We start from the raw sequence: 55,631 nt of genomic DNA, 5'->3' as shown, positions 1-55,631 counted from the left end.
AACCGCCAGAGCGGGAGGAGCCTCATGACCACGATGCCGGTAAAGATCGTCCATGTCGCAATCGAGCGGGATTGGCGCCACGTCTACGACTATGCGCACAGACCGGAAAACATGCGCCACTGGGCGGCAGGCCTTGCCGCCGGTTTCACCCCCGATGGCGAGGACTGGCTGGCTGATGGCGGGCCGCTCGGCACCATCCGCGTCAGGTTCGCACCCCGCAATACGGAGGGCGTCGTCGACCATACGGTGACGCTTCCCGACGGCCAGTCGGTTCACAATGTATTGAGGGTGGTGCCAAACGGCGATGGCGCGGAAGTCATCTTCATGGTGCTGCACCTGCCCGGCACGACGGATGAGGCTTTCCGGGCCGACTGCGAGCATGTCCAGAAAGACCTGAACACGCTGAAAACCATTCTCGAACAATAGGCCTATTGACGCTTCAGCGACTTCTTGATGTTCCAGCGGTCGTGATACCACAGCCATTGCTCGGGATATTCACGCGCCCAGCTCTCGACCTTGTCGTTGAGTATCTGCGCCGTCGCCTGCACGTCGACATTGCCTTTTTCATCACGCGGCACGTCGATGCGCGGTTCGATTTCCAGCCGGTAGCGATTGCCCGGCAGGCGGATGCAGCGGGCCGGATAAACCTCGGCGTCGAACTGGCGCACCAGTTTGGCCAAGAGCGGATTGGTCTGCACCGGCTGCCCGAAGAAGGACGTCTGCAGACCCTTCTGGAATTTCTGATCGACGAGAACGCCGACACCGCCACCCGCTTCCAACTGGCGCGCCAGGGCAAACGACGAACCGGCATGCGACGGAACGAGCTTGCCCATGCGGGCCGAGCGGAAAGAGAAGACTTTTTCGGCGATGTAAGGATTGTTCGGCGGCCGGAAAAGCACCGTCACCTTCTGCCCGAAGGCAGCGCCGGCCACCGGCAGAAGCTCGAAATTGCCGGTATGAGCGGTGAAGACGATGAACGGACGCGGATTGTCGCGCAGGTCTACGAAGACAGGAATGCCGGAAACCTCGACACGGCCGGGTTCGTCTCGCTCAGGATCAAAATCGAACAGACGGTCGAGAAAGACATATTCGGCAGCGAGCCGGCCCATATGGCCCCAGCTCCTTGCCGCGATATCCTGAAGCTCCGCCTCGCCCTTTTCGGGATAGGCGTTTTTCAGGTTGGTCATCATCAACCTGTGGCGAAAGGTGCGCGGACCAATCTTGCGCACCAGCCAGTCGGCAAAATTGATGGCCGGATCGGCCGGGAAGATTTTCAGCAGGTTAAGAAAACCGAAGGCGACCTGCGCCACCAGCCACTGCCGAAAATGCATCAGCGACAGAACGATCCGGGTGATGACCATCTTCACCGGATCAATCCATCCTCAGGATGATCTTGCCGAATACCTGGCGGCTTTCCATGCGTTCCAGCGCCTTGTCGATCGTGTCGAACGTGACTTCCGTATCGATCACGGGATGCACAATGCCGCGCGCCATCTTCTGCATGGCGTCAGCCATGTTTTCCATGCGGCAGCCGAACGAGCCGAGCAGCTTCAGCTGCTGCTGGAACAGCATCATCAGATTGACTTCGGTCGAAACGCCGGAGGTCGAGCCGCAGGTGACCAGACGACCACCACGCTTCAGGCAGAACATCGAGGCGGCAAACGTGTCCTTGCCGACATGTTCGAACACGACATCGACGCCCTTTTTCTTCGTCAGCTTGCGCACGACGCCTTCGAAGCGATCCTTGCGGTAGTTGATGACGTGATCGGCACCGAGCGCCTTGGCGCCCTCGATCTTGTCGTCGGAACCAACGGTGGTGATGACCGTGCAGCCGATCTTCTTGGCAAGCTGGATGGCTGCCGAACCGATGCCGGAACCGCCGGCATGGATGAGAATGGTTTCACCCGACTGAAGTTTTGCGTTGTCGAACAGCATGTGCTCGACCGTGCCGAACGTGACAGGAGCAAGGGCAGCGGCCACCGCATCGATGCCCGGAGGAGCCGGGACAAGCTGGCGGGCCGGGATGTTCATCTTTTCCTGGGCAAAGCCGTCGAGATGGAAACCGTGCACGCCGCCGACATGTTCGCACAGATTGTCACGGCCTTCGACGCAGTTCTTGCAGCGTCCGCAGATGCGCGCACCGTAGATGGCCACCAGATCACCCGGCAGAACGTTCGATACGCCCGGACCAATGGCCTCGACGACGCCGGATGCTTCCGCACCGATCGTCAGCGGCATCTTGCGCTTGGCAAACGCCATGCCGCGCCAGCCCCAGACGTCGATATGGTTGAGCGCAACCGCCTTGACGCGCAGCGTCACTTCACCGGGACCCGGCGCTTCCGGCTCAGGGATGTCCACGGCTTCAAGCTTGCGGTCGTCGATCAATTGCAGGGCGCGCATAACAAATATCCTTCGCCCGGAGGCGTAAACGTTCGTCTTGGCAAAGCATCAGGAGCCATTGATGGCTCACAAAACGCAATGCGTCTCGGAAATAGCATGAAGCGCCGCACGCCCTTTTTGGACGAAGACGGCGCTCCACAGGGATTAACGAAGGTCTCTAAGCCGGTTCAGCCGTCAAGACAAGGCTGGCATTCTGCCCACCGAAGCCGAACGAGTTCGAGATGACGGCCGAAACCTGTGCATCGCGCTTGACGTTCGGCACCACATCCAGCTCGATCGTCGGATCGGGGTTGTTGTAGTTGATCGTCGGCGGCAGCGTGCCGGTCAGCATGGTCTGAAGCGAGAATACCGCCTCGACTGCACCGGCCGCCGTCAGCGTATGGCCGATCATCGACTTGTTGGACGACAGCGGAATTTCCTTCAGACGATCGCCGAACACGGCGAGCATCGAACCATATTCCATCTTGTCGTTTTCCGGCGTCGAGGTGCCATGGGCATTGATGTAGCCGATATCGGCGCCGGTCATGCCGGCATCCTCAAGCGCTGCACGGATCGTGGCAATCGCCGGGCCGCCATCCGGTGACGAACGGGTGCGGTGGAAACTGTCGGCCTTTTCGCCGAGACCACTGACGACACCCAGAACCTTGGCGCCGCGGGCAATGGCGGATTCCAGCGATTCCAGAACCAGCGTTGCCGCACCTTCGGCGATGACAAAACCGTCGCGGTCCTTGGAAAACGGCTTGGAAGCCTTTTCCGGCGGATCGTTCTGGGTGGAAAGCGCCGAAAGCAGCGAGAAGCGGATCAGCGCTTCGGCACTGACAGAGCCGTCGGTCGCCGCCACAAGCGCCTTGTCGGTACGGCCCTGACGGATCGCCTCGACCCCGAGCTGAATTGCGGTCGCACCCGAGGCGCAAGCAGTGGACAACGTCACCGGCAAGCCGCGCGTGCCAAAACGGTCAGCGAGACGCTCGGAGATCGAGCCGAACTGTACGGCTTCGAGAAAGACCGGATCGGGACGTTCGCGCATGGCGGTGAGGAAACGGTCATAGGCATCGGCTTCACGCTCGGCCGGCGGTGCGCGGTCGGCCAGCGCAAAACGGTCGACCCATTCCGGCTCGACCGGCGGTGCGGCCAGGAACAGCGGACCATCGAAATCGCCCGAAAGACCAGCCTGCGCCAGTGCTTCGATGGTGGTTTCGCGGGCAAATGCATAGGAGCGTTCGACGGCGTTTTTCGCCGGGATATCGATAAAATCGACGGTGCCGCTGATTCGGGTCGAAAGACCTTCGGTCGGGAAGCGGGTGATGTTGTGAATGCCGGACTTGCCGGCCGTCAGCGCTGCCCAGTTATCGGTCAGCCCCTGCCCCAGCGAGGTGAGAACACCCATGCCGGTGACCGCCACGATCGGGCGGCCGAGATGATCCTTGAAGCGATTGTCGCTCATCACTGTCTCCTCACGCGTCAGACGACAGGGCAGCAAGGCCCTCGCCGCGCGTATAACCGACTGTGGTCACCACCGCGCGCTTGGCGGGCTTGGCCATCGGCTGCTCATTCTTTGCATCAAAGGCCGGAACGCTGGCCGCACCGTCAAGCGCAAGCGCTGCAAGCGCGAGACCAAGCGGAAACTGTGCTTCCATGCCGTGACCGGTGACGCCGCCATAACCGCGCAGCGTCGCACCCGGAAAAGCCTGCTCGAGAGCGGCCTTTTCCCGCACAGCCAATTCGACAACGCCGCTTGCGCCGGAAAATACGACCGTGTCTTCGGCAGCACCTGCAAGGCCTGCCATGCGTGCCAGACGCTTTTCGAGCTTGCCGTCGTCACGATTGCCACGATCGCCTTCAATGGCGTCGATCGCCGCATAGATATGCGCACCGCGTGCCGTCGCATGGGCGCGCTGTTCCAGCACCAGAAAGGCACCAACTGTGCCCATCATCATGCCGCCGCCATTGTCCGGCGAACGCGACCAGAGCGGCTGCCATTCACCCGTCGCATGGGCACGGATGCCTTCGACGAGCAGAAGAATATCGGCGCGTTCTGCAACGAAAGCACCACCAGCCAGCGTATGCGTGGACTGGCCGGACTTGATGCGATGGAAAGCCGTTTCGATGGCCGAAATGCCAGCCGCTTCTTCGCCCATAAAGGTGCGCGAGGACCCGGTGACCTTGTGAACGATGGAAATATTGCCGGCGAGAAGATTGGAGAGCTGGGCCAAGAACAGCGTCGGGCGCAGTTCTGTCGTCAGCTTTTCGTTGAGAAGCGCTTCGCGATCGTTGCGCTTCAGGCCTTCGTCAACGATCAGTGTGTCGACCTTGATGTCACGCTCGCCACCACCGGCAGCCACGATCATGTCCATGGAAGCACAGAGCTCTGCGTTTTCCTTCAGGCCCGCATCGTCGAGCGCCAGACCTGCCGAAAACACGCCGAGCCGCTGCCAGTTTTCCATCTGGCGCTGATCGCGCTTGGCGATCTGCGTCGACCAGTCGATTTCCGGCATGGGATGCACCGGATAGGGTGCAAAACGCTCGGTCTCGATACGCGGCACGATGGCCTGCGCTCCCGACAGAACCGCCACATGCGGTTCCTTGCCGACACCCAGGCAGCTCACGATACCGATACCGGTGATCACGACATCATTGTCAGACTTCATCATGTCCTCTTATCCCCGCCGGTTCAGCCCGGCAGGTTATCAAGCGTTCGCGGCAATCGCATCCATGAGACCGATTTCCTCGGCCCGTTTGCGGACGATCGGCGCGAGCGGAATTTCGCTGAACGGCATGGTGCGCAGCTTCAGTTGCGCATCGCAGACCTTCTTGCCATTGCTGGTGATCTTGGCCTTGGTCACGGCATAACCCGATCCCTCGTGCTCCAGAAACGCTTCGATATCGAGCACGGCATCCGGCTCGACGAATGTGCGCATCTTGGCGCCATCGACGGACATCAGGAACGGCATGGCGGCAAAATCGGTCGCAGCCAGAACCAGCATGCCCGAGGCCTGCGCCATGGTCTCGATCAGAAGCACGCCGGGCACGAGCGGCATGCCCGGAAAATGCCCTTCGAACACAGGGCTTTTCGACGGCACGATCGAGCGTGCCGTCAGGGTCTTGGCTCCGAGATCGACCGCTTCGATACGATCGATCATCTGGAAATATTCGAGAAGCATAAAGGCTCAAACAGCCGGGCAATCAGCCCTTGGCTGCCCTCAGCTCGTCGATCTTGGCGCAGAGGTTCTTCAGAACGAAGTACTCTTCGGTCGAAACCTTGCCTTCGTTGACTTCCTGCGTCCACTGTTCCAGCGGAATCTTGATGCCGAATTCCTTGTCGATCGCGAAAACGATGTCGAGGAAATCGAGGCTGTCGATTCCGAGGTCGTCGATCGTATGGCTTTCCGGCGTAATCGTCGCGCGATCGATTTCGCTGGTTTCAGCAATGATGTCGGCAACTTTGTCGAATGTAGCGGTCACGCCCATGTCCTCATAGAGAATATTGTAATCAGGTCCCCACATAGGGAAATCATTTTGGAATGCCAATGGCAAGCGGTGTCACCATAGACATTTGCGCCGCGACTGTTGCCGAAACAGCAATCGCAGCGTTCAGATTGCGCATCGTCTATCAGGCAGCCTTGCCTTCGACAAGCACCGTGCGGATGAGACCAAGCACCGCATCCGCATCGATACCGATGCAAACATGCTGACTCGGGTGCCCATCCCAGTCACCCGGCGGGAACGCCTTGCCATCCGGCTTCTGGATGGTCGAGCCATCGGCAATTCCACCACAGACGACGCGGATCGGGCCGCTGCGGGTTTCGAAAAGATCGGGACGTACGACATAAACGCAGGCGCAACTGTCATGGAGGACCATGCCGTCGCCAACGCGGTGATTGTAAAAATCGATGTAGAACTGCGACAGATCGTTCAGAAGCTGGACATCCTTGCCACCCTCCTTGGCCATTTCGGCAAGGTAGCTGCGCATCATCACCGTCTGCATGGTCACATCGAGGCCGACGACGGTGACGCGCCAGGGAGCCGTAAAGACGAGATCCGCGGCTTCAGGATCACCATGGATATTGGCTTCCGCCGCCACCGTGACATTGCCATGCACACCAAAGGAGCCGCCCATGATGATGACGTCCTTCACCAGTGCTGCCACATCGGGATCGGCCTGCAGAACCAGCGCCAAATTGGTCATCCGCCCGACCGCGACCAGCGTGATCTCGCCCGGATTGGCGCGGACGGTATCGATGATGAACTGATGGGCCGGACGCGGGTCGGCCTTGCGGGAAATCGTCTGCGGAATATCGATATTACCCAGGCCGTTATCGCCGTGGATAAAGGTCGGCCAGTGCCCGTTTTTGCGTTTCGGATCGAATTTTTCGCCGGAACCCTGCGCGACCGGCGACTCGATGCCCCAGGCTTCCGCGAGAAACAGTGCGTTGCGGGTGGTGATATCGATCGGTGCATTGCCGATCGTGGTCGTGATGCCGACCAGATCGATGTCGGGATGACGGTGCAGAAACAGCAGCGCCATCGCGTCGTCAACGCCCGGATCGGTATCGAAAATGACCTTGTGCATGACAAAAATTCCGGTTTTCAAAAGCTGCGGCACCATAACGTCGGATCACGGATGTGCAATCCCGTCACACCCACAGCATGAAATCATCCACCGTACCGTGAAGCCTCGCACCGCCGTTGCGCAGGCGAAGGTTCGGTGCAAGAAGGCGTCCGGCATTTCGCCCCCACCAGACTGCAAAGACAAAATCCCTTGGATATCGCTGCGCACCTCCTCATCGTCCTGTTTTTCGTGGCGATCCTCGCCGGTTTTGTCGATTCGATTGCGGGCGGTGGCGGGCTGATCACCATTCCATCCATGCTGATTGCCGGCATCCCTCCACTCGACGCGCTGGGCACCAACAAGCTGCAGGGCATGTTCGGCGCAACGTCGGCAACAATCTCCTACGCCCGTCGTGGCCATGTGCAACTGAAGACGCAGTTGCCGATGGCGCTGATGGCGCTGATCGGCGGCGGCGTGGGCGCGCTGATTGCCTCTGTCCTGCCGACCAAAATTCTCGGCTCGACAATCCCGTTCCTGCTGATCGCCATCGGACTGTTTTTCGCTCTGAAACCCAATCTCACCGATGTCGACAGCCACCGTCGCATCACGCCCTTCCTGTTCGGCGCCACCTTCGTGCCGCTGATCGGTCTTTACGATGGCGTTTTCGGCCCGGGCGCCGGCTCGTTCTACATGCTGGGATTTGTGCTTCTGGCCGGTTTCGGCATGCTGAAAGCAACCGCCCACACCAAGCTGATCAATCTCGGCTCCAATGTCGGCGGCTTCCTGATGTTCCTGGCGACCGGATCGATCCTGTGGAAGGTCGGCATCGTCATGGGCGTCGGCCAGTTCATCGGTGCGCAGATCGGCTCCAGCCTTGCCATGCGCATCGGCGCAAAGATCATCAAGCCGCTGCTGGTCATTTCCTGCTTTGCCATGGCGACAAAACTTCTGGCCGATCCGTCTCATCCGTTCCGGATCTGGCTCGGCTGGTAATCAGCCCTTCATCTTGAGCGAAAGCCCCGCCGCGACGAAGTGGACTTCGCTTGCCGCCGCCGCGACCTGCTGATGAAGGCGTCCTGCATGATCGCGAAACACCCGCGCCATTCTGTTTTCCGGCACGATCCCAAGCCCGACCTCGTTGGAGACGATGATCAGCCTGGCCTTGGCATCCGCAACATGGGCAGCAAGTGACGCCGACTGCGCGTCAATCGTATCTTCCGCCTCCATCATCAGATTGGTGACCCACAATGTCAGGCAATCGACGAGGATCACACGTTCCGGCGCATCGAGAGATTGAAGTGCTTCGACGAGCGCCATGGGCTCTTCATGTGTCTGCCACCCCTCGCCACGCTGCTGCTGATGAGCGCTGATGCGTGAGCGCATTTCATCATCATAAGCGCGGCCGGTGGCCACGTAATGCATCTCAAGCCCGCTTTCCAAAGCGAGCCTTTCAGCAAAGCCGGACTTGCCCGAGCGTGCGCCGCCAAGCACGAAAACCGAACCGGCAATCAGGCTCATGGTGCAGATATCCGTTTGAAATCAACAGAGAATGTGCCGCCGAAGCAGGGAGCCATGGAAGAGCGGACGATTCGTAGATTAGCAAGGCGTCCGCCCGGGTTGATCATAGTTCTGCTCCGGCGGCCCGACCGATCCCGACTATGCCCCACCCGGCCACGGCATGTGGCTCTGTCAGCAAGGCGAAGCGAGACGGTGGTTCGCAATACGATCGAATTGCCGGCGCGATCCAAATGGATGACAATCGAGTCTCGCCGATGTGGATATCGTCTTACGACAAGCATGCGCTGTCAATCGCAGCATGGCCCGACATCAGAACCATGACCATGCTATCAAGCGTTTATGGACAACGAGATGAAAGACAAAGGCTTCAGAACATCAACTCTGAAGCAAAAACGGTCCGGTACGCACTACCTAAATCCGGACCTGTTGGCGACATGGTCGCGGATGCATAGATATCGTCACATTCTTACCGGATCGTTATCCATTCACACAATGATCCCCTCCGGTGCATCTTTTTTCGATTTTTTCTGCGCGCTCGATGCCATTGTGGTGCGACCACCGTCGTCATGAAAGCCTGCCGAAACAGTTGATTTTTCTGGGAGAAGCCGTAGCGTCAGAGAACCGCTGCATGAATTACCGATCATATGAGGCTGGCCGCCAAGGCACATGTAAAAAAACAAACAGACAGCCTTGGCCCTCGATACGGCACATTATACCGCCGACCTCTGGACGCAGACACTTCGATTGAGACTGGGAGGTCTTGGATGATAAAAACCCTTCTCGCATCGGCCGCAGTCGGTTTGTGCTTCTGCGTCATGACGGGCACCGCACAGTCCGCCGATTGTGGCAGCGTATCGATCGCTGAAATGAACTGGGCCTCGGCGGGTGTCGCTGCTCATGTCGACAAGATCATTCTGGAAAACGGTTACGGCTGTTCGGTCGAAATCGTGCCCGGCGATACAATGCCGACCTTCACGTCGATGAACGAAAAGTCAGAGCCTGACATTGCACCTGAGTTCTGGGTCAATTCCGTGCGCACGCCGCTCGACGCCGCCGTCAAGGAAGGGCGGCTTATCCAGGCAGCCGAAATCTTGACCGACGGCGCGGTTGAAGGTTGGTGGATCCCCAAATTTCTGGCCGACGCTCATCCCGATATCAAGACGGTCGACGATGCGCTCAAGCACCCGGAACTCTTTCCAGCCCCGGACGACAAAACGAAGGCTGCGATTTACAATTGCCCATCGGGGTGGAGTTGTCAGGTTTCGACCGCCAATCTTTACCGGGCGATCGGCGCTGGCGAAAAGGGTTTCGAATTGGTCGGGACTAGTTCCGCCGCGGATCTAGACAACTCGATCGCCAACGCATTTGAGAAAAAGATCGGCTGGCTTGGCTACTATTGGGCGCCGACGTCGATCATGGGCAAATACGAGATGGTCAAGCTCTCCTTCGGCGTGCCGCACAACAAGATGGACTGGGACACCTGCACGGCAGTACCCGATTGCCCGACCGCCAAGGTAAATTCCTATCCGATCTCACAGGCCTTCACCATCGTCACAAAGGGCTTTGCCGACAAGGCCGGAATCGCGATGGACTATATGAAGGCCCGAAAATGGAGCAACGATACAGTCAACAGCGTGCTGGCCTGGCAGCGCGAGAACAACGGCAGCAATGAGAGCGCCGCCAGATATTTCCTCAAGGAGAACGAGGATGTCTGGACCAAATGGGTGACGTTTAACGTGGCGGAAAAGGTCAGGGCAGCGCTTTAACGACCGCCGCAACGCTCTCATGAAAGGCCGCCCTCACCCCTGTAGCGAGCGAAAGCACAAACCAACGCTGGAGAACCGCTGTCCAAAGGCGTCAGGCGAGCCTGAGCGACTTGAAAAGCCCGGCCGCCTCGGCCAGAAACAGCGAAAGTGAATCAGCGAGCGGCGGTCAGCCCTTCGTGTTGCGGCAAAGGGGCATGACATAGGCAAAATCTCTCCGATCGGAAACCGCGAGACGGTGTCAGACGGGCTTGATACCTTTTCCGTGGAAAACCAGGCATGGCTCGTGCTCTTGATGGAGAGCCCCAGCAATGACGATCTGCTGCTCGACGGCCTGCATCTCTATCTCGACCGGGCGAGCGAAGCGCGTTTCCTGAATTCGATGAAGCTGGAGAAATGCGGCGAGTGGGTTGGAAACAATGCCCCTGCCCGGCTGCAGATCCGGCTGAGCGAAGCAGCCAAATCGAGCAAGCATCCCGCTTATGGCGCATTCCGCACCGGCCTGTCGAAATCCGGCGGCCTTGAGCGTGCCTATCCGAAAGCGCCGGTCTGATTGACCCGCAGAGCGTCTGTCGGACGTCGTCCATAAAAAAACGGCTCGGGACCGATTGTGCCGAGCCGTTTTGATTCTACGTCGATCGATTAACGCTTGGCGGCGCGATCAACATCGCGGCCTGCGGACTGCGTTGCATCAACGGCGTTTGCCGTGTCCCGGCCCACGCCGCGAATGGTGTTGCCACATGCGCTCAGCGTCAGGAGTGCAACGAGGGTGGCGCCGAGGACGGTGACTGTTCCGATTTTCATGGTGGGAGCTCCGAAAGGATATCGATTGATTGCTTGTTGCGCCCAAGAAACGCGTCACTTCACGAAAGGTTCAATCGAAAGTGTGATTTATTTTCACCGCACACCAACCTAACGCTTTCTTCATTGCACAAACGCCAGACTGTATCGGCGTTGAAACGGGATCTGGCAGGATGGGTGAGTTCGAAACTGTGCCACGCGTGGTGGTTCTGACCGCCGGAGGCGCCAATCCTCAGGTGATGATAAACGCCCTCAAAAAACACTGGTCCGATCTTCATGTCATAGAGGAACGGCCGGAGAGCAAGGCAGTCATTCTCAAGCGTCGCGCACGACGTCTCGGCTGGCCGGCGGCGCTGGGCCAGCTCGCAACGATGTTGGCCTCCCGGCTCGGCAAGAATGTTGCCGCACGCCGCTCCCACGAAATTCTGAAAATCTACGGCCAATCGGCACAATCAGATCCGTCCATCCCCGTCGATCACGTCGACAGTCTCAACGACGAAGAATGTCATTCGCTGCTGTTGCGGCTCCAGCCTCAGGTGATTTTCACGATTTCCTGCAGACTGCTTTCCAGAGCGACGCTCGCGGCCTGCCCTTGCCCGGTCATCAATTTTCATGCCGGCATAAACCCGGCCTATCGTGGCCAGATGGGCGGCTACTGGTCACTGGTCGAACGCGACGGCAAAAATTTCGGTGCGACCGTCCACCTCGTGGATGCCGGCACGGATACGGGCGGCACGCTCTACGAACAGCGTGTCGCACCATCGAAGGGGGATTTCATCGCGACCTACCCTCTGTTGCTGACGGCAGCTTCCACGGACATCGCCATCAAGGCGATAGAAGATGTGCTGCATGGGCGCATCGCGGAAAAAGCGCAGACCGGCAATTCCGTCCTGCGTTTTCCTCCACCCGTCTGGGCATGGATATGGAACGGCATCAGCAAAGGCATCTGGTAGCCGTTTGGTCCTACTTTAAGCCGCAGCAGCCGAATCGATCGTCTCGAAAGCGGCACGGATACCTTCCGCGACCGCCTTGGCTGGTACCGACAGCTGCGGGCTGGTGAGCAGCCGGATGTCAAAACTGATCAGTTCCGGCAGACCTTCCTTCGCACCCAGTATCTGCATGTCACCGGTTATGTATGAACGCGGGAACGGGGCGATCGCCAGATCGGACACCACGGCCGCCCGCTGCGCCATCGTATGGGCGCTGGCATAGGCGATACGGTAGGGTCTTTTGTGCTTGTCGAGTTGCGCCAAGGCATCCTGCCGCCACACGCAACCGTCCTCCCACACGGAAATCGGCAGCGGATCGCGCAGATAGGCATTGCCGCATTTGGCGCCGGCCCAGACCAGCTTTTCCGTATGGATGATTTCACCCGCTGTCGGGAACGGTCGTGTGGCGCAGTTTATCAGCGCCAGATCCAGCCGTTGTTCATCCATGCGCTTGCGCAGCAACAGGCTCTGGTCGACGGTGACATCGACCATGATGCCCGGAAAACTCTCGCCAAAATCCTTGAGCAGTTTGGGCAGCAGCCGTTCCGCAATGTCATCCGGCGCTCCCAGGCGCACGACGCCGGACAGTTCCGGCATGACGAAACGCGACACCGCTTCATTCGACAGCGCGAGCATGCGCCGCGCATAAGACAGCAGCATCTCTCCATGCTGCGTCAGCGTCACAGATCGGGCATCACGCAGGAAGAGCACTGTCTTCAGCTGCTCCTCAAGTTTCTTGATCTGCATGGAAACGGCCGAAGGTGTGCGCAGGACCGCTTCCGCGGCCGTCGAAAAATTGCCCGTTTCGGCAATCGCTACAAAAGTTCTCAGAACATCATTGTCGAGCAGTGGAAGCGGCGATCGAAAAGGCGTGGACATGATCTGACCTTCAATTTTTCTGAACTTAAGCACCATATCATTTCGTTTGATTGAACGTCAAGCCGATGCATAATACGCCTACTGATTGATCTATTTGATCGCATTTGAGGCGGAGCAAGGCGCGAAAGCGCAATTTGCGCCACACATTCCGATGAATGGAAACAAAACCATTCACCTGATTGATGACAAGAGCACGAGATCTGTCCGCTGGAAGCCACGCACAGATCGACCAACACAGGAACGGAGGAGGCCACGATGGCCATGTTCACGTCACATCACGCCCACAAGTCCAACTCAGTATTCGGCGCCGTCTGGGCTATTGCCGTCGGCAGCATCGCAGAAGTCAGGGCCTCCTGGCGTCGGCGCAAGAATGCCGAACTGATCCAGAGCATGCCCGCCGAACTGCGCAAGGATATCGGCTGGCCCACAAGCGACATCCTCAACGAGAAGAACGGCGATATTCGCCATTGATTGCGGACTATTGCTCACATTCGCTCGGCGGAAACGCTTTTCATCCAATACCATATGCCGGATGCCTTCAAATCCTGAGGCACCCGGCATTTTTCTTGGGCTCAGGTCGCGGTGTCGCAAAAAGAATGCATAGAATCCGGCACTTTGCCGGGTGCGCCGCGGATGCAGGGATTTGTGTCGCTTTTTGAACATTAACAATGCATAGTTTCACGCGAGGGATTGACATTCGTCACGGAGTTCTCGGCATGAACAAGTTGCAGACCAAAAAGCGTTCGATTGCCTTCTTCCTCGTCCCCCACTTTACAATGCTGCCATTCGCGGCCGCGGTCGAAACCCTGCGCATCGCCAACCGCATGCTCGGTTACACCGCCTACACATGGCGCCTCTGTTCCACCAATGGGGAAAAGGTCTACTCCTCATGCGGCATCGGAATTGAAGTGAACTCCTCCATCGCTGACGAACGCAAGGCCCTCGGCGGCGAACATCGCCCCGACATGGTGCTGGTCTGTTCCGGCGTTTATGTCGAAGAATTCCAGAACAAGACCGCCAGCGCTTATCTGCGCGAGACCTATAACCGCGGCATTGCCGTTGGCAGCCTCTGTACCGGCGCCCACCTGCTGGCGCAGGCGGGGCTTCTCAACGGCAAGCGCTGCGCCATCCATTGGGAAAACCTGCCCGGTTTTTCCGAGGCCTTTCCGCAGGCGGAAGTTTACGCCGATCTCTACGAGGTCGACGGCAACATTTACACCTGCGCCGGTGGCACCGCCTCTCTCGACATGATGCTGAACCTAATCGGTCAGGATTTCGGTGAAAACCTCGTCAACAGGATTTGCGAACAGCAGCTGACCGACCGCGTCCGCAATCCGCATGATCGTCAGCGCCTGCCGCTGCGCGCCCGCCTCGGCATCCAGAATTCCAAAGTTCTGTCGATTATCGAGGTCATGGAGGCAAACCTTGCGGAGCCGTTGTCGCTCGTCGAGATCGCCGACAATGCCGGCCTGTCGCGTCGGCAGATCGAACGGCTGTTTCGCCAGGAGATGGGACGCTCCCCTGCCCGTTATTATCTCGAAATCCGCCTCGATCGCGCCCGCCATTTGCTGGTGCAATCGTCGCTGCCTGTCGTCGAAGTGGCCGTTGCCTGCGGCTTTGTTTCCGCGTCGCATTTTTCCAAATGCTACCGCGAAATCTACAACCGATCGCCGCAACAGGAACGCGCCGAGCGCAAACTGACGACGAACACGGTTCGATCGGGTGTCGTCGCCTGATTTGCCAACACTAAAACGCAAAACGCCGCCCGTGAAGGCGGCGTTTTGATTCAATATGTTCGCCTCAGGCGATGGCTTTGCGCGCCGGCACGCTACCCTTGTTCCGCTCCTGCATGGAGCGGATCTGGATGAGCGTATCGAGGTTCTGGTTGACGCGGCAATAGAACTCTTCGTCGATGAACGGCCGCAACATGAAGTCGTTGCCACCGGCTTTCAGGAAACGTGCAGACAGCAAGCGGTTGTCGGAAGACGACACGCCGATAATACGCAACTCGTGGCTGCCACGGACAGAGCGAATGCGACGCGTCAGTTCAAAACCATCGATATCGGGCATGTTATAGTCGGTGACGACGAGGCCGATATCGGCATTCTTCTTGAGAAGCTCGAGCGCCTTGGCACCGTTCTCCGCTGTGCTGACACGGAAATTGTAGCGTTTCAGACGGCTGGACAGCAGCGCCCGCGCAGTCGGGCTGTCATCGACGATCAGCACGTGATGCTGGTGGTTGGTGAGGAAGCGGCAGACCGATTCGGCCAGCATATCCACGGCAAAGACATTGTCCTTGAGGATATAATCGACCACGTCCTGCTTCAGCAGCTTTTCGCGCGTGTCCTCATGGAACGTGCCGGTAAAGACAATGACCGGAATGCTGAGATCGATCAGATATCCCAGCGCTTCGCCATTCTCGGCGCCTGGCAGATTGATGTTCGAAATCGCCAGCGTAATCGGATCGGTCGAGCGGTCGTAAGCCAGCTGCAGTTCTTCGAAATTGCGGCAGATTTCCACCTCAATACCGAACAACTCGTCCAGCCGTTTACTAATCATAGACGTAAAGACATTGGAGTCTTCCGCCAGAAGTATTCGTGCGCCTGCAAGATCCTGACCGGAATAGTGCATTCCGGAGATGCCGAGAAAAGTCATAATGCCCCTATCAGTGAGATACTGTCCCCTGATGGCACATATTATTGAAGACGTTTTTCGGAAGCGTTAATTGCGCAAGACATCTTGATGACAGACAGCAAAAAATCAAAGATCCGCTTTTATTCTTGCTGCCTGCAATCTGCGCGCCGGAAAACCTTTCAATCAGGCACCGCCACGCAAGTCCTCGTCCTTATCCGGAACCCAGTTCGGCTTGCCGCGATGTAACACGATCTCCTGCTGCGGGAATGGAATGTGTATATTCGCCTGGCGGAAAGCCTTGAGAATATCGGCACGCAACGTGTTGCGAATACGCAGGCCCGCATCCATGTCCGCCAGATGATAACGCAGCTCGAAATCCAGCGAGGACGCACCGAAGCGCAGGAATTCGACATGTGGCTCCGGATTGCGAAGGACTTCGGGAACCTCCTTGACCAGGCCAAGCAGGATATCGATCACCTTCTGCGGGTCGGCGTCATAGCTGGCAGAGACCGGGATCTCGTTGCGCTGGATGCGGTTTCTGTGGGTCCAGTTGCCGACAGGCGCGTTGATCAGCTCGGAATTCGGCACGATGATCGACTGTTTACGGAATGTCTCGATTTCCGTGGCGCGCACCGAAATGCGTTTGACGATGCCTTCGGTCGTGCCGGTGATGACATGGTCACCGACCTTGAACGGCCGCTCGACCAGAAGGATGAGGCCAGACACGAAGTTCGACACGATGTTCTGCAAGCCGAAACCGATACCGACCGAAAGTGCCGAAGCGACAAGCGCAAAACTTGAGAGATCGATACCCGCCGCCGACACGCCGATCAGCGCCGCCATGCCGACGCCGAGATAACCGATACCGGTGCGCACCGAGTTGCGCACACCGGTATCGACCTGGCTGCGCGCCATAACATTGCCGTCGATCCACTTCTGGATCCAGCCTGTCACGACATAACCGGCGGCAAACAGCAGGATACCGCCGAAAATGCTGACGATGGAGATCGAGATGTTGCCGATCGTGATGCGTGTGAAGAACTGGTAGACCCAGGACTCGATGTCGGTGAGCTGAAATCCCCAGGTGATGAGGATCAGCGGAATGCCAAAGACCAGTGCAAAGGCATAGATGCTAAGCCCGGCCAGCAGACCCGTCTGATCGAGCCCGACATCCCCAAACTTGAACCGCTCAGCCAGCTTGTTGCCGGCCGAGGTATTCTTGAAGGCGCCCTGCTTGGAAACAGCCTTGCCGGACAGAAGACCGATATAGATCAGCACGACCACCGCGCCGGTCAACACGATCTGCGTGGCGCCGAAACGGGCAAGGCCGACATAACCGGCAATGACAGAAAGAATGAGCAGAAGACCCGCCAGCCGCAACAGGATGCGAACGGCGCGCGGCCATGCATGACCTTCTCCGTCAGACGCTTCATCCGCCGAGAGGATCGGTTTGACGAAGGAAACACCGATAAGGATCAGGCCGATGACGAACGCCGCGATGATGCTCTTGGCGATCGTGACGACCAGCGGAGAGTTCAGCGCTTCGCTGACGGCGCCCAACATATAATCGAGACCATTGACCACAGCCATGGCAATCACGGCTGCCGTCAACAGCCGTGCGCCACTATCGGTGACGCGCACCAGTCGCCAGTTCGGGTCTGACGGGGCGAGCACCGATGTGCTCAGGTGCCAGACAAAATAGATGAACCAGACGAACCCGAAAAAGGAAGCGATCATCGACGACACGTCGGGCCGCAGGACGTTGAAACCGTCAAGGAAGAAGTAGGACGAGACCAGGAAAGCCGCGAGCGACATCGTCTCGATCACCGTCGACCAGAACGCCACCGACAGGCGACGCAGATAGGTCGGCGCTTCGTCGCCAACGACCTTGCGGTGGATCAGGCGCCCGAACAGACGATAGCCACCGAGAAGAAACAGCAGGCCGGCACCAAGCGACAGGACCAGCGCACCGATCAGCTGGTACTTCTTGTAGCTCCAGACAAAGCCGGACCAGCCGGAAATCGTACGGGCAAAATTCGAAATTTCAGTAACCGTCGCCTGCCCCGCTTCGGCGAACAGATCCATCGACATATCGGTATGGCGAAACAGCGTCTGGGCAAACAGGTTGCGGCGCAACGTCGTGATCGTGTTGCCGAGCTGATTGGCGCTTTCCGAAAGACTGGTGGCGTTTTCAGCCACGACGTTGAGTTCCGCGCGCTCGTTCAGCAACCGGTTGCGCTCTTGGGACACCAGCGGTGGCTCCGCGGGCTGCCCTTCCTTCGGCGCCTCACCCAGAGCCGTCAGACGGTCACCGATCTGTTTTTCGCGATCCTGCAGCCGTGTCGATGTCGCCTGCATTTCGCCTGCGATTTCCTCGGCGCGGACACGAAGTTCGGCAAGGCTGCCATCGTCATCGATATCCTGCTGAACACGCTTTTGAAACGTATCGAGCTGTGAGCGGATGGTCGCCAGATTGGCCCGCATTTTAGCGTTGATCGAATCCGCTGTGACCTGACCCTCATTCGGGTCGGGAGCTTCCGCCGCGGGCGCAGCCGGCGCTGGCGCAGGCGTGTTAGGCACTGGCGCAGCCGGCTGCTGGGCATCTGCCGGTGCCGCAGCCGGAGCCTGCTGCTGCGCCATGGCCGGCGAAGACAACGCTGGCGACAGGGCAAAGGCGCCAAGCTGGAGAGCGATCAGTGCGGCCGCGGCAAAGCGGCTTTTCGTTCTCATATCGGACACGCGAATACTCGTCTCTTCAAGGGTTGGTCCGCGCCGCGCGCAGAGAATCGGCGGGAAGATAGGCACAGATCACGGCGAAGGAAAGGAATGACAAAAACCAATCGCCTATATCCTGTATTTTGAGGGGTTTAGCTGAATAGTTTGGAACCTCGACGCCACGGCTGCGTTCACCCCGGCAATATTTCAACAGGGGTAAGCACCATGGAACAGGCAGGTATCGGCTGGATCGCAGCCATCATCATCGGCGGCATCGCAGGCTGGCTGGCAGAAAAATTCATGCGCAGCGACATGGGCGTGTTCATGAATATTCTGCTGGGCATCGTCGGCGCCATCATCGCCAACGCCATCCTCGGCGTCTTCGGCATCGTGCTGGGCGGCTGGATCGGCTATCTCATCGCCGGCTTTATCGGCGCATGCATCCTGATCGGCGTCGGACGCGCGATCAGGCGCTAGCCGTTCCAGAGAGAATATCAAAAACCGGAGCCGGGCTGCGACAGATAGTCGAGCTCGGCTTTTGTCGATTCCCGTCCGACAAAAGCATTGCGATGCGGAAAGCGGCCAAACTGACGGATGACCTCACGGTGCCGTTCGGCATAGTCGAGATAATTGGCATCGCCGAGGTGCGAAAACAGCTGCACGCACCGGTCCTGTTCAGCGATGCTCTCCGCGTGTTCGAAAGGCAGATACGAGAAACAACGTGAATGAACGTCGAGTTCACGATCAAGCCCTGCATCCACCATCAGCCGCGCCTCGCGCAATGCAAGCCAATCGGTCGAAAACGCAAGCGGCGTGGCGCGATACATGTTTCGCGGAAACTGATCGAGCACGATGATCGCAGCCAGCCGGTGACGCGGCGAGGAATGAAATGCAGACAGATCGCCGCGCGCCATTTCAAGATGCAGCCCGGCAAAGCGATTGCGGATGGTGTCGTCCAGACCGTCAGGCGGCTGAAACCAGCCCTTTTCGCCAAGCTCCTCGAACCAGAATGCCAAAACCTCTTCGGCAGCGTCTTTTCCAAGCGTCATGAACTCTTCCCTCACACGATAACCGGCGCGGCGTCGAGATTGACGGCCTGGTTATCCAGCCCCAGCATGCCGGCAATCGCTTCGACAACCATCTTGTGATCCTCCCGTTGCGGCAATCCAGAAACGGTCACCGTCCCGATCGCCCCGACACCACGGACGACGATCGGAAAACTGCCGCCATGAGCGGCATAGTCCGCAGGATCAACCCCGTATTTGTCCGTAAGCGTGCGGTTTTCCAGCGATAGACCGAGACCGATCGCATAGCTCGGATGCCCGAAGCGGGCTGCAACATTGCGTTTGCGGCGTATCCACTGGGCATTATCCGGAACGGAACCCGGCAGAGCCGCATAAAAGGCCGGCATGCCGTTGATCTGTACGTCGATCGCAACCGGATGACCGGCAGAAGCAGCCATCTGCCGCAATCTGCTTCCCAGGTCCCAGGCACTTGCGAGATCGAAACGATCGAACTGAAGTACCATTTCCTGCTCGAGGATAAGGGAAAGGTCGTTTTCGATTGCCATGATTGCGTCCTCCTTCATGTCTGCGCGATTGATGGCGGCTGCGGCGGGCGATGTAAAGTCACCAACCCGTTCCGTTACGCAGCGGAACATTCAATGCGGCTGCGCAGTTATGGCAGCAAAGGAGAAAGGCCATGTCGACATCCTCGTTTTCAAGCCGCAAATTTCTCATCGCAGCCACCTATGCGGCCACGGTCATCCTGTTCGCATCGATCGCCTGGCAGCCAGGCTCGACCACGCTCGGAAAATCGAGCAGGCTTTCCGGTCCCCAGACAGAAACGGCATTTCTGATGCAACGTTTTGGAAATCCTCAGCGCACAGGGCCGTAATCCGGCCTTTTACACACCCTCGGGCAGCGCCTCTCAAAAAAGTTCGAGAAAATTCATTCTGCCGCTAGACAAGCCGAATGAAGCCCTTTAGAAGCCCCCTCACACCGCCGGTGACACCAAACACCGGGACGGATTGGACGGGTGATTAGCTCAGTTGGTAGAGCAGCTGACTCTTAATCAGCGGGTCGTAGGTTCGAGCCCTACATCACCCACCAAACTCTCTCAAGCAATTGAAAGCCTTGTAGAAGTCGATTGTATCGACTTGATGACATCGCCTGCATATTTCCATTTTCCACCAACACTGACGCATGCGAAACCATCATCCTTCTTCAGGACGATGTTTCCATTCCGTTTGAAAACTGAGATGCGTGGCGCAGAGCTCCTTGCCGGTGTCGTCGCGAACGAAAATGGAGATATCCCCACGCTCCTGCCCCGGCAATTCATCGCGAGCGATGTCCAGCAATATCCGGCTCATTTCATGCATGATACGTTTTTGCGATGGCAGCTCCATCCCGTGGTCATCACGACTCGGGCCGTTACCATTGTGAATGTCGAAAAAATATCTGGGCATCAGCTGCAAGCCTTTGTGATTTCGCAATCAATCACCGGCGCCGCGATTTGTTCCGAGCAAAAATTTGCAACCATCGCCCGGCATCCGCGTTCTAAGCCCCGACCAGAACAAGGGACAACGCCGTGATCGATGCACTTCTTCTCAACCTCGAACAGCGAGACACTCTTTCCTCTGCGGAAAAAGACGTTTTGCGATCGATTGCAGGAAGGGAAAAGCGTTTTTCTGCCAACGAAGACATCGTCACCGAAGGCACCCGCCCGAACACCAGCACGATGCTGCTGGATGGATTTGCGGCGCGCTACAAAGTGACGCCGGAAGGCGCACGCCAGATCACCGCCATACATATTGCCGGGGAATTCGTCGATCTGCATGCATTCCTGCTCAAAACCATGGACCACGGGATCGTGGCACTGTCGAACTGCACCGTCGCCTTTGTCGATTACCCCGACCTCAAGAAAATCACCGAGGAATGGCCGCACCTGACGCGCATGCTCTGGCTGGATACACTCATCCATGGCGGCATCCACCGCGAATGGATCGTCTCCATGGGCCGCCGGTCGCGCACCTCCCACCTTGCCCATGTGATCTGCGAGCTCTATCTGCGCCTCAAGGTCGTCGGGCATACGCAAGGCTGGGCCTTTCACTTTCCGCTGTCGCAGTCGGAGATGGCGGATGTGCTTGGCATATCGCTCGTGCACATGAACCGGGTGATACAGGCGTTGCGGCGTGAAAATCTGATCACCTGGACCAAGGACACGATTACCGTTCTCGACTGGCCACGCCTTCAGTCGGTAGCCGGCTTCGATCCGACCTATCTCTCGCTCAACGCCGAACCGCGTTAGTCACCGGCATTTGCCATTTGCCGCAGGCCCAGATCCACTTCCAGGGTTGCGATATGGCAGAAATCGACTAGTTGACGATTCCGAAAAGGAATCATGAATGACTGTAGAAACGCTCCTGGACTGGCAGGAACGCGGATTAAATGCGCGCATACTCGGCCTCGCGGCCTCAGACCACCCTCTCCTCAAACCCGATCGACAGCCCGACGCCACCGGTGAACCACTGGAGGTGTGGCAGATGAAATATGACGCCTGGATGTTCGGCTGGCTGATCGAGGACAGCATGCGTCAACCTGAAACAGATGTTAACGAATTGTTAATCCGCTCAGCAGGTTAACAGGGAGATAACGCCGCCGGATATTGAGAAATCGGCAACCATGCTCTCTATCTCACTGCAGCCGGCATGATGCCGGTTAGGGGCTCGCGGACCCCCTACTCGAGAGAGTTTGGTGAGCCCCGCCCTTATTTTAGAACAGCCATGCGAGCAGCTGTTTCAATGCAGACCATGATCGTCACGTTGACCTGTCGTTTCATTAGATAATCAACATGTACCAATATCAGCCAACCCGGCGCAATTTGATAAACCATTGCGCCATGATCCATCGAGGCCGTATGCGGCGGTCGAAGGATGAAATCTTCTGAAGCGATCCATCAAAAGATTTTCTTGGCTTCAAAAAGCGATACCGGGCATGAATTATTGGGTTATCGTCGTGCCCAAGAGCCGCTCAGGAAATAGCCATGCCCGCTTTACCCGTCTCCCGCCGCCAGATCCTGCAGATTTCGTCGCTGCTTCTCGCCTCGACCGCCTTGCCGGCGTTGCTCGCGGCGCAGCAGGCCCCGGCAGGTGGACGATTGGTGGTTGCGGCAGACTCTGAGCCCAAAAATCTCAATCCGGCCATCGTCGCATCGAACGGTGTGTTTTTTATCGCCAGCAAGGTCATCGAACCGCTGGCGGAAGCGTCGTTTGACGGCAAGGACGGACTGCAGCCACGGCTTGCAACAGCCTGGGAGGGATCGGGCGACGGACTGCGCATCACCTTCAAGCTGCGCGAAGGTGTGACATGGCATGACGGCAAGCCCTTCACCTCGGCGGATGTGGCATTTTCGGCGCTGAATGTCTGGAAGCCGCTGCAAAATCTTGGCCGCATCGTTTTCGCCAATCTTGAAGCCGTCGATACGCCGGATGACCACACGGCCGTCTTCCGTTTTTCGAAACCGACACCGATCCAGCTGATCCGCAACGCACTGCCGGTCGTCAGCAGCGTTATTCCAAAACATCTCTACGAAGGCACCGATATCGCCACCAATCCGGCCAATGTGAAACTGGTCGGCACCGGCCCCTTCACGTTCGCGGAACACAAGCCGGGTGAATATTACCGCCTTGTCCGCAACGAGAAATACTGGGGCAAGGACCAGCCCTCCCTGGACGAGATCATCTTCCGAGTATTGCCGGATCGCGCCGGCGCCGGTGCAGCGCTGGAGGCCGAGGAAATCCAGCTGGCGGCCTTTTCCGCCGTGCCGCTCGCCGATCTGGACCGGATTTCCAAAGTGCCGGGTCTCAAGATCGTGTCGCGTGGCTATGAAGCGCTCACCTATCAGTTGGTGGTCGAGATCAATCATCGCCGCAAGGAGCTTGCCGATCCGAAAGTGCGCCAGGCGATCGCCCACGCTATCGACAGGAACTTTGTCGTCGACACGATTTTCCTCGGATATGCATCGGCCTCGACAGGGCCGGTTCCGAAAAACGCGCCGGAATTTTACGATGCCGACGTGCCCAGCTACGCTTTCGACACGCAAAAAGCCGAAGCCCTGCTCGATGAGGCCGGCTACAAGCGCGGCAGTGACGGAATACGCTTCACGCTGAAACTGCGCCCCGCACCCTATTTCAATGAAACCCGACAGTTCGGCGATTATCTGCGGCAGGCACTGGCCGCAGTCGGCATCGACGCACAGATCGTCAACGCCGATTCTGCCGCACACCAGAAGGCCGTTTACACCGACCACGACTTTGATCTCGCCGTCGCGCCACCGGTTTTCCGCGGCGACCCGGCCATCTCGACGACCATCCTCGTTCAATCCGGCACACCGGCCGGCGTGCCTTTTTCCAACCAGGGCGGTTATGCCAACTCGGCACTGGACGCCATCATCGCCAAGGCAGCAACAACCATCGACAGCGGCGAACGGACAAAACTCTATAACGAGTTCCAGAAGATCGTTGCCACCGATCTGCCGCTGATCAACGTCGCAGAATGGGGTTTCATCAGCGTCGCCAGCGACCGGGTTTTGAATATCGCCGACAATCCGCGCTGGGCGGTCTCCAACTGGGCGACCACGGCGCTACAGCCGTGACCTCGACAAGCACCGACGGGGCGCAGAAGCGGGAGCGTGTCTTGCCGTGAACAGATCCCTGCGCCTGATCCGTCGACGTCTGCTGACTAGTATTCCCGCCCTGCTGATCGTCATCATTCTGACGTTTCTGCTGCTGGAAACGGCGCCGGGCGATGCGGTCGATGCCTATCTCCTGTCCATCGGCGGTGGCGACGCTGGCGTCGCTGCCAGCCTGCGCCAGGCCTATGGCCTCGATCAATCCCTGACCGCCCGACTGTGGCTTTATCTGACCGCGCTTGCCCGCCTCGATCTCGGCTGGTCGACCGCTTTCGAACGCCCCGTCATTGATCTGATTGCAGAGCGCCTGCCCAACACTCTGGCATTGATGGGCAGCGCGACCGCCCTGTCCTTCGCGCTGGGCTCGACGCTGGGGATAATCGCTGGCGCAAAGCCGGAAAGCATAAAAGACATAATGCTTTCGACAATTTCCCTCATCCTTTACGCGATCCCGAGTTTTTGGCTTGGATTGTTGCTGAGCCTGCTGTTTGCCGTACAGCTTCGCTGGCTGCCGACATCCGGCATTGAAACGATCGCGTCCGGCAAGACGGGCCTGTACCGTCTGATGGATATCGCCCGTCACCTGATCTTGCCGGTCGGCGCACTGACACTCATTTACACAGCACTTTTCCTGCGCGTCATGCGCGCCGGAATGGTGGAGGCGTGGAAGCTGGACTTTGTGCTGTTTGCCCGCGCCAAAGGCCTGTCCCGCACCAGGTTGCTTTTGCGGCACGTCGCCCGCAATGCCGCCCTGCCACTCATCACCATGCTTGGGCTTCAGGCAGCCGCCATGCTTGGCGGCAGCGTGGTGATTGAAAGCATATTCGCCATTCCGGGTTTTGGCCGGCTCGCACAGGAAGCGGTCACCGGGCGCGACGCACCGCTGCTGATGGGGATCATCCTCGTCAGTGCCGTCCTCGTCGTCACCGTCAACCTTCTGGTCGATCTTGTGCAGGCGGCTTTCGATCCACGGATCGGCGCCTCGGAGGCCTCCAGTTGAACCTGATTCACAAGCTCATGAAAACGCCGGAAGGTGCTGTCGGCTTTATTATTTTAGCAATCATGATCGGCATTGCCATCATGGCCTCCACCATTTCGCCGGGAGATCCGTTGCGCATCGCGGGCCGTGCACTGGTGGCCCCGTTCACTGATCCGGCCCTGCCTCTCGGCACGGACAGGCTTGGCCGCGACGTGGCTGCCGGCATCGTTCATGGTGCCCGAACTTCGCTGCTGGTCGGCGCAGCGGCGGCTCTGGCTGCGATTGTTCTGGGTCTCCTTGTCGGCCTTGTTGCGGGCTTTTGCAGCGGGATCGTCGATGAAGTCCTGATGCGGGTGGTTGATGCATTTCAGATCGTGCCCGGCTTTCTTCTGGCGCTTGCCTTTGTCAGCGTCATGGGTGCCTCCCTGCCGGTCGTGGTGCTGGCGATAACGCTCGGCGCCTGGGCCGATCCGGCACGGCTCACGCGTGCGCAGGTCCTGTCGCTGCGCGAGCGCGATTACGTGGCCGCGGCAAAGGTGATCGGCATGCATCCCGCCGAGATCGCGGTGAGACAGATCCTGCCTCAAGCCCTGCCACCGGTTCTGGCGATATCGGCGACACTGGTCGCTGCCGCCATTCTCACCGAAGCTGCCCTTTCCTTCCTCGGCCTTGGGGATCCGAACAGCGTCACCTGGGGTTCGATGATCGCCGAGGGCCGCAATGTCCTGCGCTCCTCGCCGTGGCTTTCGATCCTGCCCGGCCTTGCCCTGATCATCACGGTCGTCGGCGTATACCTGCTCAGCGAAGGTCTGGCGAAAGCGCTGGCCGGCGACGGTCCGGCAATGCAAGGCAAACTGCGGAACGGAGCGGCCCCATGACCGAACCGCTCTGCCGTATCACCGATCTGTCGGTTCGCTACCGTCACAACACAGCTCTCACCCACGTCTCGCTTGACCTCATCGGCGGTGAACGCCTTGCCATCGTCGGCGAAAGCGGATCGGGCAAAAGCACGTTTGCACGCGCACTCGCGGGCCTATTGCCGGACAACGCAGTCAGGGATGGCGACATTCAATGGTCGTCCGAACGGGCACCGCGGCCCGGCCGCGATATCGGCTTCGTCTTTCAGGATTCGTCGGCCAGCCTCAACCCAGTCCTGCGCATCGGCGAACAGGTGGCGGAGGGGGCGAAAAGACATCTCGGTATGAGCTGGAAGGCAGCCTATGCGCATGCAGAAATGCTGCTGGATCATGTTCGTATACCCAACCCGTCAGCAGTCATGCGCGCCTATCCGCGCCAGCTCTCCGGCGGCCAGCGCCAGCGTGTCGCCATTGCCGCCGCGATCGCCAGCCGCCCGTCGATCCTGATTGCCGATGAGGCGACCAGCGCGCTCGACACCGTCGTTCAGGCGGAGATTACCGCCCTGCTGGATCGCCTTGTCAGCGAGGCGGCGATGACGCTCATTTTCGTCACGCACGATATCGCACTCGCCTCCAATCTCGCCGACCGTATCGCCGTCTTGAAGGATGGCCGACTTGTCGAGATCGGACCGGTGTCCGACATCCTGGCCGATCCGAAAAGCGACGACACGCGGAACCTGCTGGCGGGACATTTCGACCTCACATCTGCCCCCTTGATCGGCGGGCAGCGCCGATGAAGACCCTGCTCTCCGTCGAGAACTTGAGAAAACGTTTTGTGTCGGCTGAGCGAGATGTCGCCGCCGTCGATGGCCTGTCATTTTCTCTCGGCACTGGCGAAACGCTCGGCATTGCCGGTGCATCGGGAAGCGGTAAATCCACGCTGGCCCGGCTGCTGCTACGCCTGATCGAACCGGATGCGGGCGGGATAACCTTTGAGGGCAGCGACTGGCTTTCTCTCAAGGGCAGCGACCTGCGCCACCGCCGCGGCCGCATACAGATGGTGTTTCAGGACATACTCGGCGCCTTCCACCCAAGCGCCACCGTCAACGACGCACTCGGCGATCCGCTTCGCATCCATGGCATCGTCGCAAAAGCTGAACGTTCTTCCGAAATTGCCCGACTTCTGGAACGCGTCGGCCTGTCATCGGCCCATGCCACGCGGCCGGTGCGCGAACTCTCCGGTGGCCAGCGCCAGCGAGTGGCCATCGCCCGCGCCATCGCCTCCCGACCGTCGCTTGTCGTGCTCGATGAGGCCGTGTCGGCCCTCGACGTGCAATTGCGCAACCGCATTCTTGAACTGCTGGTCGAGTTGCAGCGCGAAAACGGCATCTCCTATCTGTTCATCTCGCATGATCTCGCCGTTCTGCGCGCCGTGTCTCACCGGCTTGCGATCATGGATGCCGGCAGGATCGTCGAAACCGGAAATACGACTGATATCATCAACCATCCATCGTCGGCGGCCGGCCGCGCGCTGATTGCGGCGGTACCGCGCCTGACACCCGGCGGACGCCCGACAAACACGATGCAGAAAAGTGAACCGACCCATGAGCCTTGACCGCTGGAGCCCCTTTCTCGACATACCGGCCTTCCCCGGAAATCGTTATGCCGTGATCGCCGACCGCCTTGCCGCCCTCATGAACACCCGCAATGACTTGGTGATGGTACAGGCCGAGGCCGTAGTCGCACTTGAGGCCGCCGCCACGAGCATCATGCGCCCCGGCGTGAAGGCGATCAACATCGTCACCAGCCCCTATGGGCAGTGGTTCGGCGAATGGATGCGACGCGCAGGTGGCGAGGTCATCGATGTCACCGCGATGGCCGCCCGTGCCATCGGCATCGACGCCGTCGCAGCCGCCATGGCGGCACACCCGGATGCCAGCGTGCTGTCGCTGGTGCATGCGGAATCGGCAAGCGGCATCTGCAACCCGCTGGCGGACATCATGGCTATGGCCCGAGCGCACGGCCTCATCACCATAGTCGATGCCGTTGCATCGGTCGGCGGCCATGATCTCGACGTCGATACCCTCGGCATCGATATCGCCGTCATCGGCCCGCAGAAGGCGCTGGCGGGTCCGGCTGGCCTTTCCGCCCTGTCCATCAGCCCCGCCGCATGGGAGCGGATTGAGAAGCCGCAAGGACCGGTCAATTCCATCCTGTCACTGTCGGATCTAAAACTCTGGATCGACAATGGTCGCGGCCCGCTTGCCGGCACCACCGTCAATCTGGAATGGCATGCGCTGGACGCCGCACTGGATCGCGTGGAGGCCGAGGGGATGGATGCCGTGATCGCCCGGCACACGCTCGCCGCCAAAGCGACCCGCGCGGGACTTGCCGCGCTGGGGGCGCCCGCTTGGGCGGCAGCGGATACCGCTTCCAATCTCGTGACGGCTGTGGAAGTGCCCGACGGCCTTTCACCGGAAACGTTGATAACCAGCGTCGCACATCTCGGCCAGCCGCTTGCAACCGGCGTAGGTCCGGGTGCGGAAAAGCTCGTCCGGCTCACCCATACCGGCCAACTTGCCCGCTTCGACGTCGTGCTGGGTGCGGTTTCGGCCTATGGCATGGCCTTGATCATGGCGGGACACAAGGTCGATCTTGGCGCAGCCAGCAGCGCCATCGCCGACTGTTATGCAGAAAGCCGCGGATAAACGGATCATCGAAATACGTCTTTCGGCAGCCTGATTTTCGTGACAGGAAAGCTGACAGAACACACACGGAGACCGCCATGTTCGAACCCCGCGCTTTCCTCGCCTCGCTGTTTGATGCCGCCGTGCGCGCCGCCGATCCGCTTGAAGGCATTCGCGCGCACCTGCCGCAAAAGCCCAAGGACCGAACCGTGGTGATCGGAGCAGGCAAGGGTGCGGCGCAGATGGCGCAGGCGCTGGAAACGCTGTGGCAAGAGCCGCTCTCCGGCGTCGTGGTGACGCGTTACGGTTATGGCTGTGAAACCGAGAAGATCGAGGTGATCGAAGCCGCCCACCCCGTGCCTGACGCTGCCGGGCTTGCCGCATCAAAGCGCCTGGTCGAGACGATTTCCGGCCTCACGCCTGATGATCTCGTGATCGCGCTGATCTGCGGCGGCGGCTCGGCGCTGTTGCCGGCACCCCCGGAAGGCCTGACACTTGACGACGAGATCGCTCTCAATGAAATGCTGCTTGCCTCAGGCGCGCCGATCGCTGCCATGAATGTCGTGCGCAAACATCTGTCGACCATCAAGGGCGGCCGGCTGGCAGCCGCAACACGTGCCCGCGTCGTCAGCCTCATCGTCTCCGACATTCCCGGCGATAACCCGGCCCATGTCGCCTCCGGCCCGACGGTGCCGGACAGCTCAACCCGCCACGACGCACTCGATATCGTCCGCCAGTACAGGCTCGCCCTGCCACAGGCAGCACTTGATCATCTCAACTCGGAGCGGGCAGATGCACCGCACCCGGATGATCCGGTCTTTGCCGATCACAGCCACCACATCGTTGCCTCGGCAGCGGTGTCGCTGGAGGCTGCGGCCGCTGCTGCGAGAAACGAAGGCATCGAAGCCGCCATCCTGTCCGATGAGATGGAAGGTGAAGCACGAGACGTCGCCCAGGTGCATGCCGCAATCTCGCGTGAGATCGCCACACGTGACCGCCCCTTCACCAAGCCGGTCGTGCTGCTATCGGGCGGAGAAACCACTGTCACGCTTCGAAGCAAGGGCGGTCGCGGCGGACGCAACGGCGAATTTGCGCTTGCCATGGCGCTCGCCATCGACGGTTTCGATATCGACGTGCTGGCAGCCGATACCGACGGCGTCGACGGCTCGGAAAGCAATGCCGGCGCTTTCTGCGACGGCACGACAATCCGCCGCCTTCGGGCCGAAAACCTCGACCCGAGAAAACTGCTCGACGGCAATGACAGCTATTCCGCCTTTGACGCGATCGACGACCTTTTCGTGACCGGCCCGAGCGGCACCAATGTCAACGATTTCCGCGCCATCCTCATCCGCTGAAACGGCATCAGATAGAGGTCGCCTTCGCCGCGAACGGATCAGCGCCCGCCTGCGCCATCGCCTGCGCGTATTCCGCGATCAGCCGCTCGCAGAGTTCTGCGGCACCCGGCACATCCTTGAGCGAGGCAACGCCCTGCCCGGCCGACCACACGGTCTTCCAGGCCTTCGCCTCATTGCCGAGATCCATTGCGCCATGGTTGACGAGATTGTCGGGATCAAGCCCGGCCGCGACAAGGCTTGGCCGCAGGAAGTTTGCAGCAACACCTGAAATGGCCGGCGTGTAAAAGATGTCGGCGGCCTTTGCATCCACCGTCATGCGTTTCTGTTCCTCGCTGATCGTCGCTTCCTTCGTCGCCAGAAAACGCGTGCCGAGATAGGCCATGTCGGCTCCCATCACGCGTGCAGCCGCGATCTGCGCACCGGTGCTGGTGGCGCCGGACAGAAGGATCGTGCCATCGAAGAAGGAACGAATTTCCGGGATCAGCGCAAACGGGCTGAGTGTACCGGCGTGACCACCAGCGCCTGCCGTGACGGCAATGATGCCATCCACACCGGCCTCAGCAGCCTTTTCCGCGTGGCGACGGCTGATGACGTCGTGAAAGACAAGGCCCCCATAGGAGTGCACGGCTTTGACGACATCGGGCACGGCGCCGAGCGAGGTGATGATCAGTGGTACCTTGTGTTCGACGATTTTCTGGAGATCCGGTTCCAGCCGCGGATTGGAGCGGTGAACGATCAGGTTGACGCCATAGGGTGCCGCATTCGGAACCGCTGAAAGTCGGGACTTGATCTCGGTGAGCCACTCGACAAACCCTTCGGTCGTGCGCTGGTTCAATGCCGGAAACGTGCCGACCAGACCGGAACGGCAGACTTCAACGACGAGATCTGGCCCGGACGCCAGAAACATCGGCGCGGCAATGGCTGGCAGTCGCAGGCTCTCGAAAATCTTCGGCAGCGGCATTCATTCTCCTCCCGGTCGCAAGGACCATGTTTTCCCGCCAACCGTTATAAGGCGCCATGCCCGAACCGCAAGCAGCCGGTGGAGAGGTTCACCGGCTGCTGAATGACGATAAAAATGTTGGCAACAAACGCGTACTTCAGGCCGGCTCAGCGCCCGCGGGCGGCGGCCACCATGGTGCGCAGCTGGTCCTTGCGGCGCACGCCTTGTCGATAGAGCTCTATGGTAATGGCAGCCAGTCGATTGACCTCCTCGGCATCCTCGACATCACCAAAATCTCGCTTCAGCTCCTCGAATACCTGCTGGCATCGCAGCAGATCATTCGAATCCAGAGGCTCCTCGCTTCGCCTCTTTTCGCTTCTGATCATTTCAACTCCTAAGTCATGCCTACGCATATTCGAGGTTTGTAACCGGCGCCGACGCTCCTCACGCCGAAACCATGCTCGGCGGAATAAAACCCGCCGGCGTTTTCTTTTCCAGCTAGATGGGAATCTCAGTTCCGGTCGAAAAGAGGCACGAACCGGCCGCGCCCGATAAAAGGCGGCAGGTCGCTCGCCCCGACACGGTTCTCTCGACATGGATTGGAAAATTCGAGGCTGCCGTGCTCGGATACAGTCGCATGAACGATATCCATGATGCCAAGCGCGATCCGCTTGTCACCGTTTTTCACCGCCACCTCAACAATTGCCGTCGTCATTTTTCCGCGTCTCCGTCGAACGCCTCAAAACGGCTGGGACATGGCTTTGTTCCCAATTCGCTCAAATATTTTTACGAAGTTTTCGCAAACACTTACACTAAAAGTTGAAAACGTGTCCCATTACGAATCGGAAGCTGTCGACGGTACCTGTTCAGAGGATCAACGAGCCTTCAGCGACCTTCACCGCGTGTCCGCCGATACGGGCACGGCCGATCTCACCATCTTTGACGTCGATATGCAGGTAAATGTAGGAAGGGCGGCCCATCTCTACACCCTGTTCGATCAAAACGGGGTGATGACCATCCGGCAGCGCATCGAAATGGCGGATCGCACCGGCCAGAGCAGCCACGGCGCCACCGGTTGCCGGATCCTCGGCTATTCCCATATCGGGTGAAAACATCCGGGCGTGAAATTTGGCCTGATGATGCGTGCCGCCGCGACAATAGACATAGGCAGACGCCAGCGCCCCTTCCACGAAAGGCGCCGCCTTTTCCCAAAGCGTGACGTCGAATTCCATGTTCTGCACGGCAGCGATATTGCGCAGCGGCAACATCAGGAACGGCACACCGGCGCTCCAGATGGAAGGCACATGGTTTTCAAAGGCCAGCTCGCTCACCTGCACACTGAGCGCATCGGCAAGCCCCTGAAGATCGAGCGGCAGCTCGATCCGGCTCGGTTTGCGCGGCAGGTCGAACTCGGCAAAACCGACCGCCCCCTTGCGCAGCCTCACCGCGCAGCGAACCGGCCCGATTTTTTCCTCGATCATGCAGACGAGATCGACGTCGCCGGCATTCGTTCCACGCTCAAGCTCGGTCAAAGCGACTGCGCTGCCAACCGTCGGGTGGCCCGCAAACGGCAGTTCCTTGCCGGGCGTAAAGATACGCAGACGCGCCGCATGAGCCGGATTGTCCGCCAGTTGCACGAACACGGTTTCGGAGAGGTTCATTTCCTTGGCTATCGCCTGCATCGCCTCGTCGGAGAGACCGTCGCCATCGAAGATGACTGCCAGCGGATTTCCCGCAAGTCGCTTCTCGGTGAAAACGTCGTAGATGGCATAGCGGCGAGCCACAGCGAACCTCTCTGTCGATATCGATGGCGCCAAACTGCCCCACCGTTTTTCGCGACGCAACCCTGTTTGTTCAATTGTCCATAGAGCCGAAAAACATGTCGAGGATCGGGTACATCAGCGGGTTATAGCGATGGGGCTCCCGCGCCGCCGATCGAATGACGACGACGCCTTCGATCTCCTGCTCGCTATCGTGCAGCATGTGGTTTTCGATCCGCGCGACCATCTCGTCGGCCGTCACGGAAAACCGGTAGAAGCGGAAAACGACGATGCGGTTATCGGCATGGCTGGCATAAAAATGTCGATCGGCCAGTGCCTCATCGAGATCAAGGCTGGTTTCCTCGCGCACCTCGCGGCGCATGTTGCCGACAAGGTCGAGCTTGCCATCGACGATGTCGCTAAGGTCCAGCGAACCGGCTGCGCAATAGACCTGCCCCGGATTGGCCGTGCGCTCGCTCATGCGGATGGCGATGATGGCGCCATCGGATGATACCAGCACCGCAAAGCCGAACAGATGCAGTGCGCCATCGGGATGAGGTTGTTTGCGCCACCAGAGCAGTGTCGAATAGGGGATCACATGCGCGACACCCCGGATCACGCCATCGTCGAAGGCCAGATGTCGTTGCAAGACCATGTCGCCGTTGAAGAGGTAGGGATTGGCTGCGGCCTCCACCTGCCAGTTTTCCTCGATCGCCTGCCGGTTCGCCGTGAAAACGGGATGCGGTCCCTCAGCCATGTGCAGTTCGACCGCATCGATCCGGACAGGATTGGCGGGCGGCGGCCAGATGCCGTCGGGCTTGATCGTCATATCAGGTCGAACTCCAGAACTACGGGGCAATGATCGGAGGCTTTTGGCCGGTCCCAGCCGACGCGCGGAAAGCGCTCGACCTCCTGCCCCGGTGGAAACACGGTGCGAAACGGCTGGCCATTTCGGATAATGTCGGGCACGGCGGATGGATTGGCGGCAGCGAGCGCCGATGACAGCCAGATATAGTCCAGCTGGCAGAGATGCTGCTCCTGTGGCCCACGCGCATGGTAGAGCGTCCAGCGGTCCATGACGTCACGCCGTGACATGACATTTTCGGCGAATCCGTCGTGACTGAACACATCGAGCGCACTCACCTCCTCGCGCACCGGCTCGAACTGATAGCCGCTGCGACGGGTGCCGATGACTTTCACACGCTCCTGATAATCGTTCATGTCGCCGCAAATGGCGAAGTTGCCGGTGCGCGCGCCGTCTTTGCCCAAATGCTTTTCGATAATGAGACGAACTGCCTTCGCCTCGGCGGCGCGGACTGCCATCGTCCCCAGCCGACCATCCCTGTTATCGCGGGCATTGCCCATCGATTTGAAGTGAACGACGTAGAGCGAAAACGGCTTGCCCCCGATTTTCAGCTCCAGTTCCAGGCAGTCACGTTTGAAAATCTTGTCGGTTGGTTTGTTGATCAGCGCCAGTTCATCGTTGAAGAGATCGAGATCCTGATAGGTCAGCATGGCGTGGCTGCGCACATCGACGACCTCGATCTTCTGACCCGAACGCGTCTCCTCGCGCATCAGCACGGCAACATCGATGCCGCGCCCGTCATTGCCCTCGACCAGAAACTTCTGGAGATAACCGTTGCCGACCATACGGTAGAGATAACCGTATTCGAACGCCTGCAGGGCCGGCATGTTGTCGACCTCCTGCAGGCAGAGGATGTCGGCATCTGCATCGGCGATGGCAAGCGCCGAAAGCTGACGGGTATCGTCGGTCTCGGCAATCAGCCGCGCCTGTTCAAGTTGTTCGTAAACTTCCTTGCTGCCAACCTCGAACAGTTGCAACACGCGGTCCTGACGCAGCCGGTTACGCCAGCCTGTGAAATCGAAGCGTGTCATCAGGTTTTCGATATTGAAGGTGCCGAGGCGAAGAGACATCGATATTTCCCTATTGCAGTCGGCACCTTAGCCACCTGAAATGTGGCTGGCTACCTGTCAGAGCCTCCAGGCGGATCGCAGGATGATGGAGACCTTGTCGCCCACCTGCACCGGCTGCCGGCTGAAGGCCCGCAATATCTGCTCGTCGCCGAGCGTCAGCTTCAGCGCGTAACGTTCTCCTTCGAACAGCACCGATGTGACGGTCGCGGGCATGCCTTCACCGCTGATCTCGACATCCTGCGGACGCACGAGGATGTCGGCGCATTCGGCGGAATCCGAACTGCTCAGTAGTTGCTGCAAATTCTCCCAGTCGAGCAACCGGTTTTTCGCGGATGCCGCCGGCCATTTCAGTATTGCGCCCTGCCCGACCAGCCCGCCGACCAGGCGCCCTTCCGGCCGCGCGTAGATTTCCTGAGGGCTTGCCACCTGCAGCAGCTTGCCTTCCGACATCACCGCCACGTCGGTCGCAAGCGCCATGGCTTCGGCCTGATCGTGGGTGACGTAGATCATCGTCGCGCCCGAACGCGCATGGAACTCGCGAAAAGTCTCTTCCATCTCCTGGCGCAGATGCCGGTCGAGATTGGCAAGCGGTTCGTCGAGCAGAACCACATCCGGTTCGGTGACAAGGCAGCGCGCAAGTGCGACGCGCTGCCGCTGGCCGCCGGACAGATCGGCCGGACGACGATCGGCATAGGCTTCGAGCCGCACGGCGTTGAGCGCCTCGCGCACCTTGGCTTTTTTCTTGTTGCCTGAAATGCCACGCACCTTGAGCGGATATCCGACATTGTCCGCCACGCTCATGTGCGGCCACAATGCGTAGGACTGGAACACCATCGCCATGTTGCGATGTTCCGGCGCCACCATCTCGCCGGCATCGGCGAGCACCCGGTCACCCAGAAGGATCGCACCATCGGTGGGTTGCTCGAAGCCGGCGATCATGCGCAACACCGTGGTCTTGCCGCAGCCGGATGGGCCGAGCAAAGCCAGAAAACCGCCATCACGGACCTCCAGCGACACGTCGTTGACGGCCGGACGGCCGCCGGTTTCGAATGCCTTGGAAAGGCGGTTGAGGATCAGCTTCGCCACGGTACCACACCTTTCGGAAGTTTCTTGGCCATCAGTTCCAGCACCAGCATCATCGCAATCACCATGATCACAACGAGGACGGAAAGCGCTGCAGCGAGGTTGAAACTGCCGCTATCATCGAGATTGTAAATCGCCACGCCGAGCGTCTGCGTGCCGGCCGACCAGAGAATGGCAGACACGGTGAGCTCGTTGCAGGCAATGAGAAAGACGAGAATGACCGACGCACCCGCCGCCGGTGCCACCAGCGGCACGACGATATCGATCAGTCGCCGCCCGAAACCGGCACCGGAAAGGCGAGCCGCCTCTTCCAGTGATGGATCGAGCTGACGGAAGGCACTCACCACCGGTTTCAGGCTGACCGCGAAGAAGCTCGAGAAGTAAGCGATCAGGATGATCCAGATCGTGCCGTAGATGGAAATGCCGATGATCGGGATCGGTGCGGCGAAAACCAGGATCAGCGCTACGGCCAGAACGATACCCGGCAGCGCATAGGGAATTTCCGCCAGCGCCGATAGAACAGGCGCCAGTCGGCTTTTCGAGCGCACGAGATAATAGCCCGTCAGGACCGTCACCACGAGAAGGCCGACCGCCGTTGCCAGCGACAGGAACACCGAATTGACGAAGGCCGTACGGGTGATCGCCTGTTTGAACAGAACTTCGCGATAGGCGTCGAGCGTCGCGGTGGCCGGCGTCAGCGGCACACCATAGGCCGGCGCCAGCGAGCTTGCGATCAATGCCGTCAGCGGCATGACTAGCATGATGAAGATCAGCAGCCACAGAACCAGTTCGCCCAGCAGCCGCCAGTTGCCGAGACGGAACATCGCCACCTGCCCCGAAAGCCCGATGACGCGGTAATCGCGGCCACGCAACACCCGCTCCTCGACCGTCAGGCCGATCACCGACAGAATGGCGATCAGGCCGGAAAGCAGCGACACGTCGCCGAATGTGCCCGGTCCGAAGGCCGCGAATTTCGAGTAGATCAGCGTCGGCAGCGTGTAGATCGATGCCGGAATGCCGAGAATGGCGGGAATGCCAAAATTGCCGACGCAGGACACGAAGGCAATTGCCGCGCCCGCCACGAAGCCCGGCAGAGACAAAGGCAGAATGACATCCTTCAGAACCTGCCAGGACGAAGCGCCGGACAGCCTTGCGGCCTCCACACCGTCACGCGGCAACGCCAGCAGGCCGGCGCGCAACGACAGGAAAACGAGCGGCGCGTTCTGCACGCCATAGAGAAGCGCGATGCCGCCGATCGAATAAAGCGGCTGCGGGCTGCCGAGCGCTGGCGCCATACCGATCGCTTTCAGAAGCGCACTCGAAGGTCCGGTCATGCCGATCCAGGCAAGCGCCGTCACCTGCGGCGGGATCATCGTCGGCAGCATGAAGAGAAAACCGAGGGCGGTTTTGCCGCGCACATCGAACAGCGTCAGCAGCAGCGCAAAACCACCACCGAGGATGACGGCCGCAATCATGCCGAGGAAGGACGTGGTGAGCGTGTCATACACCGCCTGCCACACGGCCGGATCGGACAGGAGTTCACGTGCACCGCCATCGAAGGCAGATGAAATGCCGGTCATGGCCAGTCTTCCCAGCGGCAAAACGCTGAGGAAGAAGATCACCATGACGACAAAGGAAAACAGCCAGCGGGGCTGGCTGTTTCCTCGATTCTGAGATCGGAACATCAGGCTTTATATCAGCCCTTGGTGCCAAAGATATCGGAGAAGGTTTTTACGTCCTTTTCCGAATTCTTGAGCGCATCGGCAGCATTGAGCGGCAGGACCTTGATCTTGTCGCGTGCCGGGTAACCGGCCGGCAGGTCGATGCCGTTACGGGCCGGGATATAGCCGAGACCGGCGGCAATCTTCTGGCCGTTTTCCGACAGCAGATAGTCCATGAACTTTTTGGCGTTGTCCTGATGTTTGGTCGAGGACAGGATTGCCGCCGGCTCGGTGACGGCGGAAACGCCTTCCTTCGGGAAAACGAACTCGACCGGCGCGCCCTTGGCCTTCTCGCGGATCGGCATATAATCGACGACGACGCCGTAAGCCTTTTCGCCAGAAGCGACTGCCTTCAGCACGCCGCCGTTACCGCCGGCTGCAACAGCGCCGTTGGCCTTGAGGTCCTTGTAGTAGTCCCAGCCGAGACCTTCGACACCGGCAAGTGTCTGGGCGTGGATGAGAGCAGCACCCGAAGCAACCGGGCTCGGCATGGTGACGAGGCCCTTGGCTTCCGGCTTGGCAAGATCGGCCCAGCTTTCCGGCTTCATGGCAGCCTGCGTGTTGTACATGATGCCGGTGGTGATCAGCTTGGTCGAATAATAGAAGCCGTCAGCGTCATAAAGCGAGGCATCGAAATTCTTGGCTTCCGGCGACTTGTAGGCGAGCAGCTGGCCGGCAGCCTTCATCCGCTCGAAGGTGACCGTGTCGGCGATCAGCAGAACGTCGGCAACCGGGTTGCCGGCAGCAAGTTCGGCGTTCAGCTTTGCCATGATCTGCGGGGTTCCGTCGCGGACCCATTCGACATCGACGCCCGGATTGGCAGCCTTGAAGCCATCAATGGTTGCCTGTGCGTCGGCATTCGGCTGGCTGGTATAGACCACCAGATCGGCAGCGTTGACGACGCCTGCGAAGCCGAGCGCCACGAGCGCCGTAAAGGTGGACAGAAGCTTTTTCATGAGGGTCATCCTGTTTGAGCTGACGCGCTTAAACACACATTCAACGACACTCATGTGACAGTGTTTGCCGCGGACGGCAACAGTTACGAAAAAAGGGCGAATCGCCTGTGGATCCGCCCTTTCTCGACATCTATCGTGATCGTCGATCAGATGATCGGCAGGCTTTCGTGATCGGTCACCGAGGCATTGGCAACCAGACGGCCAAGGCGCTTGATGCCCTCGTCGATCATCTGGTCATTGGCGCAGGAGAACGAGACGCGCAGCGTGTTTGCATTGCTGCCATCGGCAAAAAACGCCTTGCCCGGCACGAAGGCCACCTTTTCGGTTGCCAGCGATTTCGCCAGCAGCTCGGCGCCGTCCATGCCCTCCGGCAACGTCACCCAGACGAACATGCCGCCTTCCGGCTTCGTCCAGCTGGTGTTCTTGGGCATGTATTTTTCGAGCGCCGCCAGCATGGCGTCGCGACGACCACTGTAGACACGCTTGATCTTGGCGACCTGCTCGGCGAAACCGCGCGAGGCGACATGTTCGACGGCGATCTGGTTGATCGTCGAGGAATGCAGGTCGGCCGCCTGTTTCATCAGAACCAGCTTGCGGATGACCGGCATGGCAGCGACGACGAAACCGACGCGCAGACCCGGCGCCAGCGTTTTCGAAAAACTGCCGCTATAGATGGTGCGGGTGTTTTCAATGCCGCCGCTGCGCGCAATGTCGAGCGCCAGGATCGGCGCGATGGCTTCACCGTCGAAACGCAGGTTCTGATAGGCCGCGTCTTCGAGGATGGCGATATCCAGTTCGTCGGCCAGCGCCAGCAGCTTTTCACGGCCGGCAAGGTCGATCGTCTCACCTGTGGGGTTTGAGAAGTCGGCCGAGAGATAGGCGAACTTCACCGCGCCGCCAGCCTTGGATGCCGTCTCGCGATAAGCTGCCGGCGTGCGGTTGCCGTTGAGAGACAGCTGATCGTAATGCGGTTCATAGGCATTAAAGGCCGAAAGCGCGCCAAGATAGGTCGGCCATGTGACCAGCGCCGTATCGTTCGGCGACAGAAACAGCTTGCCGAAATAGTCGAGCGCCTGCTGCGAGCCGGAGGTGATGAACACGTTGTCGGCCGAACAGTCGATGCCGATCTTGGCCATGTCCGCAACAATCCAGTCGCGCAGCGGCTTGTAGCCTTCGCTCACCGAATATTGCAGCGCCGAATTCACCTGCGCACCGGAAAAGATATCGGCATAGGCCGCCTTGAATTCTTCCGCCGGAAACAGCGCCGGATCCGGAATGCCGCCGGCAAACGAGATGATGTCCGGCTGTTCCAGCAATTTCAAAAGCTCGCGGATTTCCGAAGCCTTCATGCGGCCGGAACGCGTGGCGAAGATATGTTCCCAATCAAGCACGGGATGTTTCCTCTTATTTCAATTTTGTTGGCTTTAGCTTTACAGAAGTTCCGACAGGTCAGCAATGCTGACCTATCGATGTTTTGCGATTTTTTTGATTTTTTCAAATCGCCTTGGATACCCGTAGCTTCTCAGTCGGCGGCAAGTATGTCACCACGGTTCTCCTTATGATCAAGGAGGAAGATCATGCTGAAAAACCTGGACCCCGCGCTCAATGCCGACGTCCTTCATGCTCTCAGATCCATGGGCCATGGCGACGCACTCGTACTGGCCGATACCAATTTTCCATCCGATTCGATCGCACGGCAAACGACGCTGGGGCGCCTGCTGCGGATCGACAATGTTTCGGCCGAACGCGCCATGCAGGCCATCCTGTCGGTCCTGCCGCTCGACACTCCGTTGCAGCCATCGGTCGGGCGCATGGAGGTGATCGGCGAACCCGACACCATCCCGGAGATCCAGCGCGAAGTTCAGTCGCAAATCGATGCGGCGGAAGGTCACTCAGCACCGATGTACGGCATCGAGCGCTTCGCATTCTACGAAAAGGCCAAACAGGCCTATTGCGTCATCGCGACCGGGGAAACCCGTTTTTACGGCTGCTTTATTCTCACCAAGGGTGTTGTTCCACCCAAGGCCTGAAACGCAAGACGCCGCGCAAAGGTTTCCCTGCGCGGCATTTTCTGTCAGTCGATCACAACGGTCGACCAGGCATTAGCCGTTTAGTTGACGGCCTTGTCGACCAGCTTGTTCTTGCCGATCCAGGGCATCATGGCGCGCAGCTTGGTGCCGACTTCCTCGATCTGGTGGCTGTCGTTGAGGCGACGGATACCCTTGAAGCGGGCGCCGCCGGCACGGTATTCCTGCATCCAGTCCGAGGTGAACTTGCCGGTCTGGATATCGGTCAGAACGCGCTTCATTTCAGCCTTGGTTTCGGCAGTGATGATGCGCGGGCCGGTGACGTATTCGCCCCACTCGGCTGTGTTCGAGATCGAGTAGTTCATGTTGGCGATGCCGCCTTCATAGATCAGGTCGACGATCAGCTTCACTTCGTGCAGGCACTCGAAATAGGCCATTTCCGGGGCGTAACCGCCTTCGACCAGCGTTTCGAAGCCGGCGCGGATCAGCTCGACCAGACCGCCGCACAGAACGACCTGCTCGCCGAAAAGATCGGTTTCGCACTCTTCCTTGAACGTCGTCTCGATGATGCCCGAACGGCCGCCACCAACGCCGCAGGCGTAGGACAGAGCCAGTTCAAGCGCATTGCCCGAAGCGTTCTGGTGGATGGCAACGAGGCAAGGAACGCCGCCGCCCTTCTGGTATTCGCCGCGAACCGTGTGGCCCGGGCCCTTCGGTGCGATCATGACGACATCGATCGAAGCCTTCGGCTCGATCAGGCCGAAATGCACGTTGAGGCCGTGCGCGAATGCGATGGTGGCACCGTCGCGGATATTGGCGGCAATTTCGTCGCGGTAGATGTCGGCCTGCAGTTCGTCAGGCGTTGCCATCATCATAAGGTCGGCCCAACCGGCCGCTTCAGCAACCGTCATGACCTTGAAGCCATCGGCTTCAGCCTTCTTGGCTGTTGCCGAACCGGCCTTCAGAGCGATCGCCATGTTCTGGGCGCCGGAATCCTTCAGGTTCAGCGCGTGCGCGCGACCCTGGGAACCGTAGCCGATGATGGCGACCTTCTTGGACTTGATGAGGTTGATGTCGGCATCACGATCGTAATAAACGCGCATCCTAAAATTCCTTCCCTATGCGAGCGGTTTGTTCTGCCGGTCCATCAGGCATCCGGCGTGTGACTAAGGTTGTTATCGCGCCGAGGAGGCACGAACGGCCTCCACGGTATCCTTGTTGGTTCCGTGCAGGAGGAGAAAGGCCTCGACAGCCTTTTGCGCCTGCCGGCCATTGTCCTTGAGGCCTGACTCGCCGAGCAGCATGCGCACATGCAGGTCGGAAACGACCAGACCGTAAAATGTATGGTAAGCCTCGTCGGCATCGTGAAAACGCAGCAGGCCGGAGCGCTTTCCGGTGTCGATCAGCGCCCTCGCCCGACGGTCGATTTCACGACGACCATGCTCGAGCAACATCTTTCCAAGCTTGGAGCCATCGCGGCTCGACTGCCCGATCGCCAGCCGGTTCAGCGCCAGCGAAACATCGCCGGCCAGAACTTCCAGCAGATCACGCGCAAAAATCTCGAGATGTTCGCGCAGAGCGTCCGTGCTCAGGCGCTCGCCGCTGCGATCCGCCGTGCGCACCTTGCTCTGCTGGAACGAAATCATTGCTGCCAGCAGACCGTCGCGGTCACCGAACCATTTGTACAGGCTTTCCTTGGAACAGTTGGCAGCCCGCGCCAGACCGGAGGTCGTCAGCGCCTTGTCTCCACCTTCGACGAGAAGACGCAGTGCCTCGGCCAGAACGGCGCTCTGGCGCGGCGTAAACTTTGCCGATGTGGCGGTGTCAGCGGGCACGATGTTTTCCTCAAAACGGCGACGTACGGAATAGGTACCGTACGGTACGGTTCTTCGTACTTGCGGCTTATTGCGTCGTCAAGAGGATGTGCGCAACAAATTCCCTGAAAATTGACTGTAGCCAGTTCGGCAGCATTCAAATGCCGGCGACCTATAGCTCGGAATCGAACTTCACCCGTGCCGCCTTCACTGCCGTATGATTGGCCTGCGCCCAATCGAGCACCAGCGACAGCGGCCGAAATAGCGACATGCCGAGCTCCGTCATCCGGTATTCGACACTTGGCGGCTTGGTGGGAAAGACCTCGCGGTCGATATAGCCGTCCCGCTGCAATTCACGCAGCGTCTGGGTCAGCATGCGCTGCGAAATATCCGGCACCAGCCGCCGCAACTCGCCAAACCGATAGGGCCGCTCCGCCAGGGCCTGCAGCAGAAGCGTCGACCACTTTCCGGAAATCTGGTTGATGACATCACGCACCGGGCAATTGCCGGCATCCCAGTTGGACATGTCGCATTCCTTGCCGGCAAATTGTGGAACGCGGACATTGGTATTCATGAGGTGGTTCCCTTTAGGTAACGATCTCCCCAAAAACTGCCTTCTTTACAGAAGCACGTCAATTCCTATTCTATCCCTGGTCTCTTTTTGAGAGCGACATATCTTCCATTCAGGAAGACATCAGGGATAAGGAAACATTCATGGCAAAGCTTCTCGTCACCGGCGCCAATGGCCAACTCGGCCGCGCCGTCATCCGCCACCTTCTGGAGACTGTGCAAGTTCCGGCAGCAGACATTGTCGCAGCCAGCCGCGACACCTCCAAGCTGGCCGATCTGGCCGCACTCGGCATCGAGGCCCGCAAGGCGGATTTCACCGATGAAGCGGGGCTGGAAGCCGCCTTTACCGGCGTTGAGCGCGTGCTGATCATTTCCACCGACGAACTGGCCGTTCCCGGGGCGCGTCTGCAACAGCACAGCAATGCCGTCAACGCGGCCAAAAAGGCAGGCGTGAGCCATGTGCTTTACACGTCGATGCCGAACCCGGACAAATCGCTGGTGAGCTTCGCGCCCGACCATCTCGGCACCGAAGAAGCCATCAAGGCAAGCGGCCTCAGCTACACCATCCTGCGCAATGCCTGGTATCACGACAATTACCTGATGAGCATGCCGCACAATCTTGAGGGCGGAAAATGGTTCACCGCGACCGGCGAAGGCAAGGTTGCCAATATCTCCCGTGACGACTGCGCCCGCGCCGCCGCCGCCGCACTCGCCAACCCGCCTGCCGGTAACCAGACGCTCACCCTTACCGGCTCGCAATCACTCAACGCCGATCAGATCGCAGCCATCGTTTCCAAGGCTGCAGGAAAACCTCTGGACGTGGTACAGGTGAATGGCGAGCAGCTCGCCGCCGGCATGGCAGCCGCAGGCCTGCCGGATTTTGTGGTGCGCATGCTGGCCTCGGCAGACGCCAACGTCGCCGCCGGCAATTTCGACCTCGTCACCGGCGATTTCAAGGCGCTGACCGGCCGCGACCCGCAATCGCTGCAGGCATTCTTTGAGGAAAGCCGCGCCGCGCTGGTTGGCTAAGCCGCGATTGCCAGAATGTGGAAGTGAGACTAGAGCGTGTCGCAGCTAATCTCACTTTTCACGGAGACATGAATGCGCACCATCGGCCTGATCGGCGGCATGAGCTTTGAAAGCACGGAAGTCTATTACCGGCTGATCAATGAGATGGTGCGCGACCGCATGGGCGGCTTTGCTTCGGCAGACCTGATGATGCATTCGGTAAATTTCGCAGACATCGTCGATATGCAGAAAAGCGGCCGCTGGGATCTGGCCGCCGATGCGCTATCGACAAGCGCCAGACGACTTCAGGCGGCGGGTGCCGCCTGCGTGCTGATCTGTACCAACACCATGCATCTCGTCGCCCCGCAGGTGGCTGCGGCCGTCGATATCCCGCTCATTCATATCATCGATGAAACTGCCGAAGCGCTTGCCGCACAAGGCCTGCGCCGTCCGCTTCTGCTCGCCACCCGTTACACGATGGAGCATGGCTTTTATACTGATCGCATGACGTCCCTCGGCATCGACGTCATGACACCTGAACCGGACGACCGCACCGCAATCCACGACATCATCTTCAACGAACTGTGTGCCGGCACGGTCAGGGAAAGCTCACGCGAAACAGCCCTCGGCATGATCGACAAGGCAAAGGCGTCCGGAGCCGACAGCGTCATACTCGGCTGCACGGAGATCTGCCTTCTGCTCGACCCCAAGCAACTGCCGCTTCCCGGAATAGATTCGGCCGCCGTGCATGCACAGGCGGCCGTGGATTTTTCGCTCACGTAAACGCGTAAACCGCCTCAGGATTCATCTTTCAGCGTTTCCTTCTGGGTGATCAGCCGGGCGCTGTGCAGGCCCGACATATGCGTCCACATCCAGCTCCATGCGACCGCAAGGCGAGAGCGATTGCCGATCAGGAAGTAGATGTGGGCAAGCCCCCAGATCCACCAGGCAAGCCCACCCTTCAGCTTGAACTTGCCGAAATCGATCACGGCGGCACGGCGGCCGATGGTCGCCAGACTTCCCTGATGGCGATAGCGGAACGGTCCCGGCACCGGCTTGCCGGCAAGACGCGCGTGAAGAAGTTTGGCGACATAAGCGCCCTGCTGCTTTGCCGCCGGCGCAATGCCCGGCACCGGCTTGCCGTCCTGCAGGACAAGCGCTGTGTCGCCGAGAACAAAAATGTTCGCATCGTCGGCAATGGCGAGATCGGGACCAACGACTGCACGCCCTGCCCGGTCGGCCTCGATATCCAGCCATTTTGCCGCCGGAGACGCCTGAACGCCGGCCGCCCACATCACGGTGCGGGCCGGAACGAACGTGTCGCCGATCGTCACGCCATCCTCGGTGATCGCCGTCACCGGCTTGCCGGTCAGCACTTCGACGCCGAGCTTTTCCAGCGCCGACTTAGCATAGGCCGAAAGATCCTCGGAAAACGCCGGAAGCACACGCGGGCCGGCCTCGACCAGAAGCACGCGGGTACGCTTGGTATCGATCTTGCGGAATTCCGACGGCAGGACCTGATGCGCCAGTTCGGCGATCATGCCGGCCATTTCAACTCCGGTCGGGCCGGCGCCGATAATGGCGAAGGTCAGTTGCGCATCCAGTTCGGCGGTGCGGTTGGTCAGTTCGGCACGCTCGAACGCCAGAAGCACGCGGCGACGCAGTGTGGTCGCATCCTCCAGCGTCTTCAGACCGGGCGCCACGCTTTCCCAGTCGTCGCGACCGAAATAGGCGTGGCGGGCACCGGTGGCCAGAACCAGCGTATCGTATTCCAGCACTTCGCCGGATTTCAGCTGCACCGTCCGGCTGGCGCGGTCGACACCAAGCACTTCGTCCAGCAGTGTCGTCACATCCGGGCGATCGCGATAAAGGCGGCGGATTGGCCATGCGATTTCAGAAGTCGCTAGAACCGTCGTCGCGACCTGATAGAGCAGCGGCTGGAAAAGGTGATGATTGCGTCGGTCGACGAGGGTGATCTTGACCGGAGCACCTTTGAGAGAATGCACAAGCTGCAGGCCTGCAAAGCCACCGCCGACGACGACAACACGATGTTCAGTCACAACCATTCCTTCCGGGAAACGCATCGACAATATGGATGCTGCGACGCAATATGGTTATTTACTGATAATCGTCAATTTGAAAACTGCGTCAGATTGTCTGCCCGCAGGCGCGCCGGAAGCGCCGCACGGTTTCCGCCATGCCGAACTCCAGCGCATCCGACGTCAGGCCATGGCCGATCGAGACTTCCGCCAGTTTCGGAATGCGCTTCACCAGTGCCGGAAGGTTCGCCACGGTCAGGTCATGCCCTGCATTGACGGAAAGCCCCTCGGCGATTGCGGCATCCGCCGTCTGCCCAAGCTTTTCCAGAATGGCAGCGCCGGCAGCCGCGTCTTCGTAACAGCCGCCATAAGGACCGGTGTAAAGCTCGATACGGTCAGCGCCTGTCGATTTGGCCAGCCGCACCGCCTCGACATCGCCGTCACCATCCGCGAACAACGATACCCGCATGCCCTTGCTCTTTAGCCGGCCAACCACCCGCTTCAACATCTCCTGATCGGCACGAAAGTCGAAACCGTGATCCGAAGTGGCCTGTGCCGGGTCGTCAGGCACCAACGTCACCTGCTCCGGCTCGGTACGCTCGCACAGCGCCAGAAAATCCTCGCTGGGATAACCTTCGATATTGAATTCCGCCTGCGGAAACTCGTCATCGATCAAGGCGCGGAGAACCGGCAGGTCGGAAAAGCGGATATGCCGCTGGTCGGGACGCGGATGCACGGTCAGTCCGCTCGCACCCGCCTGCAACGCGATCCGACCGAGATGTTCCAGGCTCGGCCACGGCAGATCGCGGCGATTGCGTAGCATGGCAATGGCATTGACGTTCACGGAAAGCGTAGTCGGCATGAGCAGGCGTCCCCACGGGATGGTCACAAAGGCATTTAACGTTTGCGAGCTTTAAGCCATCCGTCGTCACACACAACGTTTTTTGACAAAAACGCGCGTGCAGCACGATTGATGCCTGCGCGAAGAATACAGAAAATACAACTTATTATGGATGGAGAGTGAGGATTCACTACGGATGGTGAAAATGTCACCATCTGCTCATAAAAGCTGCGCCTCGGTGATTCGAGGGAAGCAGGGAGGGATTGAATGGTGACCGTGCAAAGCCGGCACCAGTCTCGCGCGACAAAGGAGCATCATGCGAGAAAGTCTCGATCTTTTTGGCACCCTGCAGGTGCCAGCCCATCTGTCGGCCTTCCCGGCCGGTTTCCTGCCGCATCTGGCGGGTATCGATGCCCTGCCGGCTCAACCGCTACCGATTGCCGAAATGGCGGATCTGTTCGGCGTCACCCATCGCACGCTGCATTTCTACGAGGAAAAGAACCTTCTTATCCCCGAACGCACAGGCACGATGCGGATCTATGACACCGGCTGCGTGATGCGCATGATGGTCATCAATACGTGTCGCGAAATCGGCATGACGCTCGCCGATATTCAAGACCTGATGGAACGGTTGAGCCTGACGCAATCGCAGTTGGAGGCCGATGAACTGTTTCGGGATTGCCTATCCACCCATCGCAGACGGCTGGTCACCGAAATATCGCTGATCACTCGAAAAATTACCCGGATTCGCACGATCATGAGCAGCGAGGAGGAGCCTATGCCTGCGCTATCGACAGCAGAGCCGCCGGCTCGGCTCTCCGACATGGAAAAACGCTGCCTTGGCCTGATGACCGAAGGCTACAAGGGCGGCAGCCTCGCATTGGCGCTCGGCATCTGCAGCGGTGAACTGCAGAGGCTGGAAGACACGATCATGACCAAGCTTGATGCGGCAAACCGCTATCAGGCGGCGGCAAAGGCAATCCTGTCCGGCATGTTGCCGAACTGAGTTTATCGCACGATGGTCAGCGTTTCGGCTGCACGCGTCACGGCCGTGTAGAGCCAGCGCTCACGGGTATCGCGAAAAGCCCAGCTTTCGTCGAACAAAACGACATTGTTCCACTGCGAACCCTGCGCCTTATGTACCGTCAGGGCATAACCGTAATCGAACTCGTCGTAACGCTTGCGCGTCGACCACGGGATTTCCTCTTCGGTCTCGAAAGACTGCTTGAGCAGTTTGATCTTGGCTGCGCCGCGGTCCATATCGTCGTCTTCCGGCCGGATCATCAGATTGATGCCGGGCTTGACGGTTTCGCGGGACGAACTCATGACCTGCCACAACGAGCCGTTGAGCAGGCCCTTGACCTGATCGTTGCGCAGGCAGACCAGCTTGTCACCCGATTGCGGATAGTCGGCGGTAAAACCCTTCAACTCCCGAAGGCGCTGATTATAGCGCTTGCGGGTCTTGTTGGTGCCGACCAGAACCTGATCCGCCTCCAGCACCAGTTCCTGATTGACCTCGTTTCGGGAAATCACCTTGGCGGTACCGTAATCGCCATGCATGATTTCCTTGCCCTCGCGGATCTGCATGGCAAGCTGGATGATCGGGTTGTCGCGTGCCTGACGGTGAATGTCGGTCAGCAGGTAATCGGGGTCCTGTTCGGTAAAATAACCGCCGCCCGAGACCGGCGGCAGCTGGCCAGGATCGCCAAGCACGAGAATGGGCGTGCCAAAACTCATCAGGTCACGGCCAAGCGCCTCGTCCACCATCGAGCATTCGTCGATGACGATCAGTGCCGCCTTGGCAACCGGGCTCTGACGATTGATGGAGAACATCGGCGCGATCGAGGTCTTGCCGGTATCTTCATCCTCGACCGCTTCCTCGCCGCGCGGGCGATAGATCAGCGAATGGATCGTCTTGGCATTGCTGGCACCGCGCGAGCGCAGAACCTGCGCCGCCTTGCCGGTGAAAGCCGCAAACAGCACATCGCCATCGACATGCTCGGCAAAGTGTTTTGCAAGCGTGGTCTTGCCGGTGCCGGCATAACCAAACAACCGGAAAACCGGCGTGCGACCGGCTTTCAGCCAGTCGGAAACGGCCTTCAGGGCCTCGTCCTGTTGCGGAGCAAATTGCATGCCGCGACTTGGCAGGATTCGGACAGCCAAAGCAACAGAAAAGAACGAAAGAGGATCAAATGGGCGGGGCTAAAAACCTTGGGACAGCCCCTGACCGATGTTTGAAGCGCCTGATCAGGCCGGCAGTTCGACCGTGAAGGCGAACCTCGCTTTTGCTCCGGGCGCCAGAGTGGTGGTCGACGGGCGGGCCGAGAGTTCCAGACCGGCACCGGCCTTGGCGGCCATGCCATGCCATGGCTCGATGCAGAGGAAGGGCGCGCCGACCTTCTGCCACAAAGCCAGATTGGGCAAGTTCTCGAATGTAAAATGCAATTGCGGACCGCCTTCAACGCCGTAGGTCAGGCCGTTGCCTGCGCCTTGCGGAAAGATCATCGCATCGGCCTCGAACATCGAGTGCTGAACCGTCAGGCGCCCTGCCTTGAACGGCGAATCGAGCAGCGTGCGAGGAACAAGGCCACCCTCAAGCCGTGACAGCGCCGGTTCACCACCATTGTCCAGCACGAGCTCGTGAGGCTTGCCTTCAGCCCCCGGCAGCGGCCAGAGAAACGCCGGATGGAAGCCGAGGCCGAAGGGCATATCGGCTTCGCCGCGGTTCTCCACCTCCGCGGCCACGGTCAGCTTTCGGCCTTCGACCGAATGCTCGATCGCCAGCAGAAAATCGAACGGATAGACGGCATGCGTAACATCCGATGCCACCAGTTCGAAACGACACATCGAAGGCGTCGAAGCGGTCAGATCGAAAGTGGTGCGGCGCGCAAAGCCATGCTGCGCCATCGGATAGACATGGCCGTCGATCTCGACATGATCATCCGGCGCCTTGCCGACAATCGGAAACAGAATTGGCGAGCGGCCGGTCCAATACTCGGAATCACCATCCCAGAGCCAGTCGCGACCGTCCTTCGTTTTCATGCTCTGCATCTCGGCGCCAAGCGGCGAAACCTCGACGGTAAGATATTCATTCCCGATCCGCACCGGCTGGGTCATCGCGCTTCCTTCAAGATCTGCTCTCTCGATTCGTTCCTGTGGAACTTAGTCGCCCCACGCGCTGTTGCCAGCCGCATCTCGTCTTAAAATATTTTCTTTGACGGGAATAAACGCGCCCCTACCGGTGTCTTGTCTATCGGACGGCAGAGGAAACCGCCCTTAACCCGAGGAGAGAACCGATGAAGACACCGACATTCCTGTCCAGCCTGACGATCGCTACCATCTTCGCCACCGCGGCATTCGCCGCCAGCCCGGTCAAAACCGTCAAGACGGCCAAAGGCGAAGTGCTTGCCGGCGAGAAGGGCATGACGCTCTATACATTCAAGAACGACAAGTCCGGTACCTCCAACTGCTACGACAAATGCGCCACCAACTGGCCGCCGCTTCTGGCCGCTTCCGATGCCAAGGCCGAAGGTGCATACTCGCTCGTCACCCGCAAGGACGGGCAGAAACAATGGGCCAAGGACGGCATGCCGCTTTACTACTGGGTCAAGGACACCAAGGAAGGCGACACCACCGGTGATGGCGTGAATGGCGTGTGGGATGTCGCGAAACCCTGACGACACCAAAGGCGATTGCGGATCGGCGGCGGGGAAAGCCTTCTCCGCCGTCGATCAGGCATCGACATCCGTGGAGACCGACATGCTGGCCCTTCTGCCGGCATTGCGTCGTTATTCCCGCAGCCTTACACGCTCGGACATCGAGGGCGAAGATCTTCTGCAGGACTGCGTCGAAAAGGTGCTTGTCCATGGCAACCAGTGGCGTGGCGGCAGTTTCAAATCCTGGACATACCGGATCATGACCAATCTTCACCTCAACCGCCGCCGCACGCAGCAACGTCATCCGACGGTGCCGATCGACGAGGCGGCGGCAACCGCCGAACCCGAAATGGCCACAGACCCCCTCGAAAATCGCAGACTGATGGCAGCACTGGAAACGCTCGCGCCGGAATTCCGGGCGGTGCTGATGCTCGTCGTGGTCGAGGGGCACAGCTATCAGGAGGTTGCCGACATGCTGGACATCCCACTCGGTACGGTGATGTCACGCCTGTCGCGGGCGCGCCATGCGCTGCGTGAAAAACTGCGGCAGGAAAACGTCATTCAAATGCGGAGACCGCAATGAGCGCCACCAAGCCTGTTACCGATGCGGATCTCAATGCTTATGTCGACGGCTTTCTCGATGCCGAGGACAGACTGCGTGTCGAACAGTTCCTGGCGGACAACCCCGATGCCGCCACCATGCTCGCCGACTGGCAGAGCGATAATGAAGCCTTGCGTGCAGCCTTTGCCAGCAAAGCCGTTTCCCGACCGGGAGATCAGGCGCTCGTGACCTACGCCGGCAGACCGGTATTCAGTACCCGCCGCCGATTGCCGGCGATGGTTGCCGCCGTCCTGTTGATATTTGCCGCTGGCGCAGCCGTCGGCCATCTGGGTCCGCGTCTGCTGAATACCCACGAGATCGAACTGACCGATAGCGAGATCCTGCCACAGGAGTCCAAGAACGCTTTTCTCGTTTACGCCAGCGAAGTCCGGCATCCTGTCGAGGTTTTTGCAGACGAGGAAACACATCTGGCGACATGGCTGGGCAAACGACTGGCGATCGACAAACTGAAGGTCCCGGATCTGAAACCGCTCGGTTTCAAGCTGGTCGGCGGCCGGCTTTTGCCTGTGGATGGCCGCGCGGGTGCAATGTTCATGTACGAGGACGGCTTCGGTCAGCGCATAACGGTGCTTGTTGGTCGCAACGCGGACAACCGCAATACGAGTTTCCGCTTCGCTTCTGCCGACAGGCTCGAAACGTTTTACTGGATCGATAACGCGTTAGGGTATGCCGTGACCGGCGAGATTTCGCGGGATCTGCTGCGCCGGGTCGCCGAGGAATGTTACCGGCAATTTCCCTCGTGAGCGCAATTCCGGCAATAACGATGGCGTTGTTTTGATCTGTATCGCCGCGCAGCATTCGCTGGCTCTGTAACATCCGGCTACCCGCCGTAGACATACGTTATTGTGCAGCCCAAAAGTTCTGGAAATCTCGGCGACAGGCCTTATGTTGATGAAATAACAGCAGCGGAAGCCCCATGTCTGACGCCCCGAAAATCCTCAACCCAACCGTTTCACTTCCCGATGGCACCGGTGTACCGACGCTCGGCGCGGGCACCTGGAACATGGGCGAAAACGCCCGACACAAGGCGGCAGAGATCGACGCCCTTCGCCATGCCATGGACCTCGGCATGACGCTCATCGACACGGCGGAAATGTACGGCGAAGGCGGTGCGGAAGAGATTGTCGGCGAAGCGATCAAGGGGCGTCGCCACGAGGTCTTCCTTGTGTCGAAAGTCTACCCCCAGAATGCCAGCCGCGACGGCGTGATCGCCGCCTGCGAGCGCAGCCTGCGACGCATGCGCACCGACCGCATCGACCTTTACCTGCTGCACTGGCGCGGCAGCCACCCGCTGGCGGAAACGGTGGAAGGTTTCAAGACACTCGTCAAACAGGGAAAGATCGGCAACTGGGGCGTTTCGAATTTCGACACCGCCGACATGAAGGAACTGTTTTCAGTGCCGCATGGCGATCGCTGCGCCGTCAATCAGGTTCTTTACAATATCGGCCGTCGCGGCATCGAATATGATCTGATGCCATGGTGCGTCGGCAATGGCATTCCGATCATGGCCTATTCGCCGATCGAGCAGGGCCGCCTCGCCCACCATCCCGACCTGATCGATATTGCCCGCGCTCACAACGCCACGCCGGCACAGGTGGCGCTTGCCTTCGTGCTTCAGCATTTTGGCGTGATCGCCATTCCAAAGGCGTCGAACAAGGCGCATGTCGAGGAAAATGTCAGGGCGCTTGCACTGCGGCTGCTGGACGACGAATGGCAGAAGCTCAACGCTATCTTCCCAGCCCCGACCAAGGCACGACCGCTGGAAATGCTGTAACCCAAAAGAAAGTGGGGCGATCCAAGGACCGCCCCAAAAAAGATTACATGCCCTGCGGCCCGCGGTTCATCGCTGCGATGCCGGTGCGGCAGACTTCGATGAGGCCGAGCGGTTTCACCACCGCCACGAACTGGTCGATCTTCGACGATTTTCCGGTGATCTCGAAGATGAAGTGTTCGACCGTTGCATCCACCACCTTGGCCTGGAAGGCATCTGCCAGCCGCAATGCCTCGGCGCGGCTTTCACCCGAACCGGCCACCTTGATCAGCGCCACTTCGCGCTCGATCGGGCGTTCCTGGCCAAGCTGGCCGGCGCGCACCGTCAGGTCGACGACGCGGTGAACCGGCACGATGCGCTCCAGCTGCGCCTTGATCTGCTCCAGCACCAGCGGCGTACCGTTGGTGACGATGGTGATGCGCGACAGATGCGACTCGTGTTCTGTCTCCGAAACGGTGAGACTTTCGATATTGTAGCCACGGCCGGAAAAAAGGCCGATGACGCGGGCGAGAACGCCCGGTTCGTTGGTGACGAGAACCGATAGCGTGTGGCTCTCGACTTTGGCGGTCTCCGGGCTGATGAAATAGGCCGAGCCGGTCGGTTGCTGATGTGCGTTCATGATCTGGGTTCGCTCCCTCAAAACTTCGTCTGGAATGCCGGCTCGTATCAAACGAGCTGGCGATCCTTCGCATCGATCGCCTGAGCAACCGCTTCGTCCGTGGCTTCGTCTGGCAGCAGCATCTCGTTGTGCGCCTTGCCCGACGGGATCATCGGGAAGCAGTTGGCGAGATTGGCAACCCGGCAATCGAAGATGACCGGAGCCTTCACGGCAATCATCTCGGCAATCTTCTCGTCCAGTTCCTTCGGATCGTCGCAATACATGCCGACCGCGCCATAGGCTTCCGCCAGCTTGACGAAATCAGGCATGGCTTCCGTGTAGGAATTCGACAGACGGTTGCCATGCAGCAGCTGCTGCCACTGGCGCACCATGCCCATGTACTGGTTGTTCAGGATGAAGATCTTGACCGGCAGGTTATGCTGGATGGCGCAAGACATTTCCTGGATGCACATCTGGATAGAGGCATCGCCGGCGATGTCGATGACCAGAGCATCGGGATGTGCCACCTGCACGCCAAGTGCTGCCGGCAGACCGTAACCCATCGTGCCGAGACCACCCGAGGTCATCCAGCGGTTCGGCTCCTCGAAGCCAAAGAACTGGGCGGCCCACATCTGGTGCTGACCAACTTCCGTGGTGATGAAGGTGGAATGCCCCTTGGTCGCCTCGTAAAGACGCTCCAGCGCATATTGCGGCATGATGACGTCGTTCGAGTTCTTGTAGGAGAACGACTTTCTGGCGCGCCAGGTTTCTATCGAAGACCACCATTCGGCCGTCTGCGCCTTTTCCGGCTTTTTGGGCAGCGCCCGCCACAGGCGAACCATGTCTTCGAGAACATGGCCGACATCGCCGATGATCGGAATGTCGACACGGACGTTCTTGTTGATCGACGAAGGGTCGATATCGATGTGGATCTTGCGCGAGTTCGGCGAGAATGCATTCAGGCGACCGGTAATCCGGTCGTCGAAACGCGCACCGACGCAAACCATGACATCGCAGTCATGCATGGTCAGATTGGCCTCGTAGGAACCGTGCATGCCGAGCATGCCGAGCCAGTTCTTGCCGGATGCCGGATAGGCACCCAGGCCCATCAGCGTCGAAGTGATCGGGAAATTGGTGAGTTCGACCAGTTCGCGCAGCAGTTTCGAAGCTTCCGGGCCGGCATTGATGACACCACCGCCGGTATAGAGAACCGGACGACGCGCCGTCGCCATCAGTTCGACAGCAGCCTGAATGGCATTGAGATCGCCATTGACCTTGGGCTGGTAGCTTTTCGAAGACGCCATTTCGGATGGCGACGTATAGGTGCCGGTCGCAAACTGGATATCCTTCGGGATATCGACCACGACCGGACCCGGACGGCCACTCTGGGCGATACGGAAGGCTTCATGGATGATGCCGGCCAGTTCGTCGACATTCTTCACCAGCCAGTTGTGCTTGGTGCAGGGCCGAGTAATGCCGACGGTATCGGCTTCCTGAAACGCATCGGAACCGATCAGCGTGGTCGGCACCTGGCCGGTCAGGCAGACGAGCGGGATCGAATCCATCAGCGCATCCTGCAGCGGCGTCACCGCATTGGTGGCGCCGGGACCGGACGTGACGAGCATGACGCCGACCTTGCCGGTGGAGCGGGCATAACCTTCGGCCGCGTGGCCGGCACCCTGTTCATGACGGACGAGAATGTGCTGGATGTCTTCCTGCTGAAAGATCTCGTCATAGATCGGAAGCACGGCGCCACCGGGATAGCCGAAAATATGCTCGACGCCATTGTCCTTCAAAGCGCGAAGCACGATTTCGGCGCCTGTCATTCGGTTGCCGTTATCCGCCGTATCCGTCATGTCATATCCTCCTGGGGTCTGGCCTTTTATATCTGCAATGGCCGGGATTGCTGCTGGAGTTTTTTTGCTTCCGATCCGTTGTGCATTGTGTTTGCCGACCGGGAACAAGGCATAAAAAAAGGCCCCTTGAGGAGCCTGTCTTTCCGCGCATGGGTGGCTAACGCCGGATGGTTACACCATCCTGCCCATGCGCGTTCCCACCACAATAAGAGCGATCGAATTTTTCATGGGCCGAGTGTTAGCGGCAAACATATTGCCCGTCAACGCGAAAGCGCTGAAAAATTGCCGTCGGCCCCTGCCCGGCAAGATGAAACAGACTTGTCGCATGCGACAACTTATTGAAACCCCTTATTAAGCTGCCTGCGCTAATGTCCCCCAAGATTAAAGGGGCAGGCCCCATAAGTAATTGCTAGTTCGTTTCAGCCCGACCCAGAGAATAGGGGCCATTTAGTGCGTAACAGTGACTTTCAGAAAGCAATGACGGCCGGCGAACAGGAACGGCGCGATGGCGACAGGCCCGGCAACCGGCTGCTTGGACGAGTCGTTGCCTGTAATGGCGCCCACGCAACCATTGCTGCAGTCGCTGAAGACGGCGAAACAGGACTGACGGAACTGTG

The 55,631-nt window shown here is 59.4% G+C and carries 61 protein-coding genes and 1 tRNA gene (1 of these 62 running past the window's edge); 29 read left to right on the top strand and 33 right to left on the bottom strand.

What is annotated here, in order from left to right; genetic code table 11:
* Positions 1–24 precede the first annotated feature (24 nt).
* Positions 25–426 carry an SRPBCC family protein gene (locus EDF70_RS05450; protein WP_132272281.1) on the top strand — a complete coding sequence of 134 codons (402 nt, stop codon included), beginning with the start codon at positions 25–27 and terminating at the stop codon, positions 424–426.
* A 2-nt stretch (positions 427–428) separates the two neighbouring features.
* Here the strand turns inward: EDF70_RS05450 and EDF70_RS05445 are convergent, their stop codons facing one another.
* The 7 genes from EDF70_RS05445 to EDF70_RS05415 form a co-directional block, all read right to left on the bottom strand.
* Positions 429–1,367: a lipid A biosynthesis lauroyl acyltransferase gene (locus EDF70_RS05445; RefSeq protein ID WP_132272280.1), complete on the bottom strand. Its 939-nt coding sequence runs from the start codon at positions 1,365–1,367 to the stop codon at positions 429–431.
* Between the two features lie 4 nt (positions 1,368–1,371).
* Positions 1,372–2,400, bottom strand: a complete 1,029-nt coding sequence (locus EDF70_RS05440) for a zinc-binding dehydrogenase (protein ID WP_132272279.1) — start codon at positions 2,398–2,400, stop codon at positions 1,372–1,374.
* 157 nt (positions 2,401–2,557) lie between these two features.
* A complete protein-coding gene (locus EDF70_RS05435) occupies positions 2,558–3,844 on the bottom strand; it encodes a beta-ketoacyl-ACP synthase (protein ID WP_132272278.1) in 1,287 nt (428 codons plus the stop codon).
* Positions 3,845–3,854: 10 nt separating this feature from the next.
* Positions 3,855–5,048, bottom strand: coding sequence for a beta-ketoacyl-ACP synthase (locus EDF70_RS05430; RefSeq protein WP_207908231.1), 1,194 nt, complete (start codon positions 5,046–5,048; stop codon positions 3,855–3,857).
* Between the two features lie 39 nt (positions 5,049–5,087).
* A complete protein-coding gene (locus EDF70_RS05425) occupies positions 5,088–5,561 on the bottom strand; it encodes a 3-hydroxyacyl-ACP dehydratase FabZ family protein (protein WP_132272276.1) in 474 nt (157 codons plus the stop codon).
* 22 nt (positions 5,562–5,583) lie between these two features.
* Entirely contained in the window at positions 5,584–5,868 is a 285-nt protein-coding gene (locus tag EDF70_RS05420) for an acyl carrier protein (RefSeq protein ID WP_112730324.1), read from the bottom strand.
* 142 nt (positions 5,869–6,010) lie between these two features.
* Entirely contained in the window at positions 6,011–6,970 is a 960-nt protein-coding gene (locus tag EDF70_RS05415) for a nucleoside hydrolase (protein WP_132272275.1), read from the bottom strand.
* A gap of 189 nt (positions 6,971–7,159) precedes the next feature.
* Here EDF70_RS05415 and EDF70_RS05410 point away from each other — a divergent pair, with 189 nt between their 5' ends.
* Entirely contained in the window at positions 7,160–7,942 is a 783-nt protein-coding gene (locus EDF70_RS05410) for a TSUP family transporter (protein WP_348639708.1), read from the top strand.
* On the opposite strand, the gene cobU is transcribed toward EDF70_RS05410, so the two are convergent.
* Positions 7,943–8,467: a bifunctional adenosylcobinamide kinase/adenosylcobinamide-phosphate guanylyltransferase gene (cobU, locus tag EDF70_RS05405; RefSeq protein WP_132272273.1), complete on the bottom strand. Its 525-nt coding sequence runs from the start codon at positions 8,465–8,467 to the stop codon at positions 7,943–7,945.
* Positions 8,468–9,231: 764 nt separating this feature from the next.
* Between cobU and EDF70_RS05400 the strand changes: the two genes are divergently transcribed.
* Together EDF70_RS05400 and EDF70_RS05395 are read left to right on the top strand one after the other, a co-directional pair.
* Positions 9,232–10,233: an ABC transporter substrate-binding protein gene (locus EDF70_RS05400; RefSeq protein WP_132272272.1), complete on the top strand. Its 1,002-nt coding sequence runs from the start codon at positions 9,232–9,234 to the stop codon at positions 10,231–10,233.
* A gap of 235 nt (positions 10,234–10,468) precedes the next feature.
* A complete protein-coding gene (locus EDF70_RS05395) occupies positions 10,469–10,783 on the top strand; it encodes a hypothetical protein (RefSeq protein WP_245519043.1) in 315 nt (104 codons plus the stop codon).
* An 89-nt stretch (positions 10,784–10,872) separates the two neighbouring features.
* Here the strand turns inward: EDF70_RS05395 and EDF70_RS05390 are convergent, their stop codons facing one another.
* On the bottom strand, positions 10,873–11,034 hold the full coding sequence (locus EDF70_RS05390) for an entericidin (protein WP_112730338.1): 162 nt from the start codon (positions 11,032–11,034) through the stop codon (positions 10,873–10,875).
* Positions 11,035–11,204: 170 nt separating this feature from the next.
* Here EDF70_RS05390 and EDF70_RS05385 point away from each other — a divergent pair, with 170 nt between their 5' ends.
* On the top strand, positions 11,205–11,984 hold the full coding sequence (locus EDF70_RS05385; RefSeq protein ID WP_132272270.1) for a formyl transferase: 780 nt from the start codon (positions 11,205–11,207) through the stop codon (positions 11,982–11,984).
* 15 nt (positions 11,985–11,999) lie between these two features.
* Here the strand turns inward: EDF70_RS05385 and EDF70_RS05380 are convergent, their stop codons facing one another.
* The gene (locus tag EDF70_RS05380) at positions 12,000–12,899 is read right to left on the bottom strand and encodes a LysR family transcriptional regulator (protein WP_132272269.1); all 900 of its coding nucleotides are present in this window, start codon (positions 12,897–12,899) and stop codon (positions 12,000–12,002) included.
* A gap of 255 nt (positions 12,900–13,154) precedes the next feature.
* Here EDF70_RS05380 and EDF70_RS05375 point away from each other — a divergent pair, with 255 nt between their 5' ends.
* Together EDF70_RS05375 and EDF70_RS05370 are read left to right on the top strand one after the other, a co-directional pair.
* Positions 13,155–13,370 carry a hypothetical protein gene (locus EDF70_RS05375; protein ID WP_245519042.1) on the top strand — a complete coding sequence of 72 codons (216 nt, stop codon included), beginning with the start codon at positions 13,155–13,157 and terminating at the stop codon, positions 13,368–13,370.
* Positions 13,371–13,615: 245 nt separating this feature from the next.
* Complete coding sequence (locus tag EDF70_RS05370; RefSeq protein ID WP_132272268.1) at positions 13,616–14,635, top strand: GlxA family transcriptional regulator; 1,020 nt, start codon at positions 13,616–13,618, stop codon at positions 14,633–14,635.
* 64 nt (positions 14,636–14,699) lie between these two features.
* On the opposite strand, the gene EDF70_RS05365 is transcribed toward EDF70_RS05370, so the two are convergent.
* Both EDF70_RS05365 and EDF70_RS05360 read right to left on the bottom strand, forming a co-directional pair.
* A complete protein-coding gene (locus tag EDF70_RS05365) occupies positions 14,700–15,554 on the bottom strand; it encodes a response regulator (protein ID WP_132272267.1) in 855 nt (284 codons plus the stop codon).
* 162 nt (positions 15,555–15,716) lie between these two features.
* Positions 15,717–18,263, bottom strand: coding sequence for a mechanosensitive ion channel domain-containing protein (locus tag EDF70_RS05360; protein ID WP_245519076.1), 2,547 nt, complete (start codon positions 18,261–18,263; stop codon positions 15,717–15,719).
* A gap of 210 nt (positions 18,264–18,473) precedes the next feature.
* Between EDF70_RS05360 and EDF70_RS05355 the strand changes: the two genes are divergently transcribed.
* A complete protein-coding gene (locus tag EDF70_RS05355; protein ID WP_132272265.1) occupies positions 18,474–18,725 on the top strand; it encodes a GlsB/YeaQ/YmgE family stress response membrane protein in 252 nt (83 codons plus the stop codon).
* Between the two features lie 17 nt (positions 18,726–18,742).
* Here the strand turns inward: EDF70_RS05355 and EDF70_RS05350 are convergent, their stop codons facing one another.
* Positions 18,743–19,297, bottom strand: coding sequence for a DUF924 family protein (locus EDF70_RS05350; RefSeq protein WP_132272264.1), 555 nt, complete (start codon positions 19,295–19,297; stop codon positions 18,743–18,745).
* A gap of 11 nt (positions 19,298–19,308) precedes the next feature.
* Positions 19,309–19,818 carry a heme-degrading domain-containing protein gene (locus EDF70_RS05345; RefSeq protein ID WP_132272263.1) on the bottom strand — a complete coding sequence of 170 codons (510 nt, stop codon included), beginning with the start codon at positions 19,816–19,818 and terminating at the stop codon, positions 19,309–19,311.
* Positions 19,819–19,949: 131 nt separating this feature from the next.
* On the opposite strand from EDF70_RS05345, the gene EDF70_RS05340 reads away from it, so the two are divergent.
* Both EDF70_RS05340 and EDF70_RS05335 read left to right on the top strand, forming a co-directional pair.
* Positions 19,950–20,144, top strand: coding sequence for a hypothetical protein (locus EDF70_RS05340; protein WP_132272262.1), 195 nt, complete (start codon positions 19,950–19,952; stop codon positions 20,142–20,144).
* A gap of 139 nt (positions 20,145–20,283) precedes the next feature.
* A tRNA-Lys gene (locus tag EDF70_RS05335) sits at positions 20,284–20,359 on the top strand.
* A gap of 104 nt (positions 20,360–20,463) precedes the next feature.
* On the opposite strand, the gene EDF70_RS05330 is transcribed toward EDF70_RS05335, so the two are convergent.
* Complete coding sequence (locus EDF70_RS05330; RefSeq protein WP_132272261.1) at positions 20,464–20,715, bottom strand: hypothetical protein; 252 nt, start codon at positions 20,713–20,715, stop codon at positions 20,464–20,466.
* Between the two features lie 122 nt (positions 20,716–20,837).
* Here EDF70_RS05330 and EDF70_RS05325 point away from each other — a divergent pair, with 122 nt between their 5' ends.
* The 9 genes from EDF70_RS05325 (at position 20,838) to EDF70_RS05285 (ending at position 29,817) form a co-directional block, all read left to right on the top strand.
* Positions 20,838–21,557, top strand: a complete 720-nt coding sequence (locus tag EDF70_RS05325) for a Crp/Fnr family transcriptional regulator (RefSeq protein ID WP_132272260.1) — start codon at positions 20,838–20,840, stop codon at positions 21,555–21,557.
* 97 nt (positions 21,558–21,654) lie between these two features.
* Entirely contained in the window at positions 21,655–21,891 is a 237-nt protein-coding gene (locus tag EDF70_RS05320; protein WP_132272259.1) for a CrpP-related protein, read from the top strand.
* A gap of 401 nt (positions 21,892–22,292) precedes the next feature.
* Positions 22,293–23,903 (top strand): ABC transporter substrate-binding protein, encoded by a 1,611-nt coding sequence (locus EDF70_RS05315; RefSeq protein ID WP_132272258.1) that lies wholly within the window; start codon positions 22,293–22,295, stop codon positions 23,901–23,903.
* A gap of 46 nt (positions 23,904–23,949) precedes the next feature.
* Positions 23,950–24,939, top strand: a complete 990-nt coding sequence (locus EDF70_RS05310) for an ABC transporter permease (protein ID WP_132272257.1) — start codon at positions 23,950–23,952, stop codon at positions 24,937–24,939.
* Positions 24,936–25,796: an ABC transporter permease gene (locus EDF70_RS05305; protein WP_132272256.1), complete on the top strand. Its 861-nt coding sequence runs from the start codon at positions 24,936–24,938 to the stop codon at positions 25,794–25,796. The genes EDF70_RS05310 and EDF70_RS05305 overlap by 4 nt, the downstream gene beginning before the upstream one ends.
* Positions 25,793–26,572: an ABC transporter ATP-binding protein gene (locus EDF70_RS05300; RefSeq protein ID WP_132272255.1), complete on the top strand. Its 780-nt coding sequence runs from the start codon at positions 25,793–25,795 to the stop codon at positions 26,570–26,572. Before EDF70_RS05305 ends, EDF70_RS05300 begins: the two co-directional genes overlap by 4 nt.
* Positions 26,569–27,390, top strand: coding sequence for an ATP-binding cassette domain-containing protein (locus tag EDF70_RS05295; protein ID WP_132272254.1), 822 nt, complete (start codon positions 26,569–26,571; stop codon positions 27,388–27,390). The genes EDF70_RS05300 and EDF70_RS05295 overlap by 4 nt, the downstream gene beginning before the upstream one ends.
* Entirely contained in the window at positions 27,380–28,483 is a 1,104-nt protein-coding gene (locus tag EDF70_RS05290; RefSeq protein WP_132272253.1) for an aminotransferase class V-fold PLP-dependent enzyme, read from the top strand. The genes EDF70_RS05295 and EDF70_RS05290 overlap by 11 nt, the downstream gene beginning before the upstream one ends.
* 77 nt (positions 28,484–28,560) lie before the next feature.
* Positions 28,561–29,817: a glycerate kinase gene (locus tag EDF70_RS05285; RefSeq protein ID WP_132272252.1), complete on the top strand. Its 1,257-nt coding sequence runs from the start codon at positions 28,561–28,563 to the stop codon at positions 29,815–29,817.
* A 7-nt stretch (positions 29,818–29,824) separates the two neighbouring features.
* Here the strand turns inward: EDF70_RS05285 and EDF70_RS05280 are convergent, their stop codons facing one another.
* Positions 29,825–30,778 carry a nitronate monooxygenase gene (locus EDF70_RS05280; protein WP_132272251.1) on the bottom strand — a complete coding sequence of 318 codons (954 nt, stop codon included), beginning with the start codon at positions 30,776–30,778 and terminating at the stop codon, positions 29,825–29,827.
* 56 nt (positions 30,779–30,834) lie between these two features.
* On the opposite strand from EDF70_RS05280, the gene EDF70_RS30685 reads away from it, so the two are divergent.
* Positions 30,835–31,155: a hypothetical protein gene (locus EDF70_RS30685; RefSeq protein WP_165931938.1), complete on the top strand. Its 321-nt coding sequence runs from the start codon at positions 30,835–30,837 to the stop codon at positions 31,153–31,155.
* Positions 31,156–31,268: 113 nt separating this feature from the next.
* On the opposite strand, the gene EDF70_RS05270 is transcribed toward EDF70_RS30685, so the two are convergent.
* From EDF70_RS05270 to EDF70_RS05235, 8 genes are all read right to left on the bottom strand, one after another.
* Complete coding sequence (locus EDF70_RS05270; protein WP_132272249.1) at positions 31,269–31,472, bottom strand: hypothetical protein; 204 nt, start codon at positions 31,470–31,472, stop codon at positions 31,269–31,271.
* A gap of 151 nt (positions 31,473–31,623) precedes the next feature.
* Positions 31,624–32,541, bottom strand: coding sequence for a PhzF family phenazine biosynthesis protein (locus EDF70_RS05265; protein WP_132272248.1), 918 nt, complete (start codon positions 32,539–32,541; stop codon positions 31,624–31,626).
* Between the two features lie 70 nt (positions 32,542–32,611).
* Positions 32,612–33,346 carry an NUDIX hydrolase gene (locus EDF70_RS05260; RefSeq protein WP_132272247.1) on the bottom strand — a complete coding sequence of 245 codons (735 nt, stop codon included), beginning with the start codon at positions 33,344–33,346 and terminating at the stop codon, positions 32,612–32,614.
* Complete coding sequence (locus tag EDF70_RS05255) at positions 33,343–34,452, bottom strand: endonuclease/exonuclease/phosphatase family protein (RefSeq protein WP_132272246.1); 1,110 nt, start codon at positions 34,450–34,452, stop codon at positions 33,343–33,345. The genes EDF70_RS05260 and EDF70_RS05255 overlap by 4 nt, the downstream gene beginning before the upstream one ends.
* A gap of 57 nt (positions 34,453–34,509) precedes the next feature.
* Positions 34,510–35,538 (bottom strand): ABC transporter ATP-binding protein, encoded by a 1,029-nt coding sequence (locus tag EDF70_RS05250; protein ID WP_132272245.1) that lies wholly within the window; start codon positions 35,536–35,538, stop codon positions 34,510–34,512.
* Positions 35,526–37,220, bottom strand: coding sequence for an iron ABC transporter permease (locus tag EDF70_RS05245; RefSeq protein WP_132272244.1), 1,695 nt, complete (start codon positions 37,218–37,220; stop codon positions 35,526–35,528). Before EDF70_RS05245 ends, EDF70_RS05250 begins: the two co-directional genes overlap by 13 nt.
* Positions 37,221–37,231: 11 nt before the next feature.
* A complete protein-coding gene (locus EDF70_RS05240; protein ID WP_132272243.1) occupies positions 37,232–38,212 on the bottom strand; it encodes an ABC transporter substrate-binding protein in 981 nt (326 codons plus the stop codon).
* A 146-nt stretch (positions 38,213–38,358) separates the two neighbouring features.
* A complete protein-coding gene (locus EDF70_RS05235; protein ID WP_132272242.1) occupies positions 38,359–39,603 on the bottom strand; it encodes a PLP-dependent aminotransferase family protein in 1,245 nt (414 codons plus the stop codon).
* 186 nt (positions 39,604–39,789) lie between these two features.
* Between EDF70_RS05235 and EDF70_RS05230 the strand changes: the two genes are divergently transcribed.
* Positions 39,790–40,242, top strand: coding sequence for an RbsD/FucU family protein (locus tag EDF70_RS05230; RefSeq protein WP_132272241.1), 453 nt, complete (start codon positions 39,790–39,792; stop codon positions 40,240–40,242).
* Positions 40,243–40,322: 80 nt separating this feature from the next.
* Here EDF70_RS05230 and ilvC read toward each other — a convergent pair whose 3' ends face one another.
* The 3 genes from ilvC to EDF70_RS05215 all read right to left on the bottom strand — a co-directional run bounded on the left by ilvC (position 40,323) and on the right by EDF70_RS05215 (position 42,627).
* Positions 40,323–41,342: a ketol-acid reductoisomerase gene (ilvC, locus tag EDF70_RS05225; RefSeq protein WP_132272240.1), complete on the bottom strand. Its 1,020-nt coding sequence runs from the start codon at positions 41,340–41,342 to the stop codon at positions 40,323–40,325.
* A gap of 72 nt (positions 41,343–41,414) precedes the next feature.
* A complete protein-coding gene (locus EDF70_RS05220; RefSeq protein ID WP_132272239.1) occupies positions 41,415–42,074 on the bottom strand; it encodes a TetR/AcrR family transcriptional regulator in 660 nt (219 codons plus the stop codon).
* A gap of 151 nt (positions 42,075–42,225) precedes the next feature.
* Positions 42,226–42,627 (bottom strand): helix-turn-helix domain-containing protein, encoded by a 402-nt coding sequence (locus EDF70_RS05215; protein ID WP_132272238.1) that lies wholly within the window; start codon positions 42,625–42,627, stop codon positions 42,226–42,228.
* Between the two features lie 140 nt (positions 42,628–42,767).
* Here EDF70_RS05215 and EDF70_RS05210 point away from each other — a divergent pair, with 140 nt between their 5' ends.
* A complete protein-coding gene (locus EDF70_RS05210; RefSeq protein ID WP_132272237.1) occupies positions 42,768–43,652 on the top strand; it encodes an SDR family oxidoreductase in 885 nt (294 codons plus the stop codon).
* 72 nt (positions 43,653–43,724) lie between these two features.
* Positions 43,725–44,414: an aspartate/glutamate racemase family protein gene (locus tag EDF70_RS05205; protein ID WP_132272236.1), complete on the top strand. Its 690-nt coding sequence runs from the start codon at positions 43,725–43,727 to the stop codon at positions 44,412–44,414.
* A 14-nt stretch (positions 44,415–44,428) separates the two neighbouring features.
* Here the strand turns inward: EDF70_RS05205 and EDF70_RS05200 are convergent, their stop codons facing one another.
* Together EDF70_RS05200 and EDF70_RS05195 are read right to left on the bottom strand one after the other, a co-directional pair.
* Positions 44,429–45,691 (bottom strand): NAD(P)/FAD-dependent oxidoreductase, encoded by a 1,263-nt coding sequence (locus EDF70_RS05200; RefSeq protein ID WP_132272235.1) that lies wholly within the window; start codon positions 45,689–45,691, stop codon positions 44,429–44,431.
* Between the two features lie 88 nt (positions 45,692–45,779).
* Positions 45,780–46,532 carry a pyridoxine 5'-phosphate synthase gene (locus tag EDF70_RS05195; RefSeq protein ID WP_132272234.1) on the bottom strand — a complete coding sequence of 251 codons (753 nt, stop codon included), beginning with the start codon at positions 46,530–46,532 and terminating at the stop codon, positions 45,780–45,782.
* A gap of 295 nt (positions 46,533–46,827) precedes the next feature.
* Between EDF70_RS05195 and EDF70_RS05190 the strand changes: the two genes are divergently transcribed.
* Positions 46,828–47,517, top strand: coding sequence for a MerR family transcriptional regulator (locus EDF70_RS05190; RefSeq protein WP_132272233.1), 690 nt, complete (start codon positions 46,828–46,830; stop codon positions 47,515–47,517).
* 2 nt (positions 47,518–47,519) lie between these two features.
* Here EDF70_RS05190 and EDF70_RS05185 read toward each other — a convergent pair whose 3' ends face one another.
* Both EDF70_RS05185 and EDF70_RS05180 read right to left on the bottom strand, forming a co-directional pair.
* Complete coding sequence (locus EDF70_RS05185) at positions 47,520–48,644, bottom strand: ATP-dependent RecD-like DNA helicase (RefSeq protein ID WP_132272232.1); 1,125 nt, start codon at positions 48,642–48,644, stop codon at positions 47,520–47,522.
* Between the two features lie 114 nt (positions 48,645–48,758).
* Positions 48,759–49,628, bottom strand: coding sequence for an aldose 1-epimerase family protein (locus EDF70_RS05180; RefSeq protein WP_132272231.1), 870 nt, complete (start codon positions 49,626–49,628; stop codon positions 48,759–48,761).
* A gap of 179 nt (positions 49,629–49,807) precedes the next feature.
* Between EDF70_RS05180 and EDF70_RS05175 the strand changes: the two genes are divergently transcribed.
* The 4 genes from EDF70_RS05175 (at position 49,808) to EDF70_RS05160 (ending at position 52,563) form a co-directional block, all read left to right on the top strand.
* On the top strand, positions 49,808–50,188 hold the full coding sequence (locus EDF70_RS05175; RefSeq protein ID WP_132272230.1) for a hypothetical protein: 381 nt from the start codon (positions 49,808–49,810) through the stop codon (positions 50,186–50,188).
* Positions 50,189–50,270: 82 nt separating this feature from the next.
* Positions 50,271–50,750, top strand: coding sequence for an RNA polymerase sigma factor (locus EDF70_RS05170; RefSeq protein ID WP_245519075.1), 480 nt, complete (start codon positions 50,271–50,273; stop codon positions 50,748–50,750).
* Complete coding sequence (locus EDF70_RS05165) at positions 50,747–51,532, top strand: anti-sigma factor (protein ID WP_132272228.1); 786 nt, start codon at positions 50,747–50,749, stop codon at positions 51,530–51,532. Before EDF70_RS05170 ends, EDF70_RS05165 begins: the two co-directional genes overlap by 4 nt.
* Positions 51,533–51,705: 173 nt before the next feature.
* On the top strand, positions 51,706–52,563 hold the full coding sequence (locus tag EDF70_RS05160) for an aldo/keto reductase (protein ID WP_132272227.1): 858 nt from the start codon (positions 51,706–51,708) through the stop codon (positions 52,561–52,563).
* A 43-nt stretch (positions 52,564–52,606) separates the two neighbouring features.
* On the opposite strand, the gene ilvN is transcribed toward EDF70_RS05160, so the two are convergent.
* Both ilvN and EDF70_RS05150 read right to left on the bottom strand, forming a co-directional pair.
* Positions 52,607–53,179: an acetolactate synthase small subunit gene (ilvN, locus tag EDF70_RS05155; RefSeq protein WP_132272226.1), complete on the bottom strand. Its 573-nt coding sequence runs from the start codon at positions 53,177–53,179 to the stop codon at positions 52,607–52,609.
* Positions 53,180–53,226: 47 nt separating this feature from the next.
* Positions 53,227–55,014 (bottom strand): acetolactate synthase 3 large subunit, encoded by a 1,788-nt coding sequence (locus EDF70_RS05150; RefSeq protein WP_132272225.1) that lies wholly within the window; start codon positions 55,012–55,014, stop codon positions 53,227–53,229.
* Positions 55,015–55,491: 477 nt separating this feature from the next.
* Between EDF70_RS05150 and EDF70_RS05145 the strand changes: the two genes are divergently transcribed.
* Positions 55,492–55,631: the 5' end (the start) of an ATP-binding protein gene (locus tag EDF70_RS05145; RefSeq protein ID WP_165931953.1), read on the top strand. The gene runs 1,918 nt beyond the window's last position; the window shows 140 of its 2,058 coding nt (coding positions 1–140); it begins with the start codon at positions 55,492–55,494; its stop codon lies off the right edge, out of view.

Source organism: Neorhizobium sp. JUb45 (assembly GCF_004343585.1).
Classification (GTDB): Bacteria; Pseudomonadota; Alphaproteobacteria; order Rhizobiales; family Rhizobiaceae; genus Neorhizobium.
The sequence above is the reverse complement of the archived record's forward strand: the minus strand, read 5'-3'. Positions and strand labels throughout refer to the sequence as shown.

Bases quoted from the DNA above. Each gene is read 5' to 3' on its own strand.
- EDF70_RS05440 (WP_132272279.1), bottom strand. From the start codon at position 2,400: ATGCGCGCCCTGCAATTGATCGACGACCGCAAGCTTGAAGCCGTGGAC.
- cobU (WP_132272273.1), bottom strand. From the start codon at position 8,467: ATGAGCCTGATTGCCGGTTCGGTTTTCGTGCTTGGCGGCGCACGCTCG.
- EDF70_RS05360 (WP_245519076.1), bottom strand. From the start codon at position 18,263: ATGAGAACGAAAAGCCGCTTTGCCGCGGCCGCACTGATCGCTCTCCAG.
- EDF70_RS05400 (WP_132272272.1), top strand. From the start codon at position 9,232: ATGATAAAAACCCTTCTCGCATCGGCCGCAGTCGGTTTGTGCTTCTGC.
- ilvC (WP_132272240.1), bottom strand. From the start codon at position 41,342: ATGCGCGTTTATTACGATCGTGATGCCGACATCAACCTCATCAAGTCC.
- EDF70_RS05385 (WP_132272270.1), top strand. From the start codon at position 11,205: ATGGGTGAGTTCGAAACTGTGCCACGCGTGGTGGTTCTGACCGCCGGA.
- EDF70_RS05415 (WP_132272275.1), bottom strand. From the start codon at position 6,970: ATGCACAAGGTCATTTTCGATACCGATCCGGGCGTTGACGACGCGATG.
- EDF70_RS05450 (WP_132272281.1), top strand. From the start codon at position 25: ATGACCACGATGCCGGTAAAGATCGTCCATGTCGCAATCGAGCGGGAT.
- EDF70_RS05160 (WP_132272227.1), top strand. From the start codon at position 51,706: ATGTCTGACGCCCCGAAAATCCTCAACCCAACCGTTTCACTTCCCGAT.
- EDF70_RS05230 (WP_132272241.1), top strand. From the start codon at position 39,790: ATGCTGAAAAACCTGGACCCCGCGCTCAATGCCGACGTCCTTCATGCT.
- EDF70_RS05180 (WP_132272231.1), bottom strand. From the start codon at position 49,628: ATGACCCAGCCGGTGCGGATCGGGAATGAATATCTTACCGTCGAGGTT.
- EDF70_RS05340 (WP_132272262.1), top strand. From the start codon at position 19,950: ATGTCGACATCCTCGTTTTCAAGCCGCAAATTTCTCATCGCAGCCACC.
- EDF70_RS05420 (WP_112730324.1), bottom strand. From the start codon at position 5,868: ATGGGCGTGACCGCTACATTCGACAAAGTTGCCGACATCATTGCTGAA.
- EDF70_RS05435 (WP_132272278.1), bottom strand. From the start codon at position 3,844: ATGAGCGACAATCGCTTCAAGGATCATCTCGGCCGCCCGATCGTGGCG.
- EDF70_RS05280 (WP_132272251.1), bottom strand. From the start codon at position 30,778: ATGCCGCTGCCGAAGATTTTCGAGAGCCTGCGACTGCCAGCCATTGCC.
- EDF70_RS05375 (WP_245519042.1), top strand. From the start codon at position 13,155: ATGGCCATGTTCACGTCACATCACGCCCACAAGTCCAACTCAGTATTC.
- EDF70_RS05210 (WP_132272237.1), top strand. From the start codon at position 42,768: ATGGCAAAGCTTCTCGTCACCGGCGCCAATGGCCAACTCGGCCGCGCC.
- EDF70_RS05315 (WP_132272258.1), top strand. From the start codon at position 22,293: ATGCCCGCTTTACCCGTCTCCCGCCGCCAGATCCTGCAGATTTCGTCG.
- EDF70_RS05350 (WP_132272264.1), bottom strand. From the start codon at position 19,297: ATGACGCTTGGAAAAGACGCTGCCGAAGAGGTTTTGGCATTCTGGTTC.
- EDF70_RS05195 (WP_132272234.1), bottom strand. From the start codon at position 46,532: ATGCCGACTACGCTTTCCGTGAACGTCAATGCCATTGCCATGCTACGC.
- EDF70_RS05175 (WP_132272230.1), top strand. From the start codon at position 49,808: ATGAAGACACCGACATTCCTGTCCAGCCTGACGATCGCTACCATCTTC.
- EDF70_RS05260 (WP_132272247.1), bottom strand. From the start codon at position 33,346: ATGACGATCAAGCCCGACGGCATCTGGCCGCCGCCCGCCAATCCTGTC.
- EDF70_RS30685 (WP_165931938.1), top strand. From the start codon at position 30,835: ATGCCCGAACCGCAAGCAGCCGGTGGAGAGGTTCACCGGCTGCTGAAT.
- EDF70_RS05345 (WP_132272263.1), bottom strand. From the start codon at position 19,818: ATGGCAATCGAAAACGACCTTTCCCTTATCCTCGAGCAGGAAATGGTA.
- EDF70_RS05240 (WP_132272243.1), bottom strand. From the start codon at position 38,212: ATGAAAAAGCTTCTGTCCACCTTTACGGCGCTCGTGGCGCTCGGCTTC.
- EDF70_RS05185 (WP_132272232.1), bottom strand. From the start codon at position 48,644: ATGCAATTTGCTCCGCAACAGGACGAGGCCCTGAAGGCCGTTTCCGAC.
- EDF70_RS05390 (WP_112730338.1), bottom strand. From the start codon at position 11,034: ATGAAAATCGGAACAGTCACCGTCCTCGGCGCCACCCTCGTTGCACTC.
- EDF70_RS05165 (WP_132272228.1), top strand. From the start codon at position 50,747: ATGAGCGCCACCAAGCCTGTTACCGATGCGGATCTCAATGCTTATGTC.
- EDF70_RS05170 (WP_245519075.1), top strand. From the start codon at position 50,271: ATGCTGGCCCTTCTGCCGGCATTGCGTCGTTATTCCCGCAGCCTTACA.
- EDF70_RS05190 (WP_132272233.1), top strand. From the start codon at position 46,828: ATGCGAGAAAGTCTCGATCTTTTTGGCACCCTGCAGGTGCCAGCCCAT.
- EDF70_RS05255 (WP_132272246.1), bottom strand. From the start codon at position 34,452: ATGTCTCTTCGCCTCGGCACCTTCAATATCGAAAACCTGATGACACGC.
- EDF70_RS05320 (WP_132272259.1), top strand. From the start codon at position 21,655: ATGACTGTAGAAACGCTCCTGGACTGGCAGGAACGCGGATTAAATGCG.
- EDF70_RS05285 (WP_132272252.1), top strand. From the start codon at position 28,561: ATGTTCGAACCCCGCGCTTTCCTCGCCTCGCTGTTTGATGCCGCCGTG.
- EDF70_RS05215 (WP_132272238.1), bottom strand. From the start codon at position 42,627: ATGAATACCAATGTCCGCGTTCCACAATTTGCCGGCAAGGAATGCGAC.
- EDF70_RS05270 (WP_132272249.1), bottom strand. From the start codon at position 31,472: ATGACGACGGCAATTGTTGAGGTGGCGGTGAAAAACGGTGACAAGCGG.
- EDF70_RS05430 (WP_207908231.1), bottom strand. From the start codon at position 5,048: ATGAAGTCTGACAATGATGTCGTGATCACCGGTATCGGTATCGTGAGC.
- EDF70_RS05425 (WP_132272276.1), bottom strand. From the start codon at position 5,561: ATGCTTCTCGAATATTTCCAGATGATCGATCGTATCGAAGCGGTCGAT.
- EDF70_RS05330 (WP_132272261.1), bottom strand. From the start codon at position 20,715: ATGCCCAGATATTTTTTCGACATTCACAATGGTAACGGCCCGAGTCGT.
- EDF70_RS05290 (WP_132272253.1), top strand. From the start codon at position 27,380: ATGAGCCTTGACCGCTGGAGCCCCTTTCTCGACATACCGGCCTTCCCC.
- EDF70_RS05380 (WP_132272269.1), bottom strand. From the start codon at position 12,899: ATGTCCACGCCTTTTCGATCGCCGCTTCCACTGCTCGACAATGATGTT.
- ilvN (WP_132272226.1), bottom strand. From the start codon at position 53,179: ATGAACGCACATCAGCAACCGACCGGCTCGGCCTATTTCATCAGCCCG.
- EDF70_RS05370 (WP_132272268.1), top strand. From the start codon at position 13,616: ATGAACAAGTTGCAGACCAAAAAGCGTTCGATTGCCTTCTTCCTCGTC.
- EDF70_RS05355 (WP_132272265.1), top strand. From the start codon at position 18,474: ATGGAACAGGCAGGTATCGGCTGGATCGCAGCCATCATCATCGGCGGC.
- EDF70_RS05300 (WP_132272255.1), top strand. From the start codon at position 25,793: ATGACCGAACCGCTCTGCCGTATCACCGATCTGTCGGTTCGCTACCGT.
- EDF70_RS05150 (WP_132272225.1), bottom strand. From the start codon at position 55,014: ATGACGGATACGGCGGATAACGGCAACCGAATGACAGGCGCCGAAATC.
- EDF70_RS05205 (WP_132272236.1), top strand. From the start codon at position 43,725: ATGCGCACCATCGGCCTGATCGGCGGCATGAGCTTTGAAAGCACGGAA.
- EDF70_RS05365 (WP_132272267.1), bottom strand. From the start codon at position 15,554: ATGACTTTTCTCGGCATCTCCGGAATGCACTATTCCGGTCAGGATCTT.
- EDF70_RS05295 (WP_132272254.1), top strand. From the start codon at position 26,569: ATGAAGACCCTGCTCTCCGTCGAGAACTTGAGAAAACGTTTTGTGTCG.
- EDF70_RS05245 (WP_132272244.1), bottom strand. From the start codon at position 37,220: ATGTTCCGATCTCAGAATCGAGGAAACAGCCAGCCCCGCTGGCTGTTT.